At 65.5% G+C, this 56,070-nt stretch carries 52 protein-coding genes and 1 pseudogene (1 of these 53 only partly in view); 34 read left to right on the top strand and 19 right to left on the bottom strand.

What is annotated here, in order from left to right; translation table 11 throughout:
- The 8 genes from mdcA to DNJ95_RS12225 form a co-directional block, all read left to right on the top strand.
- Positions 1–1,483 carry the 3' portion of a malonate decarboxylase subunit alpha gene (gene mdcA / locus DNJ95_RS12260; protein ID WP_131185013.1) on the top strand. Its footprint begins 185 nt before the window's first position, so the window shows 1,483 of its 1,668 coding nt (coding positions 186–1,668); the start codon falls outside the window, past its left edge; the stop codon is at positions 1,481–1,483.
- A complete protein-coding gene (locus DNJ95_RS12255; RefSeq protein ID WP_131185012.1) occupies positions 1,483–2,424 on the top strand; it encodes a triphosphoribosyl-dephospho-CoA synthase in 942 nt (313 codons plus the stop codon). The genes mdcA and DNJ95_RS12255 overlap by 1 nt, the downstream gene beginning before the upstream one ends.
- Before the next feature lie 2 nt (positions 2,425–2,426).
- The gene (locus DNJ95_RS12250; RefSeq protein ID WP_131185011.1) at positions 2,427–2,729 is read left to right on the top strand and encodes a malonate decarboxylase subunit delta; all 303 of its coding nucleotides are present in this window, start codon (positions 2,427–2,429) and stop codon (positions 2,727–2,729) included.
- Positions 2,719–3,570, top strand: coding sequence for a biotin-independent malonate decarboxylase subunit beta (locus DNJ95_RS12245; protein ID WP_131185010.1), 852 nt, complete (start codon positions 2,719–2,721; stop codon positions 3,568–3,570). The genes DNJ95_RS12250 and DNJ95_RS12245 overlap by 11 nt, the downstream gene beginning before the upstream one ends.
- A complete protein-coding gene (gene mdcE, locus DNJ95_RS12240; RefSeq protein ID WP_131185009.1) occupies positions 3,567–4,373 on the top strand; it encodes a biotin-independent malonate decarboxylase subunit gamma in 807 nt (268 codons plus the stop codon). The genes DNJ95_RS12245 and mdcE overlap by 4 nt, the downstream gene beginning before the upstream one ends.
- Positions 4,374–4,377: 4 nt before the next feature.
- Complete coding sequence (locus DNJ95_RS12235; protein WP_131185008.1) at positions 4,378–4,983, top strand: malonate decarboxylase holo-ACP synthase; 606 nt, start codon at positions 4,378–4,380, stop codon at positions 4,981–4,983.
- Positions 4,980–5,894, top strand: coding sequence for a malonate decarboxylase subunit epsilon (mdcH, locus tag DNJ95_RS12230; RefSeq protein ID WP_131185007.1), 915 nt, complete (start codon positions 4,980–4,982; stop codon positions 5,892–5,894). Before DNJ95_RS12235 ends, mdcH begins: the two co-directional genes overlap by 4 nt.
- A gap of 140 nt (positions 5,895–6,034) precedes the next feature.
- Positions 6,035–6,346: an ElaB/YgaM/YqjD family protein gene (locus DNJ95_RS12225; RefSeq protein ID WP_131185006.1), complete on the top strand. Its 312-nt coding sequence runs from the start codon at positions 6,035–6,037 to the stop codon at positions 6,344–6,346.
- Between the two features lie 102 nt (positions 6,347–6,448).
- Here DNJ95_RS12225 and DNJ95_RS12220 read toward each other — a convergent pair whose 3' ends face one another.
- From DNJ95_RS12220 to DNJ95_RS12195, 6 genes are all read right to left on the bottom strand, one after another.
- Positions 6,449–7,516, bottom strand: a complete 1,068-nt coding sequence (locus DNJ95_RS12220) for a 3-deoxy-7-phosphoheptulonate synthase (RefSeq protein ID WP_131185005.1) — start codon at positions 7,514–7,516, stop codon at positions 6,449–6,451.
- A gap of 1,094 nt (positions 7,517–8,610) precedes the next feature.
- Positions 8,611–9,009, bottom strand: a complete 399-nt coding sequence (locus tag DNJ95_RS12215) for a GFA family protein (protein ID WP_131185004.1) — start codon at positions 9,007–9,009, stop codon at positions 8,611–8,613.
- Positions 9,010–9,101: 92 nt separating this feature from the next.
- Positions 9,102–10,124 carry a phosphotransferase enzyme family protein gene (locus DNJ95_RS12210; RefSeq protein WP_131185003.1) on the bottom strand — a complete coding sequence of 341 codons (1,023 nt, stop codon included), beginning with the start codon at positions 10,122–10,124 and terminating at the stop codon, positions 9,102–9,104.
- The gene (locus DNJ95_RS12205) at positions 10,121–11,395 is read right to left on the bottom strand and encodes a class-III pyridoxal-phosphate-dependent aminotransferase (RefSeq protein WP_131185002.1); all 1,275 of its coding nucleotides are present in this window, start codon (positions 11,393–11,395) and stop codon (positions 10,121–10,123) included. The genes DNJ95_RS12210 and DNJ95_RS12205 overlap by 4 nt, the downstream gene beginning before the upstream one ends.
- A gap of 68 nt (positions 11,396–11,463) precedes the next feature.
- Positions 11,464–12,924 carry an APC family permease gene (locus tag DNJ95_RS12200; RefSeq protein ID WP_131185001.1) on the bottom strand — a complete coding sequence of 487 codons (1,461 nt, stop codon included), beginning with the start codon at positions 12,922–12,924 and terminating at the stop codon, positions 11,464–11,466.
- 105 nt (positions 12,925–13,029) lie between these two features.
- Positions 13,030–14,037 (bottom strand): aminotransferase class IV, encoded by a 1,008-nt coding sequence (locus tag DNJ95_RS12195; RefSeq protein WP_165491626.1) that lies wholly within the window; start codon positions 14,035–14,037, stop codon positions 13,030–13,032.
- 701 nt (positions 14,038–14,738) lie between these two features.
- On the opposite strand from DNJ95_RS12195, the gene qhpR reads away from it, so the two are divergent.
- Positions 14,739–15,788: an AraC-like transcriptional regulator QhpR gene (gene qhpR / locus DNJ95_RS12190; RefSeq protein WP_131184999.1), complete on the top strand. Its 1,050-nt coding sequence runs from the start codon at positions 14,739–14,741 to the stop codon at positions 15,786–15,788.
- Between the two features lie 27 nt (positions 15,789–15,815).
- Here qhpR and aguA read toward each other — a convergent pair whose 3' ends face one another.
- Positions 15,816–16,925, bottom strand: coding sequence for an agmatine deiminase (gene aguA, locus DNJ95_RS12185; RefSeq protein WP_131184998.1), 1,110 nt, complete (start codon positions 16,923–16,925; stop codon positions 15,816–15,818).
- Positions 16,922–17,800: an N-carbamoylputrescine amidase gene (aguB, locus tag DNJ95_RS12180; RefSeq protein WP_131184997.1), complete on the bottom strand. Its 879-nt coding sequence runs from the start codon at positions 17,798–17,800 to the stop codon at positions 16,922–16,924. Before aguB ends, aguA begins: the two co-directional genes overlap by 4 nt.
- Before the next feature lie 641 nt (positions 17,801–18,441).
- Here aguB and DNJ95_RS12175 point away from each other — a divergent pair.
- From DNJ95_RS12175 to DNJ95_RS12165, 3 genes are all read left to right on the top strand, one after another.
- Positions 18,442–18,957, top strand: coding sequence for a sigma-70 family RNA polymerase sigma factor (locus DNJ95_RS12175; protein WP_131184996.1), 516 nt, complete (start codon positions 18,442–18,444; stop codon positions 18,955–18,957).
- Positions 18,954–19,919 carry a FecR domain-containing protein gene (locus tag DNJ95_RS12170; RefSeq protein ID WP_131184995.1) on the top strand — a complete coding sequence of 322 codons (966 nt, stop codon included), beginning with the start codon at positions 18,954–18,956 and terminating at the stop codon, positions 19,917–19,919. Before DNJ95_RS12175 ends, DNJ95_RS12170 begins: the two co-directional genes overlap by 4 nt.
- Before the next feature lie 188 nt (positions 19,920–20,107).
- Complete coding sequence (locus DNJ95_RS12165) at positions 20,108–22,495, top strand: TonB-dependent siderophore receptor (protein WP_131185041.1); 2,388 nt, start codon at positions 20,108–20,110, stop codon at positions 22,493–22,495.
- Positions 22,496–22,761: 266 nt separating this feature from the next.
- Here DNJ95_RS12165 and DNJ95_RS12160 read toward each other — a convergent pair whose 3' ends face one another.
- The 3 genes from DNJ95_RS12160 to DNJ95_RS12150 all read right to left on the bottom strand — a co-directional run bounded on the left by DNJ95_RS12160 (position 22,762) and on the right by DNJ95_RS12150 (position 24,771).
- Positions 22,762–23,103, bottom strand: a complete 342-nt coding sequence (locus DNJ95_RS12160) for a DUF4351 domain-containing protein (RefSeq protein WP_131184994.1) — start codon at positions 23,101–23,103, stop codon at positions 22,762–22,764.
- Positions 23,104–23,126: 23 nt separating this feature from the next.
- The gene (locus DNJ95_RS12155; RefSeq protein WP_131184993.1) at positions 23,127–23,699 is read right to left on the bottom strand and encodes an Rpn family recombination-promoting nuclease/putative transposase; all 573 of its coding nucleotides are present in this window, start codon (positions 23,697–23,699) and stop codon (positions 23,127–23,129) included.
- 205 nt (positions 23,700–23,904) lie between these two features.
- Positions 23,905–24,771, bottom strand: coding sequence for a carboxylate/amino acid/amine transporter (locus tag DNJ95_RS12150; RefSeq protein WP_131184992.1), 867 nt, complete (start codon positions 24,769–24,771; stop codon positions 23,905–23,907).
- 390 nt (positions 24,772–25,161) lie between these two features.
- Here DNJ95_RS12150 and DNJ95_RS12145 point away from each other — a divergent pair, with 390 nt between their 5' ends.
- From DNJ95_RS12145 to DNJ95_RS12070, 16 genes are all read left to right on the top strand, one after another.
- Entirely contained in the window at positions 25,162–25,932 is a 771-nt protein-coding gene (locus tag DNJ95_RS12145) for a DeoR/GlpR family DNA-binding transcription regulator (RefSeq protein WP_131184991.1), read from the top strand.
- 10 nt (positions 25,933–25,942) lie between these two features.
- Entirely contained in the window at positions 25,943–27,781 is a 1,839-nt protein-coding gene (gene glmS, locus DNJ95_RS12140) for a glutamine--fructose-6-phosphate transaminase (isomerizing) (RefSeq protein ID WP_131184990.1), read from the top strand.
- A 50-nt stretch (positions 27,782–27,831) separates the two neighbouring features.
- Positions 27,832–28,242 (top strand): VOC family protein, encoded by a 411-nt coding sequence (locus tag DNJ95_RS12135; RefSeq protein ID WP_131184989.1) that lies wholly within the window; start codon positions 27,832–27,834, stop codon positions 28,240–28,242.
- A gap of 477 nt (positions 28,243–28,719) precedes the next feature.
- Positions 28,720–29,715 (top strand): aliphatic sulfonate ABC transporter substrate-binding protein, encoded by a 996-nt coding sequence (locus DNJ95_RS12130; RefSeq protein WP_131184988.1) that lies wholly within the window; start codon positions 28,720–28,722, stop codon positions 29,713–29,715.
- Between the two features lie 15 nt (positions 29,716–29,730).
- Complete coding sequence (locus DNJ95_RS12125) at positions 29,731–30,573, top strand: ABC transporter permease (RefSeq protein ID WP_131184987.1); 843 nt, start codon at positions 29,731–29,733, stop codon at positions 30,571–30,573.
- A gap of 4 nt (positions 30,574–30,577) precedes the next feature.
- The gene (locus DNJ95_RS12120) at positions 30,578–31,324 is read left to right on the top strand and encodes an ABC transporter ATP-binding protein (RefSeq protein WP_131184986.1); all 747 of its coding nucleotides are present in this window, start codon (positions 30,578–30,580) and stop codon (positions 31,322–31,324) included.
- A gap of 471 nt (positions 31,325–31,795) precedes the next feature.
- Complete coding sequence (locus DNJ95_RS12115; RefSeq protein WP_131184985.1) at positions 31,796–32,941, top strand: amine dehydrogenase large subunit; 1,146 nt, start codon at positions 31,796–31,798, stop codon at positions 32,939–32,941.
- 1 nt (position 32,942) lies between these two features.
- Complete coding sequence (locus tag DNJ95_RS12110; protein ID WP_242671970.1) at positions 32,943–33,494, top strand: MauE/DoxX family redox-associated membrane protein; 552 nt, start codon at positions 32,943–32,945, stop codon at positions 33,492–33,494.
- Between the two features lie 19 nt (positions 33,495–33,513).
- On the top strand, positions 33,514–34,128 hold the full coding sequence (gene mauD / locus DNJ95_RS12105) for a methylamine dehydrogenase accessory protein MauD (protein WP_131184984.1): 615 nt from the start codon (positions 33,514–33,516) through the stop codon (positions 34,126–34,128).
- Positions 34,129–34,143: 15 nt separating this feature from the next.
- Positions 34,144–34,680 carry a methylamine dehydrogenase light chain gene (locus DNJ95_RS12100; protein ID WP_131184983.1) on the top strand — a complete coding sequence of 179 codons (537 nt, stop codon included), beginning with the start codon at positions 34,144–34,146 and terminating at the stop codon, positions 34,678–34,680.
- The gene (locus DNJ95_RS12095; protein ID WP_207388767.1) at positions 34,673–35,119 is read left to right on the top strand and encodes a c-type cytochrome; all 447 of its coding nucleotides are present in this window, start codon (positions 34,673–34,675) and stop codon (positions 35,117–35,119) included. The genes DNJ95_RS12100 and DNJ95_RS12095 overlap by 8 nt, the downstream gene beginning before the upstream one ends.
- Before the next feature lie 25 nt (positions 35,120–35,144).
- A complete protein-coding gene (locus tag DNJ95_RS12090) occupies positions 35,145–35,567 on the top strand; it encodes a c-type cytochrome (protein WP_131184982.1) in 423 nt (140 codons plus the stop codon).
- Between the two features lie 423 nt (positions 35,568–35,990).
- Positions 35,991–37,709 carry a copper resistance system multicopper oxidase gene (locus DNJ95_RS12085; protein ID WP_131184981.1) on the top strand — a complete coding sequence of 573 codons (1,719 nt, stop codon included), beginning with the start codon at positions 35,991–35,993 and terminating at the stop codon, positions 37,707–37,709.
- Between the two features lie 10 nt (positions 37,710–37,719).
- Positions 37,720–38,694: a copper resistance protein B gene (locus DNJ95_RS12080; RefSeq protein ID WP_131184980.1), complete on the top strand. Its 975-nt coding sequence runs from the start codon at positions 37,720–37,722 to the stop codon at positions 38,692–38,694.
- A gap of 192 nt (positions 38,695–38,886) precedes the next feature.
- The gene (locus DNJ95_RS12075) at positions 38,887–40,281 is read left to right on the top strand and encodes a DUF2868 domain-containing protein (protein WP_242671969.1); all 1,395 of its coding nucleotides are present in this window, start codon (positions 38,887–38,889) and stop codon (positions 40,279–40,281) included.
- Positions 40,274–41,668 carry a GTPase/DUF3482 domain-containing protein gene (locus DNJ95_RS12070; RefSeq protein ID WP_131184979.1) on the top strand — a complete coding sequence of 465 codons (1,395 nt, stop codon included), beginning with the start codon at positions 40,274–40,276 and terminating at the stop codon, positions 41,666–41,668. The genes DNJ95_RS12075 and DNJ95_RS12070 overlap by 8 nt, the downstream gene beginning before the upstream one ends.
- 7 nt (positions 41,669–41,675) lie before the next feature.
- Here DNJ95_RS12070 and DNJ95_RS12065 read toward each other — a convergent pair whose 3' ends face one another.
- The 7 genes from DNJ95_RS12065 to def form a co-directional block, all read right to left on the bottom strand.
- The gene (locus DNJ95_RS12065; RefSeq protein WP_131185037.1) at positions 41,676–42,254 is read right to left on the bottom strand and encodes an HD domain-containing protein; all 579 of its coding nucleotides are present in this window, start codon (positions 42,252–42,254) and stop codon (positions 41,676–41,678) included.
- A 172-nt stretch (positions 42,255–42,426) separates the two neighbouring features.
- Positions 42,427–42,741: a tetratricopeptide repeat protein gene (locus DNJ95_RS12060; protein WP_131184978.1), complete on the bottom strand. Its 315-nt coding sequence runs from the start codon at positions 42,739–42,741 to the stop codon at positions 42,427–42,429.
- A gap of 107 nt (positions 42,742–42,848) precedes the next feature.
- On the bottom strand, positions 42,849–43,391 hold the full coding sequence (locus DNJ95_RS12055) for a flavin reductase family protein (protein ID WP_131184977.1): 543 nt from the start codon (positions 43,389–43,391) through the stop codon (positions 42,849–42,851).
- Between the two features lie 147 nt (positions 43,392–43,538).
- Positions 43,539–44,912, bottom strand: a complete 1,374-nt coding sequence (trkA, locus tag DNJ95_RS12050) for a Trk system potassium transporter TrkA (RefSeq protein WP_131184976.1) — start codon at positions 44,910–44,912, stop codon at positions 43,539–43,541.
- A gap of 13 nt (positions 44,913–44,925) precedes the next feature.
- A complete protein-coding gene (rsmB, locus tag DNJ95_RS12045) occupies positions 44,926–46,236 on the bottom strand; it encodes a 16S rRNA (cytosine(967)-C(5))-methyltransferase RsmB (protein ID WP_131184975.1) in 1,311 nt (436 codons plus the stop codon).
- Positions 46,233–47,165 (bottom strand): methionyl-tRNA formyltransferase, encoded by a 933-nt coding sequence (gene fmt / locus DNJ95_RS12040; RefSeq protein ID WP_131184974.1) that lies wholly within the window; start codon positions 47,163–47,165, stop codon positions 46,233–46,235. The genes rsmB and fmt overlap by 4 nt, the downstream gene beginning before the upstream one ends.
- 200 nt (positions 47,166–47,365) lie before the next feature.
- A complete protein-coding gene (gene def, locus DNJ95_RS12035; RefSeq protein WP_131184973.1) occupies positions 47,366–47,872 on the bottom strand; it encodes a peptide deformylase in 507 nt (168 codons plus the stop codon).
- A 114-nt stretch (positions 47,873–47,986) separates the two neighbouring features.
- Here def and DNJ95_RS12030 point away from each other — a divergent pair, with 114 nt between their 5' ends.
- From DNJ95_RS12030 to tsaC, 4 genes are all read left to right on the top strand, one after another.
- Entirely contained in the window at positions 47,987–48,970 is a 984-nt protein-coding gene (locus DNJ95_RS12030; protein ID WP_131184972.1) for a LysM peptidoglycan-binding domain-containing protein, read from the top strand.
- A 29-nt stretch (positions 48,971–48,999) separates the two neighbouring features.
- Positions 49,000–50,076 carry a DNA-processing protein DprA gene (dprA, locus tag DNJ95_RS12025; protein ID WP_131184971.1) on the top strand — a complete coding sequence of 359 codons (1,077 nt, stop codon included), beginning with the start codon at positions 49,000–49,002 and terminating at the stop codon, positions 50,074–50,076.
- A gap of 124 nt (positions 50,077–50,200) precedes the next feature.
- Complete coding sequence (locus tag DNJ95_RS12020; RefSeq protein ID WP_131184970.1) at positions 50,201–51,127, top strand: Rpn family recombination-promoting nuclease/putative transposase; 927 nt, start codon at positions 50,201–50,203, stop codon at positions 51,125–51,127.
- Positions 51,128–51,333: 206 nt separating this feature from the next.
- Positions 51,334–51,885, top strand: coding sequence for an L-threonylcarbamoyladenylate synthase type 1 TsaC (tsaC, locus tag DNJ95_RS12015; protein ID WP_131184969.1), 552 nt, complete (start codon positions 51,334–51,336; stop codon positions 51,883–51,885).
- Here the strand turns inward: tsaC and DNJ95_RS12010 are convergent.
- A complete protein-coding gene (locus tag DNJ95_RS12010) occupies positions 51,877–53,436 on the bottom strand; it encodes a TerC family protein (protein WP_131184968.1) in 1,560 nt (519 codons plus the stop codon). The two genes, tsaC and DNJ95_RS12010, sit on opposite strands and share 9 nt — an antisense overlap.
- Before the next feature lie 411 nt (positions 53,437–53,847).
- Here DNJ95_RS12010 and DNJ95_RS12005 point away from each other — a divergent pair.
- Positions 53,848–55,208: pseudogene (locus DNJ95_RS12005) on the top strand (IS1182 family transposase).
- Between the two features lie 492 nt (positions 55,209–55,700).
- The coding region (locus DNJ95_RS12000; RefSeq protein ID WP_131184967.1) for a DUF2946 family protein at positions 55,701–56,070 on the top strand (370 nt) is incomplete at its 3' end.

Here is a 56,070-nt window from a genome sequence, read left to right as displayed (position 1 = left end):
GGCGGACTTCCTCTCCCGCTCGCTGGCCAGGGTCGATCCACAGCGCCTGCACGATCTGCACATGATCATGCCCAGCGTCAGCCGCGCCGAGCACCTGGACCTGTTCGAACGTGGCATCGCGCGCAAGCTCGATTTCTCCTTCGCCGGCCCGCAGAGCCTGCGCATCAGCCAGTTGCTGGAAGACAGGCAACTGGAAGTCGGCGCCATCCATACCTATATCGAGCTCTACTCGCGGCTACTGGTGGACCTGATCCCCAATGTCGCGCTGGTCGCCGGCTTCCAGGCCGACCGTCATGGCAACATCTATACCGGGCCAAGCACCGAGGACACCCCCGCGCTGGTGGAGCCGACCGCTTTCAGCGACGGCATCGTCATCTTCCAGGTCAACGAGATCGTCGACGAACTGCCCCGCGTGGACATTCCAGCCTCCTGGGTGGACTTCGTGGTGGTGGCCGACAGGCCCTTCTACATCGAGCCGCTGTTCACCCGCGACCCGCGCCATATCAAGCCGGTGCACGTGCTGATGGCAATGATGGCGATCCGTGGCATCTACGAGAAGCACAAGGTGCAATCGCTCAACCACGGCATCGGTTTCAACACCGCCGCCATCGAGCTGATCCTGCCCAGCTACGGCGAGAAGCTCGGGCTCAAAGGCAAGATCTGCCGCAACTGGACCCTCAACCCGCACCCGACGCTGATCCCCGCCATCGAGACCGGCTGGGTCGAGAGCGTGCACTGCTTCGGTACCGAACTGGGTATGGAGGACTACATCGCCCAGCGCCCGGATGTGTTCTTCACCGGCCGCGATGGCTCGATGCGTTCCAACCGCATGATGTGCCAGTTGGCCGGGCAATACGCGGTGGACCTGTTCATCGGCGCCACCCTGCAGGTGGATGGCGATGGCCACTCCTCCACCGTCACCCGTGGCCGCCTGGCCGGCTTCGGCGGCGCGCCGAACATGGGCCATGACCCTCGCGGCAGGCGCCACGGCACAGCGGCCTGGCTGGATATGGCCACACCTGGCGGCGAAGGCCCGGTGACCCTGCTGGAACGCGGCAAGAAGCTGGTGGTGCAGATGGTCGAGACCTACCAGGAAGGCGGCAAACCCACCTTCGTCGAACGCCTCGACGCGGTCGATGTGGCGAGAAAAGCCGGCATGCCGCTCGCGCCGATCATGATCTACGGCGACGATGTCACCCACCTGCTGACAGAGGAAGGCATCGCCTATCTCTACAAGGCGCGCACGCTGGAGGAACGCCAGGCGATGATCGCCGCGGTCGCCGGCATCACCCGCATCGGCCAGCGCCACGATCCGAAGGACACCGCGCGCATGCGCCGCGAAGGCCTGATCGCGCTGCCGGAAGACCTCGGCATCCGCCGCGCCGATGCCAGCCGCGAACTGCTGGCGGCGAAAAGCATCGCCGAACTGGTCGAGTGGTCCGGCGGCCTCTACAACCCGCCCGGCAAATTCAGGAGTTGGTGATGAGCGCACTGATCGCAACCATACCCACAACCGCAGCCACTCCGGCCTCCGCGAACGCCCCGAGCCCTCGGCCACGCCGGCGCAGCCAGGCCGCGCCGGGCCTGGCGGAGCGACTGGCCGACCTCGCCGTGCAGGCACTGCTCGACGAGGCGCACCTGTCGCCCAAGCCGGGGCTGGTCGACCGTCGCGGCAGCGGGGCACACGATGACCTGCACCTGGGCTTGATGATCGAATCGGCGCACGCGCTGTGGCCAACCTTCAAGGCCATGGCCGAGGCGGCACGGCAACACGCGGCCATGGATGGCACCTTGCGGGCCACTGTGGGGCGGCTCGGCCGTGAAGGCGAAGCGCGCATGCTGCGCGTGACCGGCGGCGTCAATACGCACCGGGGGGCGATCTGGGCGCTGGGCCTGCTGAGCAGCGCCGCCGCCATACGCCCCGACGCCCTGGATGCCGCTGCCGTAACTGCACGGGCCGCAGCACTGGCAGCGCTGGATGACCCCGCGCTGCCAGTACGGCAGGACAGCCATGGCGCCGAGGTACGCCGCCGCTACGGCGTGCCCGGGGCACGCGAGCAGGCCCAGCAGGGCTTTCCCGCCGTCATCCAGCACGGCCTGGTGCAACTGCGCCGAAGCCGCGCCAACGCGGCGGGCGAACAGAGCGCCCAGCTCGATGCACTGCTGGCGATCATGACCACCCTGCCCGATACCTGTGTGCTGCACCGCGCCGGCATGGCCGGTCTGAACAGCGTGCAACAAGGCGCACACAAGGTGCTGCAAGCCGGTGGCTGCGCGCAACTGGCCGGCCGCCGCCAACTGCGCGAACTGGAGCGCGACATGCTGGCGCTGCGCGCATCCCCTGGCGGTGCCGCCGACCTGCTGGCCGCCACCCTTTTTCTCGACCGCCTGGCACAGATGCCAGCGCAGACTGGGAGATCGTGAACATGGAAACCCTGTCCTTCGTCTTTCCCGCTGGCGAACCGGCCAAGGCTCGCGCCCTGGTCGGCTGCGTCGGCTCCGGCGACCTCGAAGCCCTGCTCGAACCGGGCGAGAAAGGTAGCCTGAAAATACAGGTCGTGACCTCGGTGAACGGCAGCGCCCCGCGCTGGCAGCAGCTCTTCGAGCGCATGTTCGAGGAGCAACGGCCACCGGCGCTGAACATCGATATCCACGACTTCGGCGCCACGCCAGGCGTGGTACGCCTGCGCCTGGAGCAAGGCCTGGAGGAGATCGGCCATGAGCAATGACAATGCCCTGCTGCAACGTCGCAGCTTCGTCGAGTTGAGTGCGCGCCAGCGCGTCCAGGCTCTGCTGGACAATGGCAGCTTCCGCGAACTGCTCGACCCGTTCCAGCGCATCATGTCGCCCTGGCTCGCGGCCCAGGGCGTGGTGCCCCAGGCCGACGACGGCGTGGTCATCGCCAAGGGCAGCCTGGACGGCAAGCCCGCCGTGGTCGCGGCCATCGAAGGCAACTTCCAGGGCGGCAGCATGGGCGAAGTGGGCGCAGCGAAGATCGCCGGGGCGCTGGAGCTGGCGGTGGAAGACAACCGCCAGGGCATCCCGACCCTCGCCATCCTGTTGCTGGAGACCGGCGGCGTGCGCCTGCAGGAAGCCAACCTGGGGCTGGCGGGCATCGCCGAGATCCATTCGGCCATCGTCGAGCTTCGCCAGTACCAGCCGGTCATCGGCCTGATCGCCGGCAGCGTCGGCTGTTTCGGTGGCATGGGCATCGCCGCCGGACTGTGCAGCTACCTGGTGGTCACCCGCGAGGCACGCCTGGGGCTGAACGGGCCACAGGTGATCGAACAGGAAGCCGGTGTCGAGGAATACGATTCCCGCGACCGCCCCTTCATCTGGAGCCTGACCGGCGGCGAACAGCGCCACGCCAGCGGCCTGGCCGATCGTTACGTCGGCGACGACGTGCAGGCGATCCGCGACGAACTGCACGCACTGCTGCGCCAGGGCAAGCCACGGCTGGAGCGCAGCCGTCGCCATGCCTGGTACCTCGAACGCCTGCAAGCCATGGATACGTCCACCCGGATCGACGCCGCCGCAGTCAGACAGGCCTATCAAGGAGCGCGCCCATGAGTACACATCAGCAGCAACGCGGTCTCAACTGGTTCCAGGCGCTGGCCGGGCAAGCGCCCTGCATCGAAGGCCTGCCCGCCTCGCTGCGGGTCGCCGACAACACCCTGGGCGACCAGCCGGTGCGTTACCTGGCAGTGGTGCCCGATGCCGGCAACCCATTCCCGCGGGCGCGCCATGGCGAAACCGGCCTGCTGGAAGGCTGGGGCCTGGGCACGGCGGTGGACCAGGCCATCGAGGCCGATGCCGGCGGCTCACAGAAACGCGCGCTGATCGCCATCGTCGACGTACCGAGCCAGGCCTATGGCCGCCGCGAGGAAGCCCTTGGCATCCACCAGGCACTGGCCGGCGCCGTCGACGCCTATGCCAGGGCCCGCCAGGCGGGCCATCCGGTCATCGCCCTGCTGGTCGGCAAGGCCATGTCCGGCGCCTTCCTCGCCCACGGCTACCAGGCTAACCGCCTGATCGCCCTGCGCGACCCGGCGGTGATGGTGCATGCCATGGGCAAGGAGTCGGCGGCGCGCATCACCCTGCGCAGCGTCGAAGCCCTGGAGGCGCTGGCGCGGCAGATTCCGCCCATGGCCTATGACATCGACAGCTACGCCTCGCTGGGGCTGCTCTGGCGTATCCTCGACGTGCGCCAGCCGGCCCAGCCGAGCGCCGCCGACCTGGCACTGGTGCGCAAGACCCTGGCCCAGGCGCTGGACAATATCCATCACCACCCACGGGACCTCTCCAACCGCTTCAACGCCACCAATCGTGCGGCTTCGCGGCAGGTACGCGAACGTCTGCGCGAACAGTGGTAAGCCCATGTACCGGCCGCACGATCTGCTCTGGGGCTGTGCTGCCTGGCATCTGCCGGAGGATGCGCCGGCCTGGTGCCGCACGGCACTGGAAGCCTCACCACCGGTGGTCGTGCGGCGCGCTCCGGCGCGTGACGGCATGGTCGCCGTGGGCCTGCGCGGCAACAGCCGCGGTGAGCGCCTGGGGTTCTGGATGCCGCTGGCGGATGTCTCGCGCAGCCTGATGCCGGAGCAACTGCGGGCCTGCGGCGACCGCCCGCGCGACCTGCCGGTATGGCATGCGGCACGCCAGGCACGGACGGTCCTCGAGCGTATCGGACTGGCCTGGGGCATTACCGGCAGCGCCGCCTTCGAGTTGGCCAGCGGGCAGATCGTCACCCATTCCGGCAGCGATCTCGACCTGCTGCTGCGCACCGAACGACGCCTGTCGCGTACGCTTGCGCAGGCGCTATTGCAGGGCCTGCACAGCACCGCCTGCCGCATCGATGTGCAATTGCAGACCCCCGCCGGCGGCGTGGCCCTGGCGGAGTGGGCCGGGCAGGCCGTCCGGGTCATGATCAAGACCAGCGAAGGGCCAAGGCTGAGCGCCGACCCCTGGGAGGGCTGCCCATGAGTACCCTGTTCGCGTTTCCCGGCCAGGGTGCGCAACGCGAAGGCATGTTGCGCGACCTGCCACGTGGCCTTCTCGAACATTGCAGCACCGTGCTGGGTGAGCCGGCCGAGCGGCTGGACAGTGCCAAAGCCCTGCGCTCGACCCGCGCCGTGCAGCTCTGCCTGCTGATCGCCGGAGTCTGCGCCGCACGCCGGCTGGAACAGGCCGGCGTGCTGGAAGGTTATGCCGCCGGGCTGTCGATCGGTGCCTATGCCGCCGCGGTAACGGCCGGCAGCCTGGACTTCGATGACGCACTGCGCCTGGTCGCACTACGCGGGCAACTGATGCACGACGCCCATCCCGCAGGCTATGGCATGACCGCCATCCTCGGGCTGGAGATCGGCGATCTCGAACCCCTGCTCGAACGGGCGCGCGAGCGCGGCGAGGAAATCTACCTGGGCAATGTCAACGCGCCCCGGCAGTTGGTGGTTTCCGGCGAGGAGCAGGCCATGCGCGCCCTTGGCGAGGCCGCACGGCGGCAGGGGGCGTCCGCTGTGCGACGCCTGGCGGTGAGCACACCTTCGCACTGCCCGCTACTGGAAAGCGCCGCCGAGGAACTGGCGCAAGCCTTCGACAGCATCACCCTGCGCCCACCCCGGCTGCGCTACCTGAGCGGCAGCAACGCCCGCGCCCTCGACAAGCCCGACGCCATCCGCGACGACCTGCTCTACAATATGTGCCGCCCCATCGACTGGGCCGGCACGGTACGCAGCGCCTATGAGCGCGGCGTGCGCCTGCAGGTCGAACTGCCGCCAGGCGCGGTCCTCACCGGCCTGGCCCGGCAGACCTTCATCGAAGGCCGCCTGGTCGCCTTCGAAGGCACCCGCCTGGACAGCCTGCTGGCCTTGCTGCGTGACGAACGGGATCGCTAGGGTCTGTTGACGTTTCGTCGCGACCGCACCGGGGCCTAGTGGCCAGGGAGCGACTGAACCAGCCGACGTGATGCCGCGGCGCACGTCTGGCGAGTTTTCTGGTCCAACCCTTCACACTCAATAAAGGGAGGCCACACCCCATGTCACTACTCAGCCGTAAACCCAGCACCCGCGACGATATCGAGCGGGAAATCCAGAACCTGACCGAGGCCCTGGAAGGGCTCGGACACGACGCCGCCCATGAGTCGCGCAAGCACCTGGATGGCCTGCGCTCGCGTATCCAGTCGCTCTGGCAGGAGCACAACCTGGACGAGCACTGCGCCGACCTGTCGCGCAAGACCCGCCAGGTCGGGCGCGCCACCAAGGACTGCGCCCGCGAACACCCCGTGGCCACCGTCGCCCTGGTGGCCGGTGCAGTCGCCTTGATCGGTTACCTGGCCAGCCGCCGCTAAGAACCTGCTCGAGTCCTCACGGAGCCGAGCTGCCGTGGGGTGCGCCATGCGCACCGGTCCACCAGCCAGGTGCGCACTCTACACGCCCGGTAGTCGATACCGTCATGACTGGCGCAAGCGCCGGGCGGCATCCAGCAGCAGGCACTCGCTGGCATCCCAGCCCAGGCAGCCATCGGTAATGGAAACCCCGTAGCGCAATTGCCCGGACAACGGCTGGCAGCCATCGAACAGGTGGCTTTCCAGCATCACCGCGCGCAAGGCGTTCTGCCCCTCCAGCCGCTGTTGCAATACACTCTCGAACACCAGGGGCTGGCGTGACGGGTCTTTGCCGCTGTTGGCGTGGCTGCAGTCGACCATGATGCCGGCCTCGATACCCTGCTTGCGCATCCGCGCCAGCGCCTCGGTAACTGACGCGGCATCGTGGTTCGGCCCCCGCTGGCCGCCACGCAGCACCAGGTGCGTATCCAGGTTGCCGGCGGCCTCGATCAGCGCCGGCCGCCCATGATCGTCGACACCCAGGTGCCGGTGCGGATGCGCCGCACTGCGCATCGCATCGCAGGCAATGCCGACACTGCCATCGGTACCGTTCTTGAAGCCCACCGGCAACGCCAGGCCGCTGACCATCTCCCGGTGCACCTGTGACTCGCTGGTGCGCGCGCCGATGGCTGCCCAGCTCAACAGGTCGTCGAAATAACCGGCCGCCAGCGGATTCAGCAACTCGCTGGCCAGCGGCAAACCGCAATCGAGCATGTCCAGCATCAAGCGCCGCGACAGTGCCAGGCCCTCGGCCATGTCGCCACTGCCATCCAGGTGCGGATCGTAGAGCAGCCCCTTCCAGCCGATGGTCGTGCGGGGTTTTTCCACATAGGCGCGCATCACCAGCAGCATCTCGTCCTCCACCCGCCCGGCCAGGCGAGCCAGGCGCCCGGCGTACTCCAGGGCGCTGTCGCGATCATGCAGCGAACAGGGGCCGATCACCACCAGCAGACGCGGATCGTCGCCACGGATGATCGCGCGGGCGGCATCACGGGCTTCATGCACTCGACGCACACTGGTGATCGAGGGCGCCAGGCGCTGGCGCAGTTCGGTGGGAGTGGCAAGGGGCTGGCTGACGCGTCGGTCTTCGGCGCTGCTGGGGCATTGCGGCAATGGAGCGGAAACGGCATTCATTCTGATATTCCTCGGCAGGCGCGATTCTGTTCCGCGCCCGCCACTAACCTAGTGATCGGTTGGGTTCGAGTGGGCGACAAGCCGGGGTAAATCGCCAGAAGGAGCGGTAGGAAGTGCGGTAGGCGGCGTGATATGCGTACATGGTCGAATCCTCTCGTTTGCTTTGCCTGCGGGTAAAAAAAACAAAACCCCCGGTCGGGTTGCCGACCGGGGGTTCTGGGAACGTGTCTGGCGGCGGCCCTGGATACGGGGCGCCTGCTCGGGGTATCAGGCGCTCATGCGGCTAAACCAATACCCATAGAAGAAACCGTGGCCAGCCGCACGCACGGACACCGCCGAGGTATCGGGGCAAGACATGCAGAGGGCGTTGGACATGGCGGTTCTCCTGTTACTGCGAGGTAACTTACCGCATCGTTCAGTAGCCATCAAGCTCAGGGACCGCATGAACGCTCACCTGCGCTCCCGGGCAGGTATACGCCCTGCTTCAGGGAGGCAAGACAGCGCGACCGGATTGGCAATCCAGTGTGCGTTTTATCGTACGCCGCTGGCGGTGTCCTGGTGCCCGTGCTGTCGAGAACCTGGCCAGCCCAGCTACGAAACACGCATGAACCCGTCGCCCATATGAATAAGGGGGCGCTCTTCGTCGGCGTCCCTGCCAGCGAAGGTTTCGTAGCGGGGCTGGCCGGGCGCGCGGCAAATACCGAGGCGACTATGGAAAGAGCCGTCGGCGCATGTCTGAATCATGCGTAGGACATTGGGTTTCGCCGGCTCTTTCCCACAAGCGCCGCTGATAGTGGCTGTGCGGATGCCAGGTGGCGGGGCGGGGCCTTCGCCGCCAGGGATGGCGGCGAAGAGCTACAGGGATGTATTCACGCGTGCCCCGTCCCGCCACCTGGCATTTGCACAGGAACGCTGAGCCCGAGACCGCGCGGTACGATCCCACACTATTGCCAATCCAGTCGCAACGAGGCGGCGCACGATTATCCAGCTTGGTTGAGTCGCCAGGAGATATCCATCGTCATGCCAATCGGTGGGTATCGCCTTGCTCGTCCCATCCTTGCCCGTGCCAGCGCTCTCTTCGCGGGCAAGTCCTGTCAGGTCGGGCGTTGATCGTGGGTCGGGATGTCGCTCGCGCAGTCGTACCACCCGGCCTTGTCGGCATAGAAGATCTGCATCTGCGGCTTCACCGGCAAGGGCGTGTCCAGGGTGCCGATACGCAACCGAAGAATATCGGGAGTACCTTGACGGCGGCTGTAGAGCGGCGAGGCACAGGTGCCGCAGAAATAGCGCAACACACCAGGCGAGGATTCGAAGCTGCGCAGGCTGCCATCGCGATCGTGCAGGTTCAGCGCCTCGGGCGTGACCTGCGCCGCGGCGAGAAAGGCACTGCCATTGGCCTTGCGACAGCGCGAGCAGTGACAGAAGGCGACCGGCCCCAGATCCCCCTCGATGCGGTAGGTGATGGAACCGCACAGACAACTGCCTCGATGCATGATGTTCTCCCGTCAGGTGGATCGCCGCGGCAAAGCCCGCGCGCCGCCCATTGTAGGGTGCCGGGCGACGAGCACAATCGTGCCGTCAGCCTCTACGATTGCACGGCCTCCCGGAGGTAGTGCCCGCCAAGGAATTGCTCGGCAATCTCCAGTGAAGCCGGCACATAGTCCTTCAACTCGCGGGCCTCCTGCGTGTGCCCGTGGGTCGAGAACCAGCCGATCAGCAACATCCGACGCAGCATGACCAGCGCCGGAATGATCTCGAGGTCCGCACTGTCGAGCCGGACCATCGACCTGTAGCCCTCGAGCCAGGCCGCCGTATAGGCATCCCGTTGCGGATGGGCCTCGATGAATGACAGCGAGCAGGCGAGTTCATACAGGTGCCAGCTGAATCCGCAATCGTCGAAATCGATGATATGCACCTGGCCGGCCTCGACGATCAGGTTGGTCTGGCGCATGTCGCCGTGGATCAGGCCATAGCCGTGCGCGGGCCTGCCATAGGCGGCAAGCTGCCGGCGCAACTGCAGATCGACCCGCTCGAGCAGGCGTGCATCCCCCTTGCCCACGTAAAGGTTGTTGCGCCAGTAGCCCCAGTGGCCATTGACCCCCATCGCCGCTTCCACATCCCAGCACGGTCGGCTGAAGCCGGCCGGCAGCGGCCAGCCACGACTGTGCCGGTGCAATTCGGCGGAGATACGGCCGACCTGTTGGAAAGCCTCGGCCAGGTTGCCCTCGGTGGGCGCCTGGCCATCGATATGTGCGAACAGCACGGCATGCTGGCGGCACCCACGGGCATCCCGGAACTCGGCCAGCGGCTCATCGTCGAGGGTGCGAATGACCGCCGGCGTGTGCGCTACGCCCTGCGTGCGTATCGCGCCGATCCAGGCCAGCTCGCTCTCGATCTCGGCGCGCGAGCGATAGCCGGGGCGGTGCAGGCGGAGTATGTGATGCTGGCCGCTACCCGGTTCGGTAACCAGGTAAGTGGCGTTTTCCGACAGGCTCAGCAAGCGTAGCGAACAGTCCGCAGGCAAGCCGAAGCTCGCCAGAGCGGCCTGGCCATTGCTGTCCCACTCCTGCGGCAGCGGTTCTTCCGTAACCCTTGCCGACCGGCTCATCGCGCACACCCTGCCCCGGCGGGCTTGCTGGCGGCGATCGCGTCTTCCGTACGCGCGAGGATATCGGCCACCTGCCCGGCACCGAGCAGCAGGCCCGGCTTGAATTGCAGCACGCTCGGGTCGAGGGTCGAGAAGATCGCCCAGACGCCGCGCTGGTAAAGCTCGCGCATCACCGGCTTGGCGCCCTCGGCGTCGGCGAACTCCAGGCCGATGATCAGGCCGTCCTGGCGGATACCCTTGAGCCAGTCGCCATGCCGCTGGCGGATCTCGGCCAGGCCCTGCTCGAAGGCGCGGATATTGCGCGCGATGTTCTCGCGGGTGCTGTCGCGACGGGTGATTTCCAGCACCTTGAGGGCCACCGCGCAGCCCAGCTCGGAGCCGGCGAACGTGGACATATGGGCAAAGCCGTCCCGCTCCAGCCAGGCGCCGACCCTGGCCGTCATCAGCAATGCGCCGATCGGGTAGATGCCTCCTCCCAGGCCCTTCGAGGTGACCAGGATATCGGGGCTGAAACCATGCTTCTCGATGGCCCACAGCCGGCCGGTGCGCATCAGCCCGGTCTGCACCTCGTCGGCGATGTACAGCGCCCCGGTTTCCTCGCAGAGGCGCTTGACCTCGGGCAGGTAGCCGGGCACCGGCATCGGGAAGCCGTAGGTGGCCGGGATGGTTTCCATGATCACCGCGGCCACGTCATGGGAGCGCAGCACCCTCGCCATGGACTCGATATCGTTCAGCGGCACCTGGATGAATTCGTCCGGGCGGTCGGAGAGGAACATCCGCGAGAAGCGCGCGTCGCCGGCGGCCACGGCCAGCCCGGTATGGCCGTGGTAGGCCTTGACGATGGAAACGACGATGCGCCGCCCGGTGGCGAAGCGCGCACTCTTGATCGCCAGGTCGATGGCCTCGCTGCCGCTGGTGCCGTAGGCGACGCGGCTCATGCCCGGCGCGGTTTCCAGCAGGCGCTCGGCCAGCGCGGCGCGGCCCGGGGCCGGGAAGTGGTGGTTGCCGATATCGAGCCGCTGCAGGGCGTCCACCAGGGTGGCAACCAGCTCCGGGTTGCGGTGGCCGAGATTATAGGTGCCGCCGTTGAGGTGGACATCGATCAGCGCATGGCCGTCCATATCGCGCAGGATGTAGTCCTCGCGCTCGCCAATCACCAGGGGCACGCCAGCCTGCTGCCAGAAGCGGGTCTTGTGCGGGTTCCAGTAGCGCTCGCAGGCCGCCAGCACGTCGGCCTTGTCTGCATAGTGGTAGAGCGATGGGTGAGTCATTTCTGCATTCCTCGTTCGGTCGAAGAAGTCCGGGGGTTGCGGCGGGGCCGGTCGCTCCCCGCCACTGTTCAGGCCAACGCCCTGAGCGCTTCGAAACGCGCCGGGAATTGCCGCTTGATGCGCTGCGCCATGACGAAGCCGACGATGAACGAACCGATCACCACCAGGCCGATCGCCCAGGCGATGCCCTGCGCGCCTTCGCCGCCGATCAGCGCGGGCAGGTTCGCGATGGCGATCCACAGGCAGGTCAGCAGGCCGAGCAGGCCGCCGGCGGGCGCCAGGCAGGTATTCCACAGGCGCGAATCCTCGCGATGACGGCGGAAGAAGACGATCACCGAGATACAGGTCAGCGCCAGGATCGCCATGTAGCCCAGCGTGCCGGCGGTGGCGCCCCAGGCATACATCTCGGTCACCGGGTCAAGGCCGATGGCGATCAGTGCGAGCAGCAGCAGGTAGGAGCTGATGGTTTGCACCAGCGAGGAAACGTGCGGCGAACCGTGCCGCGGGTGAACCCCGGCCAGGCGGCGGTCGAGCACGCCATAGCGGCCGAGAACGTACTGGTAGCGCACCACGATGTTGTGGATCGCCAGCACACAGGCGAACAGGCTGGTGACCAGCAACACCTGGAGCAGGTCCTGGCTCGCCTTGCCGAGGTAGTTCTCGGTGAGGATCAGATACATGTCGCCGGGGTGGTCGCTGGCGAACTGCAGCACGTCGTCGATACCGATGCCGACCACCTCGCACCACATGGAGATCACATAGAAACTGCCGACGATCAACACCGCGGTATAGGTGGCGCGCGGGATGGTACGTTCCGGGTCGCGGGCCTCCTCGCGGTAGATCACCGTGGCCTCGAAGCCGATGAAGCAGTAGATGGCGAACATGATGCCCAGGCCGGGCGAGCCGGAAGTAATGGCCGCCAGCGAAAATGGCGCCAGGTCCATGCCGCTCGGGCCGTGCTCCAGGACGATGGCCAGGTCGACCGCCAGGACGATGGCGATCTCCAGGATCAGCGCCAGGCCCAGGAACCTGGAACTCAGCTCGATATGCCGGTAGCCGAGGAAACCCACCACCGCGATGGTGCCCAGCGACAGCAACCACCAGGGCACCTGGATACCCGCGAAGTTGAGCAGCAGCTCGGCCAGCGCATAGCCGATATAGGCCTCCAGGGCCACCAGGATGAAGAAATACGAGGTCATCGCCATCGTCGCCGACCCCAGCCCGAAGGTCCTCCCCAGGCCTTTCTGGATATAGGCGTAGAAGGCGCCGGCATTGCCGATGTACTTCGACATCGCCACGAAGCCGACGGTGAACAACAGCATGATCAGGGTCGCGACCGCGGCATCGAATGGCGCCGCGATACCGTTGCCCATGGAAATGATCAGCGGGGTGTTGGCCACCATCACTGTCAGCGGGGCGGCGGTGGCCACCACCATCAGCACGATGGAGGTGATGCCGAGGGAGCCGCGCAGGCCCGCCGTCTGGTCGGGCACGTTGCCCAGGGTCGTTGCAGTCTGTGATTCGCTCATGGGGTTCTCCAGCGGGCCCGGCACAGCGGGCCACTTTGGCGAGTGGACAGGGGTTGGTAGCAAGTGGGTTGCAAGCGGCATCGCGGGCGGGTACCGGCGCGGGCTTCAGGGCCTGCGCGAATAGTCGATCGGCTCGATCAGCGCACAAGGCTCGTCCATCAGTGCCCAGTAGCGATCGCGGATCGCCGTGGTCCAGCGGCCTGGCCGGCCATCGCCGACAGGCTGGCCATCCAGCTCGATGACCGGGGTCACCCCCCCGGCGGTAGTGGTGGTGAACACCTCTTCGGCGGACTTCAACAGTTCGCTGTCGATATCGCGAAGCTCGACCTCCAGGCCGAGCGAGACGGCGATCTCCAGCGCGGTCTTGCGCGTGATGCCCGGCAGGACATTGCGTGACGGCGTCAGCACCTTGCCCTCCTTGATCATGCAGACGTTGAAGCCCGGCCCTTCGCTCAGGTAGTTGTCGGCGTCGAGCAGGAAGGCGGTACGCGCGCCCCGCGCCTGGGCCTCGAAAGTGGCGCGCAGCAGGTCGCCCCACTGGTAATTCTTGACCTGGGGATCGATGCAGTTGGCCCCGGCGCGCTTCACCTCCCGCGCGATCACCGCACTGATCCCGCCGATCTGCTCATGGGGGGTGAAGACCCACAGATAGGGAATGGCGTAGGCGTATATCTGCGAGGTCAGCGCCTCGATGTTCTTCTCGCCGGGCCGCTGGCCGAAACCACGGGTCAGGGAAACGTTCACATAGGCTTCGCGCAGTTCGGAGCGCGCCACGCACTCCTTCATGATGTCGATGATCGCCTGCTTGCCCAGCGGCGACTCCAGGCGCATGCGTGCCGCGCCGGCGAGAAAGCGTTCGACATGCTCGTCGAGGCGGAAGATGTTGCCGTGCCAGACCGAGGCCACGGTATAGGTCACGTCCGAGTGGCCGAAGCCGGCATCGAAGATCGAAATACGCGCCTCGGCGCTGGCGACGTAGCGCCCTTCGATCCAGGCACAACCGCCAGCGCAAGGGTTGTCGGAAGACAGCACATAATCGCTGTAGCGGATGGCACCGCCCGCGACGGTGTCCATGATCACCTGGCCAATACCTGTTTGTACGACGTTTTCCATATTGATGCCCCTCATGTCGGACGCAACGGCCACGTTGCGCTGCCGGGGCCAGTCTATGAAGCGGGTTGGTACGTGGTCTTGACCGTTGCCGACAATGAAATGACCGCAATTCACAGATACGCCGGCACGCACCAACTTGACCCGCGGCTGCGTCGGCCGGGTGCAATATGCGTGGCTGGCCGGGCGTTCCGTGCGGACCAGCGCGGCCTTGCACCGCCCATGCGCAGGGCACTACGGCGGGGCGCCGGGTAAAGGGCACCGTTCTTGCTAGGTTCCTGATAGCGATCGAATGCCGCTCCCGCAAGGCTCTCGTGGGCAGCGCTATTCGCGGCCAAGGCCGCCAGGTTCTGTACGAAAAGCGCCTGCGCTTGCCCATGCTGCGTTGGAAATCGGTTCGGAATGTTCATTTACCACGGGTAAACTCCGCTTCCTCGCCGGCTTTCGCCTGGCCTGGCCTGGCCTACGCTCGGCGACTTTCCGTACAGAACCTGATACGGATGTACGGTGCCAGCCGACACCTGATCGCTGTTGCGGTTTTCATTTCAAGGTGCCCGAAGGGGTTGCCGCTGGATGCCATTGGAGGGTGCGCCATGCGCGCTGGCGGACAACCCACACCTCGGGCTGGACGGTCGCTCCCGATCGCAACCGTCCTGTAGAAAGCCTTGGAGGTCGTTCAGTCCAGTTGCTTGCAGGTAGGCCCCATGCACCCGCCCCCGATGACTTCGCGCCGTCAAATCGCACCAGGCACCGTACTCGCGTCGGTGGCCACGGGTTTCGAAGCCTTCGTCGAAAGCCAGGGAGCCGATGCAGATGCGGTGCTTGGCCGTGCGGGCCTGCACAGGGGCCTTGCTGCGCAGCCCAGCACGGCCATCCCCTTGAGCAGCTATTGCCGGGCGCTCGACGAAGCCGTCGCGGCGACCGGCAATGATAATCTCGCGCTGTGGTTCGGCGATCAGTTCCAGCCCAGCAGCTTCGGGCTGCTGGGCTATCTCGCCATGTCGGCGCCAACCCTCGGCTGTGCGCTACAGAACATCGCCGGACAGTTCCCGGTGCACCAGCAGTACAGCTATCTCCGGCTACGTCGTCACGAGGACCTCTGCCGCCTGGAATACCAGGTCTATGACAACAGCGTGCTCAACCGCAGGCACGATGCCGAACTCTCCATGGGCATGTTCCTCAACGTGATGCGCCACACCCTGGGCGACCACTGGGCACCCCTGGAGGTGCATTTCCAGCATGACAAGCCCGAGGCCTGGCAGGAACACCGCTGGGTGTTCGGTGCGGATGTGCGTTTCAGGCAAAGCCACAACGCACTGGTCTTCAGGCAGGACGTTCTGGCCCAGCCGATGCCGAACGCGGATCACAACCTGCAGTTGCTGATACAGAAATCCCTCGAGCTGCTGGCCTCGACACGACAGGCCTCGGACGGCCTTCCCGAACGGGTCAAGTTACAGATCATGGAAATGCTGGAAACCGGCCTGCCGCGCATGGAAGATGTCGCAACCCGGCTGGGCATCCCCTCATGGACACTGCACAGGCGCCTCGGCCAGGAGGGAACGGGCTACAAGGAGTTGCTGGAGCAGGTCCGCAAGGAACAGATTCCCATCCTGATGCGCCAGCGGCACCTTTCCATATCGGAGCTCGCGTTCAGGCTGGGCTACTCGGAAGTCAGCGCATTCTCCCGTGCCTTCCAACGCTGGTACGGCGTTTCCCCCAAGCATTGGCGGGATGTCGAAGCGTCGACCTCATAGCCGAAACGCCGTGGGGCGAAGTATTTTCTACAAGTCGCCGATCCGCCCGGCAGGCTGCTGCTGGGTGATGCAGTGAATATTGCCGCCGCCCAGCAGGATCTCCCGCCCCGGCAGCATCAGCACTTCCCGTTCGGGGAACAACCCCTGCAGGATCCGGCGGGCCGGGTCGTCGTGCGGGTCGTCGAAGGCCGGGGCGATGATGGCGCCGTTGACGATCAGGAAATTGACATAGGAGCCCGCCAGGCGGATGCCGGGATCGCGCGGCTGGGTGCCGGGCACCGCCCGTACCCCGGCGCACTCCTCGGGCGTGGCATGCAGCGGACCGGGAATGGGAATGCGGTGCACGGTCAGGGCGCGCCCCCTGGCATCGCGCTGCGCCTGCAACACCCGCAGGGCCGCCTGGCAACGCGAATGGTTCGGGTCGAGCGGGTCATCGGTCCAGGCCAGCAACACCTCGCCGGGGCGCACGAAGCAGCAGAAGTTGTCCACATGGCCATCGGTCTCGTCGTTGTAGAGGCCGGTGGGCAACCAGATCACCTTGTCCACCGCCAGGTACTCGCGCAGCACCTGCTCGATGGCTTCGCGATCGAGCAGCGGGTTGCGATTGCGGTTGAGCAGGCATTCCTCGGTGGTGATCAGCGTCCCTTCGCCATCGACATGAATGGCGCCGCCCTCCAGCACGAAACCTTCGGTGCGATAGCGCCGGCAGCGCTCGATGGCGAGCATCTTGCGCGCCACCTGGTCATCATTCTGCCAGGGCGCATACAGCCCGCCGTCATACCCGCCCCAGGCGTTGAAGGTCCAGTCGACGCCACGCACCTCGCCAGCGGCATTGCGTACGAAAGTCGGGCCGGTATCCCGCGCCCAGGCATCGTCGTTGCTGATTTCCACCACGCGGATGGCCGGATGCTCGAGCTGCGCGCAGGCGTTCTCGTACTGCTGCGCCGAAGCACCGACCGTGACCGGCTCGAAGCGCGCGATGGCATGGGCCACGGCGGCGAACGCGGCCTGCGCTGGCTGCGCATCCAGGCGCCAGTTGTCGGGACGCTCGGGCCAGATCATCCAGACCTGCCGCTGCGGCTCCCATTCGGCAGGCATGCGAAAGCCATCGGCGCGCGGTGTGGTGGGCATGTTCATGACTCCAGCGAACCGTCGAGGGTCTTGAGCGGCCCGTACAGGTTCGGCCGCCGGTCACGGAACACCCCCCAGGCGCTGCGCGTATGCTCCAGCGCGTCGAGGTCGAAGGTTTGCAGCAGGATGCCTTCCTCGGTTTCGTTCAACTCGGCGACCTTGGCACCGAACTGATCGGCGATGAAGGACGAGCCATAGAAGGTGATGTCGTAGCCGTCCTGCTCCTCGCGACCGATGCGGTTGCTGGCGACCAGCGGGATCAGGTTGGCGCCGGCGTGCCCCTGCTGCACCCGCTGCCAGTGATCGCGCGAGGTGATGCTGGCATCGTGCGGCTCGCTGCCGATGGCGGTCGGGTAGAACAGCAGTTCCGCGCCCAGCAGCGCCATGCTGCGGGCGGTCTCGGGGAACCATTGGTCCCAGCAGATACCGACGCCGATCCTGGCGTAGCGGGTGTTCCAGACCTTGAAGCCGGTGTCGCCGGGGTTGAAATAGTACTTCTCGTGGTAGCCGGGGCCGTCCGGGATATGGCTCTTGCGATAGATGCCCAGGTTGCTGCCATCGGCGTCGATGATGGCGATGCTGTTGAAACGTGCGCGCCCCGCCAGCTCGAAGAAACTGATCGGCAACACCACCTGCAGTTCCCTGGCCAGCGCCTGGAAGTGCGCGATGGCTGGGTTTTCCTGCAGCGGCGTGGCCAGTTGCAGGTAATCAGGGTTGGGCTTCTGGCAGAAATAGGGAGTTTCGAACAGCTCCTGGATCAGGATGATCTGCGCGCCCTGGGCGGCGGCTTCGCGCACCAGTTTTTCAGCCGTGGCGATATTGGCCTGGCGATCCCACGAACAGGCCATCTGGGTGGCGGCGACGGTAACGATACGGGGCATGGCGAACCTCATGGCGGCAAGCGGTGGAACGGAGTCGACAGGCGACGATAGCCCGATGCTACGAAAATACCGGAGACCGTGATAGGGGTAGTGAGCGCGCAGGGCAATCGGGCCATGACGGCACAAAGCGCTTCGAACGAAAGCGCGGGAAGCTGCAAGGCCGGCCCTAGAAGCCCAGCTCCCGCGCAGGCAATGGGCGGCTTGTCGTCCAGCCTTCCAGCGCTGGTTTCGTCCCTTCGGGCGTATGGCGCGATCGCCCTGGCTGGGCTCGGCGCCACATGTAACGTTTTGTTATGGATGTGCGGACTTTTCCGGCCTTGTTCGTCTTCCAGTTCATAGACCCGCGATTACCGCAGCCTTTACCCCAGCCACACAGGACGGTGGCTCATCGACAGGGATGTCACCCATTCGCCATGACTCCCTCCGACTTCCAGCTCCTTGCAACCCGGGCCGATCGCGCCATGCACGGTAAAGCGCCAGCGCGGCGGCTGAAGGAAAAAGCGCGGCAGTCCGTGTCGCCCGTCCAGCTTTCCAGCCTCCAGCGCCTTTATCGCCCCATCGACATCATGCTTCCCCTGCGGCCACCGGCAGGATGATAATGCAACGGCTTATCATTGATATCGCCGTCGACAGGAACCGAGATGTCAGAGTCCGCCCCAGGCAAACCCGATGTCGAACGCCTCTACCTCGAACACCACTGCTGGCTGCAGGGTTGGCTGCGCAGCCGGCTGAACAGCGCCGACGATGCCGCCGACCTGGCCCAGGACACCTTCCTGCGCGTACTGCGCAGGCGCCAGCAGAGCGGCATCGGTGAACCACGCGCCTACCTGCGCACCATCGCCCGGGGCCTGATGATCGACCTCTGGCGCCACCGCGATATCGAACGCGCCTGGCTGGAAACCCTGGCCCAGGTGCCCGAACAGCACGCACCATCCGCCGAGACCAGCCTGCTGATCATCGAGACCCTGGTCGAGATAGACCGCATGCTCGACGGGCTCAGGCCACCGGTGCGGCAGGCCTTCCTGCTGGCGCAACTGGAAGGCATGAGTTGCCCGAAGATCGCCGCGCGGATGGGCATCTCCCTGGCCACGGTCGAGCGTCACCTCGCCCAGGCCCTGCGCCATTGCTACCGCCTGGCGTTCGAGGAGCAGTCATGAGCGATACCGCGCTGCCCGCCTTGCCCGGCGAAGTCATCGACCAGGCCATCGACTGGGCGATCCGCCTCACCTATAACCAGGCCGATGCCGATACCCATGCCGCCTTCGCCGACTGGCTCGCCCTGTGCGACGAACACCGCCTGGCCTGGCAGCGCATCCAGACCCTCGGCGGGCGCTTCGCCGGCCTGCCACCGGAACTGGCCCGGCAAACCCTGGCCAGGCTGCCCGAAGCACGCCTGCAGCGGCGCCAGGTATTCCGGCTGCTGGGGCTGTTCGCCGCGCTCGGCGCTGGCGCCTGGGGCGCTCGCGAGCTCACGCCCTGGCAGCGCCTGGTCGCCGACTACAGCACCCGTATCGGTGAGCGCCAGCACTGGCGACTGGACGACGGCAGCCGCCTCGACCTCAACACCGACAGCGCCGTTGCGCTGCGCTTCGATGCCGAACAACGGCTGCTGGTGCTGTTGCGTGGCGAACTGCACCTGCACAGCGGCACCGACCACGACAGCCAGCGCCCACTGCGCGTCAGCACCCGCGACGGCCTGCTGGAAGCGCTCGGTACGCGCTTCTCCGTACGCCTCGGCGAGCAGGCCAGCGTGCTTGGCGTCAGCGAGGGTGCCGTGCGCCTGCAACCCCTGGAGGGCGGCAGCGCGGCCATCGCCCGGGCGGGGGAAAGCTGGCGCCTGGGCAGCACCCTGGCCGAACGCCTGGCGACCCCGCCCCCCAGCGCCAGTTGGCGCGACGGGCTGCTGCTGGCGCGCGAGCAGCCACTGGCCGAACTGCTGGCTGAGCTGGGCCGCTACCGCCACGGCCACCTCGGCTGCGACCCGGCCATCGCCGGCCTGCCGATCAGCGGCAACTTCCAGCTCGACGACATCGACGCCACCCTGCGCTTCATCGCCCGGGCCCACGGCCTGCGCCTGCACAGCGTCAGCCGCTACTGGATACGCCTGAGCAGCGCCTGACCCAGCCCGAGCAGCGACACGAAAGGTTATCGTCCGCCAATGAGGGGATTTACGTTTTCGCCCGGCATGTATTCGGCAACCCTCCGACAACAGCCAACGAGAACAGCACAGTGAATACCAGAGACTCCCACGGGCCTGCTCCCGCCTCGCTCAAGACCGCAATCCGCAACGCCCTGTTCTGCCTCGGCATGGGCCTGACCCCACTGATGCCGCTGCACGCCGCCGAAAACACCGCAATCGCCTTCGACATCCCCGCCGGCAGCCTGGACAGTGCCCTGAACCAGTTCAGCCGCGCCAGCGGCCTGAATATCAGTTTCGACCTGGCCGACCTGGCCGGCAAAAGCAGTGCCGGCCTGCACGGCCGATACGACAGCGACGATGCCCTCGCCCATCTGCTGGCCAGCAGCGGGCTGCAAGCCGTGCCCCTAGCCGAAGGCGGCTACCGACTGATCGCCCGAACGCACGATGACAGCGCCCTGGCGCTGGAAGCGACCAACATCAACGCCAGCGGCCTGGCGCGGGGAGTCATTAGCGAAGGCAGTGGTTCCTACGCCACGGCTTCGACGAACAGTGCCACCGGGCTCGCCCTTTCCATCCGCGAGACACCGCAGTCAGTGACCGTGGTCACCCGCCAGCAGTTGGACGACCAGGGCGCCATAAGCATCGGCGACGTACTGCGCAACACTCCGGGCGTCTCGGTACAGGCCTTCGACAGCAACCGCATGGTGTATTCCACACGCGGTTTCACCATCAGCAACTACAAGTACGATGGCGTCAACACGATCGTCGACAATATCTACGAAGGCGCGCCCCACGGCGACACTTCGGCCTATGACCGAATGGAAGTGGTCAAGGGCGCCACCGGACTGATGGCCGGCTCGGGCGATCCGTCGGCCACCGTCAACCTGATACGCAAAAAGCCGACCCACGACTTCAAGGCCTCGATCACCGGCAGCGCTGGTTCCTGGGATAACTACCGAACCGAAGGCGACATCTCCGGCCCGTTGAACGATGCCGGCACCCTGCGCGGTCGCTTCGTCGGCACCTACCAGGATCGCAAGTCCTACCTCGACCATTACCAGCAAAAGAACGACATGCTGTATGGCATCCTCGAGGCCGACCTGGCTCCGGACACCTTGCTGACCTTCGGCATCGAAAGGCATACCACGACCCCGCGTGGCGTATCCTGGACCGGCAACCCGGTGTTCTTCGCCGACGGCAGCCGCACCGACTTCTCGCGCTCGCACAACCCTGGCGCCGACTGGAGCCGCCGCGACTTCCAGTCCAGCACCTACTTCGCCACCCTGGAGCAGGCCCTGGGCCATGGCTGGAAGCTCAAGGTCAGCCTCGACCACCTGGTCACCGACCACGATACGCGCCTGGCCTCGGCCAGTGGCGGCAACCCCGACCCGGCCACCGGTGACGGCATGTTCCTGTACTGGGGGCGCTGGGAAGGCCATCGACGGCAGAATACCGTCGACGCAAGCCTGTCAGGCCCCTTCACGCTGTTCGGTCGCGAGCATGAACTGGCGGCAGGGGCCATGGCTTCCCACTCGCGCCTGAGCGGCGACACCTTCGACGGCAGTGCCTTCAGCATGGTGCCGGGCAGCATCTTCGACTGGAACGGCAAACTGGCCAGGCAGGACTTCCCGAGGAACGGCGACTATGAAACGACCCAGAGCCAGAACGGCCTCTACCTGGCCACGCGCCTGCGGCCGAGCGACGATCTCACGGTGATCCTCGGTACCCGGGTCAGCACCTTCAAGTACGACAATGAGGAAAACTATTTCGCCACCCTGGACGACGTTCACGCCAGCTACAAGGAACACGGTGTCGTCACCCCCTATGCCGGGGTGGTATACGACCTCGATGAGACCTACTCGGTCTACGCCAGCTACACCTCTATCTACCAACCGCAGACCAACAAGGACAGCAACGGATCAACGCTGGCGCCGACCGAAGGCAACAGCTACGAAGCCGGCCTGAAGGCGGCCTACCTGGACGGCAGACTGAATGCCACCCTGGCCCTGTTCCGCATAGAGCAGGACAATGTCGCGGAGAATATCGGTACCAACCCGGTCACCAACGAGGGCATCTACCGCGCCATCGACGGCGCCACCACCAAGGGCGTGGAGCTGGAGCTGAGCGGCGAACTCCGGGAAGGCTGGAGCCTCTCGGCCGGCTATACCTACGCCCGTACCCGCGATGCCGAGCAGCAGCGTATCTTCGGCTTTCCCCTGACCACCACCATGCCCGAGCATGTATTGCGCCTGTTCACCAGCTACCGCCTGCCCGGCGTACTGGAGCAGGTCACCGTCGGCGGCGGCCTGAACTGGCAGAGCGCCTTCTATGGCGATATCTACAGCCCGATCGCCAACGACTACACCCGCATCAAGCAGGCCAGCTACATGCTGGCGAACCTGATGACCCGCTACCAACACAGCGAGCACCTGAGCTTCACCCTCAATGCCAACAACCTGTTCGACAAAAAGTACCTGACAGGCCTGGGCAACTTCGACACGACCTACTATGGAGAACCCCGCAACCTGATGCTGTCGGCGAAGTACAGTTTCTGAACCCGGTAGCCAGGGCGATCGGGCGATGCGCTGCAAAGGGCCGGAAAGAGTGCTGGAAAGCTGGAGGCTGGACGAAAGAGCAGGGCAGGCCGTCGTGTTTCCCGTCCGGCTTTCCAGCCAGCCTCCAGCGCCTCTATCGAAGCGCCCTCCCGTGAACAATGGCGTAGCGCGATCGCCCTGGCCCGAAGCCCTACCGACACTCGGGGAGCCAACGGTGATCTCATGACGGCTCGATGGGTCTGGCTGCGCGTGCGCCGCCCATCCAATTACGCGTCGTCCTGCTCCAGCAAGGCCTCCAGGCTGCGGGCATCGAAGATCGCCTCGGCCCATTCGCCGATCTGCTCTACCCCGGCCTGTTCGATACGCTGTACGGCCCATTCCGGCAGCGGGCCGAAACGCTTGCCCAGTTGGCGTTGCAGCAATACGACCTGGCCTTTTTCCATGCCTTCCTGCACCCAGCGTTCGGTCCAGGTTTCCGTACGTTCCGTCAACATGGCACTTACCTCCGACAGGTCGCTCAACGGTGGAATCCGGCCATTCGACGCTCGCCGCCGGATCAGGCCGATGATCCACCGGGTGATATTGCGGCGCAGGGGGGGTCTGGTCATCCAGGGTCAGCCAGCCACGCAGTTCATCGACGACCGTCCTCATCGCCTGTGGTGTCTGCGCCTGTTCCAGTCGCATCAGCATCGCCACCAGGTTCCGCCGCCCACTCAGTTCGCTGTCCGGGTACTGATTTTCCGATCAGCAGGTACTCGAAGCTGGGCTGGAATACCTGCAGGCCGGCAGGCGCTGGGTGGTACAGATCGCTTAACCGGGTGGAGTGCCGCCAGGGCTTGAAGCCGTTATAGAGCACCAGCGGCAACCGCCCGTCGTGGGTCAGTCGGCCCTGCTTTTCCAGTTGCTGCCAGAACAGCCCGATATAGGTCAGCAGGCGCAAGGCCATGAAGCGGGCCGGCGTGGACTGGAACTCCAGCAGCAGATACAGGTAGACCCAGTCGTCTTCCCCCAAGCGAAGCCGCCACACCCTTTCTTCGTAACGCCCCTGCATATCCTCGCTGACGTAATGCCCGTTGAGCATCTCCAGGCTGGAAAAATCCACCTGCCCCACCCACTCCTGCGGCACGAAGCCCAGCAGCAGGTCGCGCACGAACTCGGGGTTGGAGAACAGCAGCTTGTAGCCGGCGTCGTGAGCCTGGGGCATTTACCGGGTCCTGTGTTACTGATACGCAGGATGGATGCTGCCAGTTCATGCGGGAAATTAACGTGATGAAGCGCACACTTCGCCGATCACATGAATAAATATAGAAGAACGCCAACCCGTTTGATCGGCGCGGGCGCGAGGATGCTTGGCCGTTACATCGCAGAGACGCCCCGCCCAGGATGCCCCGCAGGTAGCCTACATCCCCTTATACCGCTGCCCTCCGGGGTTCGCGCCCCAGCCGGTTGATCCACAGCGAGGCGAGGATCACCGCGCCGCCCAGGGCCAGGCGCGGAAGGTCGGCATCGCGGTTCCAGATCAGCAGGTTGACCAGCAGCCCCGCCGGTACGTGCAGTTCGTTGAGCACCGCCAGGGTGCCGGCATCCACCCGCACGCTGCCCTTGACCCACCAGAACATGCCCAGCGCGGTGGCGAACAACCCCATCCACAGCAGCACGCCCCACTGCAGCAGGGTCTGCGGCAGCTTGTCGGGATTGCCAAAAAGCAGGAAGGAAGGCACCACCAGCAGCATGGCGCCGAGGAAGAAGTGCCCGAAGAAGCGGTGCAACGGTTGCTCCACCGGGTAACGCGCCAGCAACTGGCGACACAGCACCTGGCCAGCAGCGAAGGTGATGTTGGCCAGTTGCAGCAGCAGGAAACCGATCAGGTATTCGCCCTCCAGCCGCTCGAAACGGATGATCACCCCACCGCCCACGGCGACCAGCGCGGCCAGCAGTGCCCAGGGGTTGAAACGCCGCGCCAGGGCATCGTCGAGCAGGGTCACGTAGATTGGCGTGAGCACCGTGAACAGCAGCACTTCCGGCACCGTCAGCACGGTGAAACTGCGGTACAGGCACAGGTAGGTCACGCCGAACTGCAAGGCGCCGGCCAGCCAGAACCCCGCCAGCAGGCGCAACGGCAGGCCACGCCAGAGAGTGAACGGCAGGAACACCAGGGCCGCCACCGCGACCCGCGCCAGCACGGCGAAATCGCTGTCCACCTGGCCGGCCAGGTATTCACCGATCAGGCTGAAGGAAAAGGCCCAGAGCAGGGTAACGAGCAACAGATAGCGCATGGCGCGGCGAACTCCCGGAATACAGCCGCGCATCATAGCGCGGCTGGAAGCTGGAAACCGGGCGATAGCGCTATGCCGTTATTCACCTGAAAGGGGCTTCGATAAAAGCGATGGAGGCTTTGAGGCTGAACGAAAGAGCGTGGCAACCGGTGTTTTTCGTCCAGCCTCCAGCGCTCTTTTCGACGCTTTGCCGTGCATAACGCGATCGCCCTGGCAGAGGGAAGTCCGGGAATATATAGAGAGAGACGAACGAGCGATCCAAAACCCGCACTCCCGCCATCGGAACTTGCATTCCTTACACTTTCCAGGCCCTTTTCGGCATGAACGCTTGCCTGGCCATGGCCTTCATGTTTTGATTCGCATCATTAAATTTCGAATCGAAACTTATCCATGTCGAAACGCAACACAGCACAACGCCGCCACACCATCCTCGCCTTGCTCGCAGAGCAGGGCGAGGTCAGCGTGGATGAGCTGTCGCGCCGCTTCGACACCTCGGAAGTGACCATCCGCAAGGACCTCACCGCCCTGGAAAAGAATGGCCTGCTGCTGCGCCGCTACGGTGGCGCGGTGCCCCTGCCGCAAGAGCTGATCGACGACAGCCAGCCAGTGTCGAAGTACAAGCTGGCCATCGCCCGCGCCGGGGTGGCGCGCATTCGTGAGCATGCGCGGATCATCATCGACAGTGGCACCACCACGGCGGCGATGATCCCGCTGCTGGGCCACCAGCCAGGGCTGGTGGTGATGACCAACTCGCTGAACGTCGCCAACGCCCTGCGCGAGATCGAGCACGAGCCGATGCTGCTGATGACCGGCGGCACCTGGGACCCGCACTCGGAGTCGTTCCAGGGGCAGGTGGCCGAGCAGGTGCTGCGCTCCTACGACTTCGACCAGTTGTTCATCGGCGCCGACGGCATCGACCTGGCGCGTGGAACAACCACTTTCAATGAACTGCTGGGCCTGTCGCGGGTCATGGCGGAAGTCGCCCGCGAAGTGGTGGTGATGGTCGAGAGCGACAAGATCGGCCGGCGTATCCCCAACCTGGAGCTGCCCTGGAGCGGCATCCATACCCTGATTACCGACGAGCGCCTCGACGAAGAGGCCCATGAACAGATAACGGCGCGTGGTATCCAGTTGATCCGCGCCGCCGTGGAACCCTCCTGAGGAGAACAGCATGTGTGGAATCGTAGGCGCGGTCGCCGAACGTAATGTCACCCCGATCCTGATCGAAGGCCTCAAGCGCCTGGAATACCGTGGCTACGACAGTGCCGGCGTGGCGCTGATCGACGAGCGCGACGGCCTGCACCGCTGCCGCCGCGCCGGCAAGGTCAGTGAACTGCAGGCGGCCCTGGCCGCCGCGCCGCTGGCCGGCCGCCTGGGCATCGCCCACACCCGCTGGGCCACCCATGGCGCGCCCACCGAGGCCAACGCCCACCCGCACTTTTCCGGGCATGAACTGGCGGTGGTGCACAACGGCATCATCGAGAACCACGAGGCCCTGCGCGAGCAATTGAAGGCCAAGGGCTACGTCTTCACCTCGCAGACCGACACCGAGGTGATCGTCCACCTGCTGGCGGAAAAACTCAAAGGCACCGGCGACCTGGCCGCCGCCCTCAAGCAGGCGGTCAAGGAGCTGCATGGCGCCTATGGCCTGGCGGTGATCAGCACGCGCCAGCCGGACCGCCTGCTCGCCGCGCGCAGCGGCAGCCCGCTGGTGATCGGCCTGGGGCTCGGAGAAAACTTCCTCGCCTCCGACCAGTTGGCGCTGCGCCAGGTCACCGACCGCTTCGTCTACCTGGAGGAAGGCGATATCGCTGAGATCCAGCGCGACCGCCTGACCATCTGGGATGTCGATGGCCAGTCCGTCGAGCGTGAACAGGTGCAGTACCACGAGGGCGCCGAGGCGGCGGACAAGGGCGCCTACCGCCACTTCATGCTCAAGGAAATCTTCGAGCAGCCCGACGTGGTGCAACGCACCCTGGAAGGTCGCCTGGCCAATGACCATGTACTGGTGCAGGCCTTCGGCCCGCAGGCCGCCGAGCTGTTCGCCCGGGTGCGCAACGTACAGATCGTCGCCTGCGGCACCAGTTATCACGCCGGCATGGTCGCCCGCTACTGGCTGGAAGACCTGGCCGGCATCCCCTGCCAGATCGAAGTGGCCAGCGAGTTCCGCTACCGCAAGGTGGTGGTGCAGCCCGGCACCCTGTTCGTCAGCATCTCCCAGTCCGGCGAGACCGCCGACACCCTGGCCGCCCTGCGCAACGCCAGGGCCGATGGCGGCTACCTGGCCAGCCTGGCGCTCTGCAACGTCGGCACCAGTTCGCTGGTGCGCGAGTCCGACCTGACCCTGCTGACCCAGGCCGGCCCGGAAATCGGCGTGGCCTCGACCAAGGCCTTCACCACGCAACTGGTCGGCCTGCTGCTGCTGACCCTCGCCCTCGGCCAGGTACGCGGCAAGCTCGACAACGCCCTGCGCATCGAACTGGTGGAAGAGCTGCGGCGCCTGCCGGCCCGCCTGGGTGAAGCGCTGGCCATGGATCGCACCATCGAGAAGATCTCCGAACTGTTCGCCGAAAAACACCACACCCTGTTCCTCGGCCGTGGCGCGCAATATCCGGTAGCGATGGAAGGTGCGCTCAAGCTCAAGGAAATCTCCTATATCCACGCCGAAGCCTACCCGGCCGGTGAGCTGAAACACGGTCCGCTGGCACTGGTGGACGCCGATATGCCGGTGGTCACCGTGGCGCCCAACAACGAACTGCTGGAGAAGCTCAAGTCCAACCTGCAGGAAGTCCGCGCCCGAGGCGGCGAACTGATCGTCTTCGCCGACGAGCAGGCCGGTCTGGAGAACGGCGAAGGCACCCATGTGGTGAACATGCCGCATATCCACGACATCCTCGCGCCGATCCTCTACACCCTGCCGCTGCAACTGCTGTCCTACCACGTCGCCGTGCTGCGCGGCACCGACGTCGACCAGCCGCGCAACCTGGCCAAGAGCGTAACCGTGGAATGAGATAGAGAGCACACGCCGCCTGCCCCCTGGCGGCGTCGACGGAGGAACGAATGGACATCAAATGTATCGCCGGCTTCGCCACCATCACCCGGGCACCCGCCGAAAGCGCCGCCCTGTACCGGGACACCCTTGGGCTACCACTGCAGCAGCAGGACGATTATCTGTTCATGGACAGATTCCCCGGCGCCAACCACTTCGGTGTCTGGCCGCTGGCGATGGCGGCGCAGACCTGCTTCGGTCAGGAGCAGTGGCCCGGGCACCTGCCCGAGCCGACCTCGACGATCGAGTTCGAGCTGGAAAACCCCGCCGCAGTGGAAACCGCCGTCGAGGAAATGAAGGCAAAGGGCCAGGTGTTCATCCATGAAGCCAGGCTGGAACCCTGGGGCCAGACCACGGCCCGCTTCATCAGCCCGGAGGGCGTGCTGATCGGCCTCAGCCATACGCCCTGGCTGCATGGCTGAAGGGCCTGATTCCTGGGTGTAGGGTCCCGCAAACCGCGTTGCCGCGACCGCGGCGAAACGGCAACGGACCCTGAACCCAGCCTGTCATTTCGAATGACGGCGGCCTTGCGCAAAGCGGTCGTCGAAATATCGATGGAGGAACAGGGCCGTCGCAGCGTATGCCATGCTCACCGGCAAGCGCCTTGTCGTCAGAGGCCCGCGACGTACCCGGCCATTCCACTACCCCATCAGTGTTCGTGACACAACAGCAATCCAACAGATTGCCCACCTCGCATCTTTTCCTGCTCGCACAAATAAATCAACTCATTGTTTTCAATGGATTTTTTCATTGGCACGATGCGTGCTATCCGCTCTCTTCCGGATATATCCATGCGAGTGAACGAATTGTTCATCCGGGAAATCCCGATATTTCCGCAAAGCCTGGGCGTGCATCCCACGCAATGGATTCGGATAAAAAAATTACCTGGAGGACTATCCATGCTGAGCAGCATAAACCGCCGCACGCTTGTCGCCGGCATCGCCGCTTTCGCGACCTTTGCCGCGGTCATCGGCTTCGGCACAACGGCCCTGGCGCAAGGCAAGCCGGTCAAGCAGATTACGCTGGACTACGCCACCTACAACCCTGTTGGACTGGTCCTCAAGGAGAAGGGCTTCCTCGAGGAAGAACTTGCCGCTGACGGCATCTCGGTACGCTGGGTGCAGACACTCGGCTCGAACAAGGCGCTCGAGTTCCTGAATGCCGGATCTATCGATTTCGGCTCGACCTATGCGGCGGCGGCCCTGGTCGGGCGCATCAACGGCAATCCGATCAAATCGGTCTATGTCTATACGCGGCCTACTGGCGTGGCGCTGCTGAAACCGGCGGGCAGCACGCTCGCCAGCGCCGCCGAGCTGAAGGGCAAGCGCGTCGCCGTCACGCGCGGCACCGACCCACATATTTTCCTGATTCGCGCACTGGCCAAGCATGGGCTGAACGAGAAGGACATCCAGTCGGTTCTGCTCCAGCACGGCGATGGCCGCCTGGCGCTGGCACGCGGCGATGTCGATGCCTGGGCGGGGCTGGACCCGCTGACGGCGGCGGCGGAGATCGAGAACGGCGCACAGATCTTCGTCGACGATCCCGAACTCAGTACCTGGGGTTTCCTCAACGTGCGCGAGGCCTTCGCGCAGGAACACCCCGAGTTGGTGAAACGGGTACTGGCTGCCTACGAGCGGGCGCGGCTGTATTCGCTCGAGCATCCCGATGAAGTCGCCACCGCGCTGGTTGCGCTGGCACGCCTGCCGGAAAACATCATCGCCCGCCAGTTGCAGCGCGAGGACCTGAGCCAGAGCCGCATCGGCGCCGCCCAACGCACCTTCGTGCTGGAAGCCGGCCAGTCGCTGCAGGCCGCTGGCGTGGTCGATGCCAAGGTGGACATTGTGGCGGTGGTCGATGAATTGATCGACACGCGTTTCACCAATGACGGCAACTGAGTCGAGGTGGGCAGGATGAGCATCGCCGAAACCAACAAGGCGGATATCGGCACACCCGATGTCGCCATCGCCGAAGAGGGCGCGACGAGGCGGCGCAGCCGCACGTTCCTGCTCGGGCTGATACTGCCGCTCGCGCTGGCCATCGGCTGGGAGTTCGTGGTGCGCGCGGGGTGGGCCGAGGGGCGGCTGATGCCGCCGCCCAGGCGGATTCTCGCCACCCTCGCCGACCTCGCGTCGAGTGGCGAGTTGTGGGGGCATATCGGCTATACATTGTGGCGGGTAGGCACGGGGTTCCTCATCGGCTCCGTGGCGGCCATCGTGATCGGTGCGCTGGCCGGCTACTACGGGCTGGTCCGCGCGCTGATCGACCCCAGCATCCAGGCGCTCAGGGCCATCCCGTCGCTGGCCTGGGTGCCGCTGTTCATTCTCTGGCTGGGCATCTTCGAGGAATCGAAAGTCGCGCTGATCGCCATCGGCGTGTTCTTCCCCGTGTACCTGGGCGTCTCCAGCGCCATCCTCGGGGTGGACCGCAAGATCGTCGAAGTCGGACGTATCTTCCAGCTCAGTGGGCGGAAACTGGTGGCGCGCATCCTGGTGCCGGCGATCCTGCCCAACGTCGTGCTGGCCTTGCGCACGGGGCTGGGCCTGGGCTGGATGTTCGTGGTCGCGGCCGAGATCATGGGGGCCTCGCAGGGCCTCGGCTACCTGCTGGTGGATGGCCAGCAACTGGGCAAACCCGACCAGATCGTCGCGGCCATCATCGTCTTCGCCGTGGTCGGCAAGCTCACCGATGCGCTGATCGTGCTGCTCAGTGCCCCGTTCCTGCGCTGGCAGGACAGTTTTTCCGAAAGGTACTAGAACGATGCTGAACATCGCCCACGTGGACAAGACCTACCGCAACGGCACCGTCGCCTTGCATAACGTCAGCCTCGCAGTGAACGAAGGCGAGATCGTCGCCGTCGTCGGCGGCTCGGGCTGCGGCAAGTCCACGCTGCTGCGGCTGATCTCGGGCCTCGATCAGGTCAGCACGGGAACCATCACCGTAGAGGGGGTGAAGGTCGACCAGCCTTCTGCACTGGTCGGGCTGGTGTTCCAGGAACCCAGACTGCTGTCCTGGCTGACGGTCGCCGAGAACATCGCCTTCGGCATCCGCCATTTACCGAAAGCCGAGCGCGAACAGCGGGTACGCACGTTGCTTGAAGACGTGCGCCTGCCCGAATACGGCGACCGCTGGCCGAAAGAGCTTTCCGGCGGGCAGGCGCAGCGGGTGGCGATTGCCCGGGCGCTGGCGGCGGAACCGGACGTGCTATTGCTCGACGAGCCCTTCTCAGCACTGGATGCTTTCACCCGGGCAGAGCTGCAGGATCATCTCATCTACCTGTGGGAGCGGCATCGCCGCACCTTCCTGATCGTTACCCACGATATAGAAGAGGCGGTGACGCTCGCCGACCGGGTGGTGGTGATGAAGCCCCATCCGGGCCGCATCGAGGCTGAGCTGCCGGTCGACCTGCCCCGGCCGCGCGACCGCAACTCGCCCGACTTCGACGCCTTCGAACGCAAGGTCAGGCTGCTGCTGGATAACACCATTACCCTGCGCCAGGTGTCCTAGGGCAACCGACGGGTAAAGCCGAGAAGGGCGCTGAAGGCCGGACGAGAAGGGCAGCGCCGCATTTCGTCCAGCCTTCAGCGCTCTTTGCGGCTTTATAGTCGTTATTACCCGCAATCGGCGGCCCCATCGTGGGCCGGCGTGCGACATCGGCGTGCACCGCCCCGCAGAGGTGCGGAACCATCGGCATGTACAGAAAAATCGCCTGAAATCATCGACCTAGAACTTTTTATTACAGATATGCGCACGTCATCTTTTAGTGCACGAAAATAAAAGCGCCCAATTAAGGGGCACGAATCCCCCTCGCAGCCCCCCCTGCCTTCTCTACGCCTGAACTGCACGCAAGCCAGGCGCCATCACGCTTGCGTCAGTATTTTCGCAAGGCTGGCACAGCCGTTGCTCTGGCAGGTTCGAACTCTAAATTCAGCAAAGTCTTGCAACAGCTTTGCTGGCGTCCGAACCGGAGAAGTATTCATGCGCGTTTTGAGCCTTACCCTGAGTGCAACCCTGGGCATGCTCGCTGTAGCCCCTGCCTTTGCCGAAGAGCCTTTTGTCCCGGAAAGACTGACTGTCGAGGAAAAGATCAAGCCCGGCCCCAATCTGTTCGTACTCGACTCGAACTGGGCGGGTTCCAGCAACATCAGCGTACTGTCCGCCGACGACCTCTCGACCAAGGGCAACCTCAGCGTCGGCCTGGTCGGGCAAATGGTGCTGTCCAGCGACCAGAAGACCGCCTACACGGCTTCCGCCTATGCCAAGCGCATCGTCTACGGGGAAACCGAGGCGGTATTGCACGAGTTCGACGTGGACACCCTGTCGATCAAGCGCGAAATCGTCGTTTCGCCGAAATTCGCCCAGGTCGCGCCTTCGTTCAACTCGCTGCAGATTTCCGCCGATGACCGTTATGTCTTCGTGCAGAACGCCACTCCGGCGGCTTCCGTCTCGGTGGTAGACCTGAAGGCCGGCAAACAGATCGCCGAAGTCCCCACCCCCGGCTGCTGGGGCCTCTACCCGGCGCTGGAAGGCGCTCGCTTCAGCTCGCTGTGCGGCGACGGCACCATCACCAGCTACAGCGTCAACGAAGACGGTAGCGCCGCCAAGCCGGTGAAGAGCAAGAAGATCTTCGACGTGGACAGCGACCCGCTGTTCCTGCAGGCGCAGCGCGCCGGCAAGGAGCTGCTGTTCACCTCCTACCACGGCAACCTCTACCGCGTCTCCGACAAGGCCGCCGAAGTCAAGCTGGTGGACAAGTTCTCCTACACCGAGGGCGCGGAAGGCTGGGCCCCGGGCGGCTTCCAGTTGATGGCCTACAACAAGGCCAACAACGTGCTGTTCGTCGCCATGCACCCCGACGCCGAGGACGGCAGCCACAAGAATCCCGCCGAGGAAGTCTGGGCGCTCGACCTGAAAGCCAAGAAAGTGCTCTATCGCTCGCCGGTGGAAGGCCCGGTATCGCTGTTCGTCAGCTCCGGCAAGGCGCCTGTGCTGTTCGCCCTGAACGACGAAGAAGGCGAAGTGGTGCGCTACGAAGTCGACCCGGAAGCGAAATTCGCCGCCAAGCCGACCGACAAGGCCGAATCCCTGGGCGATTTCGCCGTCCTGCTGCAATTGGGTGAGTGACATGTTCGGCGACCTGATGAGCATGGCGGCGGCGGCCGGCACCACCTTCCTGGTGTTGCTGTTCCTGCGCGCGGTCTGGCACAAGCTGGCGGACTTCGACCGTTTCACCGGCTTCGTCGCCGACTACAGCCTGCTACCGGCGGGCTGGGTGTACGGCGCGGCCAAGCTACTGGTCGGGTTGGAGCTGGCGAGCATCGCACTGTTGCTGGTACCGCCACTGAACCGCCTGGGCGCCCTGCTGGCGCTGGCGCTGCTGGCCGGCTATGGCCTGGCCATGGGCATCAACCTGTGGCGCGGGCATACCCGCATCGACTGCGGTTGCGGCGGCCCGGCACAGCACCTGTCGCCCGCCCTGCTGCTGCGCAACGCCCTGCTGGCGCTGTTCGCCGTCCCCGTGTTGCTGGTGGGGATAGCCCCCATCACGCCCTTCGCGGCACTGGCGGCCATCGTTGGCGGCACCCTGCTGTGGCTGGTCTACAACGTCGCCGAACAACTGCTGGCCAACGCCGGGCACATCCAACTGGCCCGGCAAAGCCCCGGCAACACCCACTGAACAAATGGAATAAACGATGATGACCCATGCACTCGTATTCGCCGTCGCGGTCCTGACCGTGCTGGTACTCGGGCTGATCGTGGTGGTGTTCGCTCTGGCGCGCCAGATCGGCATTCTCTTCGAACGGGTAACGCCGGTCGGCGCCATGATCAACGACAGCGGCCCGAAGGTCGGCGAAACCAGCCCGGCCTTCACCCTGCAGAGCCTCAACGGCGGCAACGATGTCGCCTTCGGCATGCAGCGCCCACGCAGCACCCTGGTGTTCTTCCTGTCCCCGACCTGCCCGATCTGCAAGAAGCTGCTGCCGACCCTCAAGTCGATCCGCAGCGCCGAAGGCAACTGGCTGGACGTGGTACTGGCCAGCGATGGCGACCCGCTCAAGCACCGCGCCTTCATCGAGCAGGCCGGCCTGGCAGAGTTCCCCTATGTGCTGTCGCAGGAGCTGGGCACCACCTACCGCATCGCCCGCCTGCCCTTCGCGGTGCTGATGGATGCCGATGGCATCGTCCGCGCCAAAGGCCTGATCAATAGCCGGGAGCAGCTGGAAAGCCTGTTCAACGCCACCGAGACGGGGTTCGCCTCGATCCAGGACTACGTGGCCCGCGCAACGCCCGCCTCCCTGAAATCTCACTGAGTAGAGAGAAATCCCATGTTCGATATCTTCAGCAAGCTCCTCAATGCCCTGGACAAGACCGCCGAAACCGGCGCGCGCCAGAGCGCCCGCCGCATCGGCCGCCGCAGCTTCATCGCCAAGACCGGCGTGGTGCTGGCCGGTACCGCACTGATGCCAGTGCTGCCGTTCGACCGTTCGCTGGGCGGTTCGGCCTTCGCTGGCGAGGGCGAGAACGACACCGACTGCGACTACTGGCGCTATTGCGCCCTGGACGGCAACCTGTGCAACACCTCCGGCGGCAGCACCACCTCCTGCCCGCCCGGTTCGGAAGCCTCCAAGGTGGCCTGGGTCGGCACCTGTAGCAACCCCAACGATGGCAAGGACTACCTGGTGTCCTACAACGACTGCTGCGGCAAGGCGACCGTCGCCAACTCGACCTTCTGCTTCCGTAGCGAGGGTGAGCGCCCCGGCTACCGCATGGGCCTGCACAATGACATCAACTGGTGCATGGCCAACAAGAACCTGGGTTACCACTGCACGGTGGCAATGCTGGTGGGGCTGGCGGATGAGTGAAAGACGCATGAACGGGCGGGCGCTGCTGGCAGCGCTCGCCCTCTGCTCGGCCATCCCGGCGTTCGCCGACGATGGCCAGGCGCTATTCGTACAAAACTGCTCCAGTTGCCACGGCGCCGACGCCGAAGGTATCGAAGGCCTGGCACCGCCCCTGCACAACCCGGAGCTATGGCAGGCCCTGGGCGAGAACAGCGCACGTTATATCGCCGGGGTGATGACCGGCGGCCTGAGCGGCACCATCAATGCCAAGGGGCTGGACTACTTCGGCCTGGTGATGCCACCGCAGAGCCATATCGACAGCGCCGACCTGCAACGCATCGCTGGCTATGTCATTTCGCTCAACGAGGCCGCCGCCGCGCCCGACCAGGCGCTGATCGACCAGTTCAAGGCGGCGCCACTGACCCACAAGGCGCTGCGCGATATCCGCAAGGGGAACTGAAATGCTGCGAGCCACGCTAGCGTCAATGACCCTGCTCGGACTGCTGGCGATGAGCGGCGCACAGGCGGATGAACGCTCGCCCAAAGCCAACTACCTGCTGCGCTGCTCCGGTTGCCACGCCCTGGATGGCAGCGGCACCGAAGCCGGCGGCGTCCCGCCGTTCCCCGGCTTCATCAGTACGCTGCTGGACGACCCGCAAGGCCGCCTGTACCTGATGCATGTACCCGGGGTGGTCGCCTCCAGCCTCAGCGACAAGGAAATCGCCGAAGTGATGAACTACGTCGAACAACGCTGGGGCGACCCGCAGTTGCAGGCGAAACTGTTCACCACCGAGGAAGTCAGGCGCCTGCGCGCCACCGAAGTGGCCGACCTGGTGGCCTTCCGCCGGGAAGTGATCCAGCGTCTCGAAGCGGAAGGCAAGCCGGTCGCGCCCTATCCCTGGCCGTAGCAGTCCAGCCATGATCGGCCTGAAATCTCACCTAGGGCCTGGGAGTCCTGTCATTCCCAGGTAGGCTTGTTCTAGAGACCGACGTATCTGTACAAATACCGGGTGGCCGGACGAGACACGCGTGAATACATCCCTGTAGCTCTTCGCCGCCATCCCTGGCGGCGAAGGTCCCGTCCCGCCACCCGGCATCCGTACAGCCACTATTTGGCTGAGCCTGTGGGAAAGAGCTTGCGAAACCGAAAGCCCTACGAAGGGTTCGGTCATGCGCCGACGGCTCTTTCAATAGTCACCACGGTATTTTCCGCTTCGAGCCTGCGGCTTGAGATCCATGGCCTGAAACTGACAAAAATGTAATCTCCCCCTCAGTCCGCTGTCAGGCTGCGACAGCTAGAATCCGGCTTCCTGTCAGACGGATCTAGCCAAATGCGCAGCAAAACCTCCAGACGGACCTTCGTCAAAGGCCTGGCCGCCGGCGGCCTGCTCGGCGGCCTGGGCCTGTGGCGCCCGCCGGTATGGGCGCTGACCAGCCCCGGCCAGCCGACCCAGCTCAGCGGCAACGACTTCGACCTGTGGGTCGGCGAAACATCGGTCAACCTGACCGGCACGCCAGTTACCGCCACCACCCTCAACGGCAGCCTGCCCGGCCCGCTGCTGCGCTGGCGCGAAGGCGACACGGTGACCCTGCGCGTGCACAACCGCCTGGCCGAGGACACCGCCATCCACTGGCACGGCATCCTGCTGCCCTCCAACATGGACGGCGTGCCCGGCTTCAGCTTCGACGGCATCGAACCGGGCGGCACCCATGTCTACCGCTTCAAGCTGCGCCAGAGCGGCACCTACTGGTACCACAGCCATTCCGGCTTCCAGGAACTGACCGGGGTCTACGCACCGCTGATCATCGACCCGCTCGAACCCGAGCCCTTCCGCTATGACCGCGACTACGTGGTGATGCTCAGCGACTGGAGCGACCAGCACCCGGCACGCATCCTCGCCAAGCTGAAGAAGCAGTCGGACTACTACAACCCGGCCCGCCGCACCCTCGGCGACCTCATCGAGGACGCCGGACGCGACGGCCTTGGCGCCACCCTGAAAGACCGCTGGGCCTGGGCGCGGATGCGCATGACGCCCACCGATATCGCCGATGTCGGCGGCGGCGCCTACACCTACCTGCTCAACGGCCAGCCGCCCGGCACCCCCTGGAGCGGCCTGTTCGCCCCCGGCGAACGCATCCGCCTACGCCTGATCAATGCCGCCGGCATGAGCTACTTCGACTTCCGCATCCCCGGCCTGAAGCTGACCGTGGTCGCCGCCGACGGCCAGTACGTCGAGCCAGTGGAAGTCGACGAACTGCGCCTGGGCGTGGCGGAAACCTACGACGTACTGGTCGAGCCCAAGGACCAGGCCGCCTACAGCCTGTTCGCCCAGAGCATGGACCGCAGCGGCTACGCCTGCGGCACCCTGGCCCTGCGCGAAGGCTTGCGGGCGCCGTTGCCGGCCCTGGACCCGCGCCCGCTGCTGGGCATGGCCGATATGGGCCATGGCGGCGAGCACGCCGGGCATGGCACCAGCGGGCATGACCACGCCGCGATGGGACATGCCACTCATGGTTCGGCCAGCCAGTCCCACCCCGACAGCGAACACAACAACAATCCGCTGGTGGACATGCAGACCATGGCGCCGGTCGCCAAGCTCGACGACCCCGGCCTCGGCCTGCGCGACAACGGCCGCCGCGTACTGACCTACGCCGACCTGCGCAGCCGCTTCGCCGACCCGGACGGGCGCCAGCCCGGCCGCACCCTGGAGCTGCACCTGACCGGGCATATGGAGCGCTTCGTCTGGTCGTTCGACGGCATCCCCTTCGCCGACGCCGAACCGATCCGCCTCCAGTACGGCGAGCGGGTGCGCATCGTGCTGGTCAACGACACCATGATGCACCACCCCATCCACCTGCATGGATTGTGGAGCGACCTGGAGGACGAGCACGGCGAGTTCAAGGTGCGCAAGCACACCATCGACATGCCGCCCGGCTCGCGTCGCAGCTTCCGCGTCAGCGCCGACGCCCTGGGGCGCTGGGCCTTCCACTGCCACCTGCTGATGCACATGGACCTCGGCATGTTCCGTGAAGTCCGTGTGGAAGAATAAGGAAACGAGCATGCATCGCCCCACTCACTCATCACTGTCTGGCCTGCCGCTGCTCGGCCTGTTGCTGCTCGGCCCGCTGGGCAGCCTGCCACTGGCCGCCGCCGAAGACCACGCTACCCATGCCGATCACGGCCAGCACGACCATGGCCGCCATGCCACACATGATGAGCATGCGCCACCCTCATCACCCGAACAGGGCCAGCATGGGCACTCCGGCCACAACGCGCACGGCATGCACCCGCCGCAGCCCTCGACCCACGACAGCCATCACCACGAGGAGGCTCCCGTCCCGGCCGTGACCGACGCCGACCGGGCCGCGGCCTTCCCGCAGTTGCGCGAACATTCGATGCATGCCGGCTCGCTCAACTCGCTGCTGCTGGTCGACCAGTTGGAGTGGCAGGACGGCGACGCCGGCAGCACCCTGGCCTGGGACATCGACGGCTGGCTCGGCGGCGACATCGACCGCCTGCGGCTGCGCAGCGAGGGCGAACGCGTCACCGGCAAGACCGACCACGCCGAGCTGCAGGCACTCTGGGGGCATGCCATCGGCCCCTGGTGGGAAAGCGTGCTCGGCTTGCGCCAGGACTTCAAACCCGGCCCGGCCCAGACCTGGGCCGCCCTCGGTATCCAGGGCACACCGCTCTACGGCCTGGAGGCCGAAGCCACCGCCTACCTCGGCGAAGGCGGCCAGAGCGCCCTGCGCCTGGGCGCCGAGTACGACCTGCTGCTGAGCCAGCGGCTGGTCCTGCAACCCAGCGCCGAAGCCAACCTGTATGGCCGCACCGATGAATCGCGTGAGATCGGCGCGGGCTTCAGCGACCTGCAACTCGGCCTGCGCCTGCGCTATGAAATCCGCCGCGAGTTCGCGCCCTATATCGGCGTCGACTGGCAGCGCCACTACGGCAACAGCGCCGACCTGCGCCGCGCCAACGGCGAGGACAGCGAGGAAACCCGCCTGGTGCTCGGTGTACGCTTCTGGTTCTGAAGCGGCGGCCTCGCGCAGGGTGCGCCATGCGCAGCGGGCCGCACAGGTGCCGCGGGCTCTTGCCCGCGCGCAGAACACGCCCCTTGAACTTCTCGCAGCGCCAAACCCTCGTGTCGCTTTTTCTCACCGCTGGTAGCCTGTAGCTCGCCGCTGTCGTTATCCTCCAGTCTCGACCTACCGACGAGACAGCGCGTGACTTCATCCAGCCTGCCCCCCCTCAGCGACCTCGACCGCCTCTGGCTGACCGAAACCATCAGGCTGCGCGAGGAACATGCCGGCCCATTGGACGATGCCGAGGCCTGCCGCCAGGCCCGCGCCCACGCCGATGGGCTGGCAGCACGCATCGAAGCGCGCGCGCTCTGGCTGGCCCGCCGCGACGGCCTGCTGGAGGCCGTGCAGCGCTGGCGCCAGGGTGCCTGGCTGGCGGCCCTGGGCCTGGCCCTGCTGGCGCTGCTCAGCGGTGCCCTGCTGGCCTGGGCGGCCCTCGGCGACGGCCAGCGTCCGGTCAATATCTTCTGGGCACTGGGCAGCCTGCTCGGCCTGCACCTGCTGACGCTGCTCGGCTGGGCACTGGGCCTGCTCTTCAGCCGCAACGGCGGCGGCGCCCTGGGCAACCTGTGGCTCTGGCTCAGCGAAAAGCTGGCCCGCGATGCCCGCGCCCTGCAACTGGCGCCGGCGCTGCTCAGCCTGCTGCAACAGCGCCGCCTCGGGCGCTGGGCGCTGGGCCTCGGCGTGCATGGCCTGTGGTCGCTGGCCATGGCCAGCGCCCTGCTGACCCTGCTGGCCTTGCTCGCCACCCGTCGCTACGGCTTTATCTGGGAAACCACCATCCTCGGCGAACAGGCCTTCGTCGGCCTGACCCAGCTGCTCGGCGCACTACCCGCCCTGCTCGGCCTGCAACTGCCGGACCTGCAGCAGATCCGTGACAGCGGCCTGCCCGGCGGCGATCTCGACAGAGCCCGCCAGGCCTGGGCGCAATGGCTGGTCGGAGTACTGCTGATCTATGGCCTGCTGCCGCGCCTGACGTTGCTGCTGTTCTGCCTGTGGCGCTGGCGGCAGGGCCGTGGCCAGTTGCGCCTGGACCTGCAACTGCCCGGCTACCGCCTGCTGCGCGAACGCCTGCAACCCGCCAGCGAGCGCCTGGGCGTGAGCGACGATGCCCCTGCGGCATTACACGCCCCCCAGGCCGGCATCCTCGGCGCGAGCGGCAGTGGCGCGGTACTGGTGGCCATCGAACTGGACCCGTCGCGCCACTGGCCACCACAACTGGCAAAGGACATCGCCGATGCCGGCATCCTCGATAGCCGCGAACAGCGCCAGCACCTGCTCGACCAATTGACGCGCTTCCCGCCGGAGCGCCTGGCCATCGCCTGCGATCCCTTGCGCTCACCGGACCGTGGCACCCTGGCGCTGCTCGGCGAACTGTCGCGCTGCGCGGGTGCCACGCGGGTCTGGCTGCTGCAGGCGCCGCCCGGCCAGGCCCTCGACAGCCAGCGCCTGGCAGACTGGCACCAGGCGCTGGATGCGCTGCCGTTGCCGCATTCCGATACGGCCCCGCTGCAATGGCTGGAGAGCGGACATGACTGATACGTACAAGCCCCTGAAACTCGCCGTGGTCGGCCATACCAATGTCGGCAAGACCTCGCTGCTGCGCACCCTGACGCGGGATGCCGGCTTTGGCGAGGTGTCCCACCGCCCCAGCACCACCCGTCATGTCGAGGGCGCACGACTATCAGTGGATGGCCAGCCGCTGCTGGAGCTGTACGACACCCCCGGCCTGGAAGACGCCATTGCCCTGCTGGAACTGCTGGAGCGCCTGGAGCGCCCCGGCGAACGTCTCGATGGCCCGGCGCGCACCGCGCGTTTCCTCGATGGTAGCGAAGCACGCCAGCGTTTCGAACAGGAAGCCAAGGTGCTGCGCCAGTTGCTCGCCTGCGATGCCGGCCTCTATGTGATCGACGCCCGCGAACCGGTGCTGGCCAAGTACCGCGACGAACTGCAGGTACTGGCCGGCTGCGGCAAGCCGTTGCTGCCAGTGCTCAACTTCGTCGCGCAGCCTGGCCACCGCGAGGAGGAATGGCGCGAGGCCCTGGCCCGCATCGGCCTGCACGCCCTGGTGCGCTTCGACAGCGTGGCGCCAGCGCTGGACGGCGAACGGCGTCTCTATGAAAGCCTGGCACTGCTGCTGGAGAACGCCCGCCCGCAATTGCAGCGCCTGCTCGACGACCACGAGGCCCAGGCCGCCCTGCGCCGGCAAGAGGGCCAGCGGCTGATCGCGGAACTGCTGGTGGATGTCGCCGCCTGCCGCCGCGGCATCGCCGCCCAACCGCAACTGGAGCGCCATGCCATCGAGGAGCTGCACGAGACCATTCGCCAACGCGAGCAGCGCTGTGTGGAGGCCCTGCTGCGCCTCTATGCCTTCCGCCGGGAGGACGCCGTCGCGGGCGACCTGCCATTGCTCGACGGGCGCTGGGGCGACGACCTGTTCAACCCGGAAACCCTGCGGCAGCTCGGCGTGAAGATCGGCGGCGGCATGGCGGCCGGCGCGGCCACCGGTGCCGGCATCGACCTGCTGGTCGGCGGCCTGACCCTCGGTGCCGCCACCCTGCTCGGCGCCCTCGCCGGCGGCGGCGCACAGACCGCCCGCCACTACGGCAACCGCCTGCTGGGCAAACTCAAGGGCCAGCGCGAACTGACGGTGGACGACGGCATCCTGCGCCTGCTGGCCCTACGCCAACGGCAACTGCTGGACGGCCTGGCGATACGCGGCCATGCCGCGCAACAGGCGATCCACTTGCAGCACCCGCAGGACGACGCCTGGCGCCAGGGCAAGCTGCCTGACGCCCTGGGCCGTGCACGCGCCCATCCGCAGTGGTCCAGCCTCAATCCGGGTAGCCGCCCAGGACAACGGGAACGACAGCAGGCCATCGACGAGTTGAAGTCGCTGCTCGGCCAAAACGCCGCCAGTCGTTGATGCGACGCTAGATGGCCCTGTTCTTCCCTGCCAGCACCTTCGTGTCCTTATCCACCAGAGCCCTCAATGTGCGTGTCAGGTCATCGTAATCGGTATATTTCCTGCCATAGGAAAGGTTGAATCCATAGTCGAAGCCCGGCGGGTTGCTGCCCTGGGTGTGCTGCAGAATAGTCTCGATCTTGTCGAAAGCCTTGGCCAGCAGAGACTCCCTGCTCGAGGCACTGTCGTATTCATCCCACAACATCAGAATCTCTTCCCGGAGATCGTCTGGCAGGGGCCGGGCAAGCAGTTCCAGGTCCTTTCTTTCCTCGACGCCCTTATCGACGCCTTCCACCTGGTCCACGGCCGCGATATCGCCACTGATGGCCTCCCCGAGGTCGTGGACGATGCATATCTTCATCAGCCTCAATATATCCACATCCGGGTATTGCTTGCCGAACAACAAGATCATCAGGCATAGCCGCCATGTGTGCTCTGCCGTACTCTCGTGCCGGCCATTCGAAGTCCTCGAAGTGCGAAGGGTGTTTTTCAATTGCTCCGCCCCTCGGAGGAAGTCGAGAACGCCTGCCAGCTCCGCTTGGTTCATTTCAGTCATCAGCCCTCAACCCATGTGCATCCAACGTGTGGGCAGACGCACGCTCCAGGTCGCTCCCGTGGAAGTGTTCTGCATGAAACCCCCGGCCCGCAGGCGAATAATCCGGAAGCCCAGCGGCAACTGGAACCCCCGCTCGACGCAAGTAGCCGAACGCCCGCCAGAATCAACGCGCCAACCGCTCCAGCTTGCGCAAGAACACCGTCATCTCCTTGCCCGCCTGTTTATCGCCCCGCGCTTCGGCGGCTTGCAGCCCGGCGTTCCAGGCCGCACGGGCACCATCCAGGTCACCCTGGGCCTGCCGGGCCTTGCCAAGCAGCTTCCAGGCGGCGGAATAACTGCCGTCCTGCTCGACGCAGCGCTGCAGATGCACGGCAGCGCATGCCGGATCGCCGGCATCCAGGTAACCCTTGCCCAGGCCGAAGCGCAGCATCGGATTGTCCATGCCCTTGGCGAGCATCTTTTCCAGTGATTCCAGCATGCTGAAAGCCTCTTCGGCGGAGTCTGTCGATTCCCGTGTCGCAATGGATAACGGCGGCCTGGCGCAAGGTGCGCCGCGCGCACCGGTGATAGCAGTGCCGATAGCGATCAGATATCTGGCGGCAGCTTGCTGGCCATCATCACCCGCCGGTCCAGCTTGCGACCATCGACGATAAAGGTGCCGTCACCGACGGCATGCACCTGCCGTCGCTCCTTGCGCGCTTCGTCGATATGGGCGGCCACGGCCTGCAACACGACGATATTATGCCTTTCCACGAAATCGACGACCTCGCATTCGATATTGGCCAGGCACTCCTCGATCAGTGGTGCCTTGACGATGCTGCCACGCACCGGCGTAAGCCCGAAACGGGAAAACTTGTCGGTATCCGCTCCGGAGCAGGTGCCTATGCCAACCAGAGTATCGAGCATATCGACCGTGGGAATGGCGACGACGCACTCCCCGCTCTCGCGCAACGCCGTGAACGTGTGGTTCCACTCGCCGGTGGTGATGGCGAAACGCGGGGCGAAATCCAGCACCATGGTCCAGGAAATGGTCATGATGTTGTCCCTGTGCCCACCATGGGTCGTCACCAGCACGACCGGCCCGGACTCCAGCAGGGTGAAGACCCTGTTCAATTGCAACGGTTGCATGAGCGTACCTGCGCTTAGTCATGGTCAGCCATCACAGCGTAGTCGACCCGGCCAACCGGCAACAGCAAGCGCGGCGATATGACCAGGACGCTCGCGCCATATCGTCATCCGCCGCGGGCAAGGCACTGGAGGCTGGAAACGCAGCGCTCAGAAGAACGTCAGCCCCGCCTGGAACAGCCGCTCGACATCGCGGATGTGCTTCTTGTCCACCAGGAACAGGATCACATGGTCGCCGGACTCGATCACCGTATCGTCATGGGCGATCAGCACCTGCTCGGCGCGGATCACCGCGCCGATGGTGGTGCCAGGCGGCAGGCCGATCTTCTCGATCGCGCGTCCCACCACCTTGCTCGAACGCGAGTCGCCGTGGGCGACCACCTCGATGGCCTCGGCGGCGCCCCGGCGCAGCGAGTGGGCGCTGACGATATCGCCCCGGCGCACATGGGTCAGCAGGGTACCGATGGTCGCCAGTTGCGGGCTGATGGCGATGTCGATCTCGCCACCCTGCACCAGGTCGACATAGGCCGGGTTGTTGATGATGCACATCACCTTGCGCGCGCCCAGGCGCTTGGCCAGCAGCGAGGACATGATATTGGCCTCGTCGTCGTTGGTCAGCGCCAGGAACACGTCGGCGTCGTTGATGTTCTCCTCGATCAGCAGGTCGCGGTCGGAGGAACTGCCCTGCAGGATGATGGTGTTGTCGAGGGTGTCCGACAGGTAGCGGCAGCGGGCCGGGTTGGCCTCGATGATCTTCACCTGGTAGCGGTGCTCGATGGCCTCGGCCAGGCGCTCGCCGATATGCCCGCCACCAGCGATGACGATGCGCCGGTAATTGTCGTCGAGGCGCCGCATCTCGCCCATTACCGCGCGGATATCGGCCTTGGCGGCAATGAAGAAGACCTCGTCGTCGGCCTCGATCACCGTATCGCCCTTGGGCAGGATCGGCTGGTTGCGGCGGAAGATCGCCGCCACCCGCGTATCGACATTCGGCATGTGCTGGCGGATCTGTTGCAATTCCTGGCCGACCAGTGGCCCACCGTAATAGGCACGTACCGCCACCAGTTGCGCCTTGCCGGCGGCGAAGTCGATCACCTGCAGCGAGCCGGGATGCTCGATCAGGCGCTTGATGTAGTTGGTCACCACCTGTTCCGGGCTGATCAGCACGTCCACCGGCAACGCCTCGTTGCTGAACAGTTCGCCGCGCAGCAGGTAGGCCGGCTCGCGCACCCGGGCGATCTTGGTCGGCGTGTGGAACAGCGTGTAAGCCACCTGGCAGGCGACCATATTGGTTTCGTCGCTGTTGGTCACCGCCACCAGCATATCGGCATCGTCGGCACCAGCCTGGCGCAGCACCGAGGGAAAGGAAGCCCGCCCATACACGGTCCGAATATCCAGGCGGTCGCCAAGATTACGCAGGCGATCCGCATCGGTATCGACTACCGTGATGTCGTTGGCCTCACTGGCCAGGTGCTCGGCGAGGGTGCCGCCGACCTGCCCGGCACCGAGAATGATGATTTTCATGGACTCAGTTCCTTCAGCCGCGGCTGGCGGCGATCTTGATCAGCTTGGCATAGTAGAAGCCATCATGCCCTTGCGGCTGCGGCAACAATTGCCGGCCGTGCGGCTGCGGCACGCCGAAGGCGCCGCCCATGTCCAGCTCGCGAGCACCCGGCGTGCGCGCCAGGAAGGCGCCGATCACCTCGCGGTTCTCCTCCGGCATCACCGAGCAGGTGGCATACAGCAGCACGCCACCGACCTCCAGGGTCGGCCACAGGGCGTCGAGCATCTGCCCCTGCAACAATGCCAGCGCGGCGATATCCTCGGCCTGGCGCGTCAACTTGATATCCGGGTGGCGACGGATCACCCCGGTGGCGGAACAGGGCGCATCCAGCAGGATGCGCTGGAAGGGTTGGCCATCCCACCAGCGCGCGACGGCGCGGGCATCCTCGGCGATCAGTCGGGCATCGAGCCGCAGGCGCTGGAGATTCTCCCGCACCCGCGCCAGGCGGCCGGGCTCCAGGTCGAGGGCGACCACTTCGGCCAGCCCCGGCTCGCGCTCCAGCAGGTGGCAGGTCTTGCCGCCCGGCGCGCAACAGGCGTCCAGCACACGCTGCCCCGGCGCCAGGTCGAGCAGGCCGGCGGCCAGTTGCGCCGCTTCGTCCTGCACGCTGACGCGCCCCTCGGCGAAACCGGGCAGTTGCCGCACATCGCAGGCCTCGTGCAGGCGTATGCCATCCTCGCTGAACAGACAGGCCTCGGCGGCGATCCCGGCACCTCCCAACTCATCGAGATAGGCATCGCGGCCACCCTGGCGGCGGTTGACCCGCAGGATCATCGGCGGATGGGCATTGTTGGCGGCGCAAACGGCCTCCCACTGCTCGGGCCAGTTGGCCTTGAGGGCTTTCTGCAACCAGCGCGGATGGGCGACGCGGATCACCGGGTCATGCTCCAGTTCCGCCAGCAGCGCCTCGCCCTCGCGCTGCGCGCGGCGCAGCACGGCGTTGATCAGGCCCTTGGCCCAGGGTTTCTTCAGTTTATCGGCGCAACCCGCTGTCTCGCCGATGGCGGCATGGGCCGGGATGCGCGTATGGAACAGTTGGTAGAGGCCGACCAGCAACAGCGCCTCGACATCACGATCCGCCGCCTTGAACGGCTTCTGCAGCAGCTTCGCCGCCAGTCCGCTCAGGCGGAAGTACCAGCGCGCCGTGCCGAACGCCAGGTCTTGCACCAGCGCACGGTCACGCGCCTCGACACGCTCAAGCAGCGCCGGCAGGCTGCCGCCCAACGACGCCTTGCCGGCCAGCACCGGCAGCAGGGCGCGCGCCGCCGCCAGGCGCGGGTTCATACGCCCAGCACCTGGCCGGGGGCGAACTGTTCGCGGCGGCTGTTGAACAGGTCGGCAAACTCCAGCGCCTTGCCACCCGGCAGTTGCAGCCGCGTCAACAACAATGCACCTTCGCCGCAGGCCACCGTCAGGCCTTCGCGGCTGGCGGCGAGGATGGTCCCCGGCGCCCCTTCTCCTGTACTCGGCTGGGCAGCATGCACCTTCAGCACCTCGCCATTCAGGCTGCCATGGCAGATCGGCCACGGGTGGAAGGCACGCACCAGTCGCTCCAGCTCGGCGGCCGGGCGGTTCCAGTCGATACGTGCCTCGTCCTTGCTCAGCTTGTGCGCATAGGTGGCCAAGGCATCGGCCTGCGCCTCGCCATCCAGGCTGCCGGCCTCCAGCGCCGCCACCACCTCGACCACCGCGCCAGAGCCCAGCGCCGCCAGACGGTCATGCAAACTGCCGCCGGTATCCTCCGCACTGATCGGCGTACTCACCTTGAGCAGCATCGGCCCGGTATCCAGCCCTGCCTCCATGCGCATCACGGTCACGCCGGACTCGCCATCGCCAGCCTGGATCGCGCGCTGGATCGGCGCCGCCCCACGCCAGCGCGGCAGCAGCGAGGCATGACTGTTGATGCACCCCAGGCGCGGCGTATCCAGCACCGCCTGCGGCAGGATCAGGCCATAGGCGACCACCACCATCAGGTCCGCCCGCAATGCCGCCAGTTCGCCCTGTGCGGCGGGATCGCGCAGCGTCTGTGGCTGATACACCGGCAGCCCATGAGCCTGCGCCAGTTGCTTGACCGGGCTGGGCGCCAGCTTCTGGCCGCGCCCGGCGGGCCGATCGGGCTGAGTGTAGACCGCCACCACATCGCGCCCAGCGTCGAGCAGGGCCTGCAGGTGCTGGGCGGCGAATTCTGGGGTACCGGCGAAAACGATGCGCATGGGGGATTCCCTGAAATAAAAGTCTCACGAGCCAAACCGACCGGGTGCGCCATGCGCACCGCTTTCAACGTCCAGCTACTACACAGGCCCGACAATCGGTATCGTCACGAAAGCTGAAGAAATCTACATGGAACTACCGTCGGAAGATCAGAACAGGCCAAAAGAAAAGGCCTGCACCGCAGGCCTTTCGGGCTCATAGCTCAAGCCTGCTGGCGATGCAGCTTTTCCAGTTTCTTCTTGATCCGGTCGCGCTTGAGCGTGGAGAGGTAATCGACGAACAGCTTGCCGTTGAGGTGGTCGCACTCGTGCTGGATGCACACCGCCAGCAAGCCCTCGGCCAACAGCTCGAAGGCCTGGCCGTCGCGGTCCAGCGCGCGGATGCGGACCTTCTGCGGGCGGTCGACGTTCTCGTAGAAGCCGGGTACCGACAGACAGCCTTCCTGGTACTGGCCCATCTCCTCGGTCAGGTACTCGAACTCGGGGTTAATGAACACCTGCGGCTCGCTCTTGTCCTCGGACAGGTCCATTACCACCACGCGCTTGTGCACATTGACCTGGGTCGCGGCCAGGCCGATGCCGGGGGCGGCATACATGGTTTCGAACATGTCGTCGATCAGTTGGCGGATGCCATCGTCCACCACCTCCACAGGTTTGGCGATGGTGCGCAGGCGTGGATCGGGAAACTCCAGGATATTCAGGATCGCCATATGCGTAGTGTGATGCAGTTCATGGAATGGATCGGAAAACCGCTGCTAAGATGCCTCGCGACCGGCCAAGGGCCTGGTTTTCCAAGAGCGCACATCATAAAGGGATTCGGCACAATGAGGAAATCACTACTCATCCTGCTGCTACTGGCCAGCAGCGGCCTGGCGCAGGCGCAGCTGGCGCTCAGGGAGGATCACCCGCAGTCGTACAGCGTGGCCGCCGGCGACACCCTCTGGGATATCGCTACACGCTTTCTCGACAAGCCCTGGCAATGGCCGGGACTCTGGCACGACGGCACAGCGCTCGCAGCCCCCCACCTGCATCCCGGCGACCGGCTCAGCCTGGTGCTGGTCGACGAGCAGCCACGCCTGCTGCTGGAGCCTGCCGAGGCATCCGCGAGCGAAGCCATTCCCGGCCTGCCGCAGCAGCCCATCCGGGATTTCCTGTCGGCCCAGCGGATACTCGACAGCCTGGCGCCTCTTGCCACCGCCCCTTATGTCGTCGCCGGTAGCGCCGAGCGGCTGCTGGTCGGCAACGACGAGCGCATCCATGGCCGTGGCCGCTTCGACCCGGCCCTGACCGACTACGACCTGGTACGCGAGGGCAAGAGCCATATCGACCCCGATACACAGGAAGTGCTCGGCATCCAGCTCGACGAGATCGGCAGCGCCCGCCTCGAGGCCATCGAGGACGATATCGCCACCCTGCATCTGCAGCGGGTCACCCAGGAAGCGCGCCTCGGCGACCGCCTGTTGCCAGCCGCGGCCGCCCCGGCCAGCGCTCCATCGACCCCGAGCGAACCGGCTCGCCTGGTCGAAGGCCGGATCATCGACACGCCATGGAGCGCCCGGCAGGGCGGCCCGTTCGAAGTCGTCACCCTCAACCGTGGCAGCCGCGAGGGACTGGCTGAAGGCAATATCCTCGCGGCCTATGGCGTCGGGGAAAGCGTACGCGACCCGCTCACCGGCGAATGGGTGAAGATGCCAGACGAACGCCTGGGCCTGCTGATGGTGTTCCATATCCATGACAAACTCAGCCACGGGCTGGTGCTGCAGGCCACTCGACCACTGTCGATCTACGACAGGGTACGCAACCCCTGACCCACGCCATTGCGCACAAGGATGTCCGCATGTCCCCCGCCGAACTTGAGGCGCGCCTGCGCCTGCACCTCTTGCCCGAGCTCGGGCCACTCCGCCTGCAACGCCTGTTCGAAGCCTTCCCTGACGCCTCCTCGGCCTTGAGTGCGCCCGCCAGCGCCTGGCGCGCCCTGGGCCTGCCGGACGCCTGCGCCGAGGCCAGGAGAACGGCGGAAATACGCGAACGCGCCGCCCTGGCGCTGGCCTGGCTGGAGCAGCCCGCGCATCGCCTGCTGGCACGGGAGGACCCCGACTACCCCGCACTGCTGGGCGAACTGGAGGATGCGCCGCCGCTGCTGTTCGTCGCCGGTGATCCCGAGTCGCTGCAACGCCCGCAACTGGCCATGGTCGGCAGCCGCCGCGCCTCGCATTACGGCCTCGATATCGCCAGCGCCTTCGCCCGCAGCCTCGCCAGCGCCGGCTTCGTCATAGGTAGCGGCCTGGCCCTGGGCATAGATGGCGCGGCCCACCAGGGCGCACTGGATGCGGGCGGACGAACGGTCGCCGTACTCGGCACCGGCCTGCAATGCATCTACCCGCAGCGCCACCGGAAGCTGGCGCAACGCATCATCGAGGGCGGTGGCGCCCTGCTCTCCGAACTGCCGCTGGACTGCCAGCCGCAGGCAAGTAATTTCCCCCGGCGCAACAGGCTGATCAGCGGGATGGCATTGGGCGTACTGGTGATCGAAGCCAGCCCTTCCAGCGGTTCGCTGATCACCGCCCGTCTGGCCGCCGAACAGGGTCGCGAGGTCTATGCCATCCCCGGCTCCATCCACCACCCCGGCGCACGCGGCTGCCACCAGTTGATCCGCCAGGGCGCCACCCTGGTGGAAACCGTGGAAGATATTCTCGAGGGCCTGCGCGGCTGGCAGCGGATCGGCGCTACCGCCACGGCGCCAACGCCCCGCGACCCGTTGCTGCAACAACTGACCGCCGCGCCGGCCAGTGCCGAAGTGCTGGCCGACAGGCTGGCCCGACCGCTGAACGAAGTGCTGGCCGAACTGACCGAGCTTGAAATCACCGGCCAGGCCGCCTGCGAACAGGGGCAATGGTCGATACGCAGAATATGATGATGGAATTGCATTCCGTGTCTTCCCACCACTGCGGACTTGCTCCATCTGTGAACGGCTTCACGGTCTTTCCTGGCCAGACTCGATACAGTCCGGGCATCCACCCGCGACAAGGATGCCCGCCGTGCCCGGACAGCCCCTGCTCGACCCCAGGCTCGATGTCATCTTCAAACGCCTGTTCGCCGAAGCGCCGGATCTATTGGCCGACCTGATCAACGCCGTGCGCAGCGACGAGCCACCGATTGTCGAGCTGCAGGTGCTCAACCCGCAGATCGCCCCGGAGGAGCTGACCGGCAAGTTCATCGTGCTGGACATCCTCGCCCGCGACCAGACCGGGCAACTGTTCAATATCGAGATGCAGACCCGCAACCACGCCGGCTGGCCCTCGCGCAGCCTCTACTACCTGGCGCGCAACCTGGGTCGGCAATTGCAGGTGGGCGATGGCTACCAGCGGATGCAACCGGTGATCGGTATCCACCTGATGGACTTCGATTTGTTCGAGGAAGAACAGGCCTGCTGGGCTTTCGAATTGCGCGACCGGCAACGGCCACAGGTACGGCTGGATCGCAGCCTGCAACTGCACCTGATCGAACTGCCCAAGGCCGACCGCCTGCATTCCCAAGGTGGCAGTGCTCTGGCAGACTGGATTCTCTACTTGAAGCACTGGCAGGAGGACGTCCTCATGCAAAGCATCGAAAGCCCGGCAATCAAGAAAGCCCGGGAGCGCCTGCAAGCGCTGTCTGACGACGACGAAGCCCGGCGCCTGGCCTTCGTGCGTGAGCGCGCGCTGCATGACGAGGTAACGGAAAAGGCGGAAGCCGAAGCCAGGGGGCGTCTGGCAGGCAAGGCCGAGGGGAAAATCGAAGGCAAGATCGAAGGCCGCGCCGATACCCTGCGTAATCAGTTGCGGCTCAAGTTCGGTGCGCTTCCCGACGCTTTCGAACAGCGCCTGCAAAGCGCCGATGAGGCCGAACTGACCACCTGGACCGAACGAGTGCTATTCGCCGAGCAGTTGGAGCAGGTGTTCGGGAAGGATGGCGTCAAGGGATAAGGCCGCCGTATGGAGGCTCCGACACAGGAGCGCGGGAACCCTCAAAAACGCTTGACCGCCAACAGAGCCTCTACGGGCTGGTGTGCATAGGGTAGCCCGCGAGGGAGAGGGGAAAATGCAGCCTCCCGGCGCTTGACGGATACCGGGGGCACGACTGCTAGACTATGCGCCCCTCCGACCACCGCCCGATCACGGCAGAGGCTTCCATGAGCAGCAATTGGCAGGTGCAACAGGCCGCCCGCGCGGTATACGCCGGTGGCGTCATCGCCTACCCCACCGAAGCCGTCTGGGGGCTGGGCTGCGATCCCTGGGACGAAGGGGCCGTGCTGCGCCTGCTGGCACTCAAGGAGCGCCCCATGGACAAGGGGTTGATCCTGATCGCCGACAGCATCGAACAGTTCGACTTCCTGCTGGAAGACCTGCCGGAACGCTGGCTCGATCGCCTGGCCAGTACCTGGCCTGGGCCGCACACCTGGCTGGTGCCGCATCGCGGGCGGCTGCCGCAGTGGATCACCGGCCGCCACGACAGTGTCGCCCTGCGCGTCACCGCCCACCCGCTGGCGGCGCGCCTGTGTGCCCTCACCGGGCCACTGGTATCCACCTCGGCCAACCCGGCTGGCCGTCCACCCGCCCGTTCCCGGCTGAAGATCGAGCAGTACTTCCCGCGCCAGCTCGACGCTATCCTCAACGGGGCGCTGGGTGGGCGGCGCAAGCCCAGCACCATCCGCGACCTGCGCAGCGGCGAAGTCCTACGCTGAGGCTTGCTCCGCCTTCAGCAGGACCCGCGTCACCCGGCGCTCCTGCACCTCGTCCACGGTCAGGCTCCAACCTTCGAACGCCAGTTGGTCGCCCTTGACCGGCAGGCGGTCGAGCAGGCTCATGACGAAGCCGGCCAGGGTCTGGTAGTCATCGGTCGGCCTGACCTGCAAGCCCACGCGCTCACGCAGCAGATTCAGGTTCAGCGCACCGCTGACCAGATAACCATCGTCCAACACCGTCACATCGGGCCCGTCGATCTCGCTGGCATCCGGCAACTCGCCGGCAATGGATTCGAGAATATCGGTCATGGTCACCATGCCGATCAACCCGCCGAACTCATCCACCACGAAGCCGATATGGGTGGACTCGCCACGCATCGACTCCAGCGCATTGAGCACCGAACAACTCTCCGGCAGGTTGATCGTGCTGCGCACCAGGCTTTCCAGGCGCGGCTCGGCACCCGCCAGCAGCGCCTTGAAGATTTCCTTCTTGTGCACATAGCCCAGCGGCTCGTCGATCTGCCGGTTACGGATGACCAGCAGGCGCGAGTGCGGCGATATGGACAGCGCCTGGTGAATTTCCTCGAGGCTGTCGGCCAGGTCGATAAAGTCGATATCGGTGCGCACGGTCATCACCTTGCGCACCGGACGTTCCGCCAGTTGCAGCACCCCGCTGATCATCACCCGCTCACGCCGGCCGAAGACCGACGCCAGCCCCTGCCCTTCGACCATGTCGGCGATGTCCTCGCCGACCTCGTCGACCCCGACATGGCGCCCACCGAGCAAACGCAAAACCGCATGCGCGGTGCGCTCGCGAACCGTGTACTGGCCCTGCAGGCTTTTCTTGCGACGCCAGCGGGCGATCTGGTTGAACACCTCGATCAGGATCGAGAAGCCGATGGCCGCGTACAGGTAGCCCTTGGGAATATGGAAACCCAGGCCATCGGCGGTCAGGCTCAGGCCGATCATCATCAGGAAGCCCAGGCACAGCATGATCACCGTCGGGTGGGCGTTGACGAAGGCGGTCAGCGGCTTGCTGGCGACGATCATCAGGCCGATGGAGATCACCACGGCGATCATCATCACTTGCAGGTGCTCGACCATACCCACCGCGGTGATCACCGCATCCAGCGAGAACACCGCATCCAGCACCACGATCTGCGCCACGATCGGCCAGAACAGCGCGTAGGTCTTGCTGCCGCTGGCACGCACCACATGCCCCTCCAGGCGCTCGTGCAGCTCCATGGTCGCCTTGAACAGCAGGAACAGGCCGCCGAACAGCATGATCAGGTCGCGACCGGAAAACGCCTTGCCGAACACCTCGAACAACGGCTCGGTCAGGGTCACCAGCCAGGACAGGCTGGCCAGCAGGCCGAGGCGCATGATCAGTGCCAGCGACAAGCCGATGACCCGCGCCCGGTCACGCTGGTGCGGCGGCAATTTGTCCGCCAGGATGGCGATGAACACCAGGTTGTCGATACCCAGCACGATTTCCAGGACGATCAGCGTCAACAGCCCCAGCCAGGCTGTCGGATCAGCCATCCACTCCATGATCAGACCTCGAAACGATCAGAAAAGAACCATGCCGCAAGCGGCCATGAAACCGATGCCCACGAGGCATCCCGGCCCATGACATTACGGCACGGGAGCGAGTATCCAAAACGGGATCGCGCGGACATGGCACAAGGGCCATGCAAGGACAGGAATCGGCGAAGAAGGGGTGAAGCGAGGATTGAACGACGACAGTGAGGCTCCGGGAGAGCGTTCATACAAGACGGATAGATGGCCCATGACCACGCCAGAATACGCCCGCGCCCACCACAGGAAAGAGAAAAACCATTACAGAATTCGACATCATCCATACCTGTTAGAGCCTGTTCACGATCTCGCGAACTAGCAGCCTGTCGGACTTTCAGGCAGCTTGAGTAATAATCGCAGCGCTTCGATATAGCGGTATCTCGCATGAGCCGCTTCCGCCCTGTTGATCGCAAGACCCCTTACCTGTTTCCACCGTCGGTGGAAGGGTGGTTGCCGGAAAATCACCTGGCGCGCTTCATCGTCGAAGTGATCGACGGGCTGGATCTGAGCCAACTCCAGAAGGCTTATGCCGACCGCGGCAGTGCGGCCTGCCATCCGGGGCTACTGCTGTCGCTGCTGGTCTATGGCTATGCCACGGGCGTCTTCTCCAGCCGCAAGATCGAGCGGGACACCTACGATTCGGTGGCTTTTCGTTTCATTGCTGCGAACGATCATCCCGATCACGACACCCTGGCGAGCTTTCGCCGCCGCTTCCTGGACGAACTGGCCGGTATTTTCGTCCAGGTGCTGGAAATGGCTCAGGAAATGAAGCTCCTGAAGCTGGGCACTGTCAGTCTGGACGGCACCAAGATTCACGCCAATGCCTCGCGCCATAGCGCCTTGTCTCATGGACATATCGAGAAGAACGAAGCCCATCTGAAAGCCCAGGTGCAAGAGCTGCTTGCCCTGGCCGAACAGGCGGATCAGTCGAACGTACCGGCTGGGGTCAGTCTGCCGGAAGAGATCAAGCGCCGAGAGCAAAGGCTCAAGGCAATGGAAGCGGCCAAGGCGAAGATCGAAGCGCGGGCGAAAGAGCGTTTCGAGCGCGAGCAAGGCGAGTATGAAGCCAAGCGGGCCCGACGCCAGGCCAAGGCCGAGAAGACCGGGAAGAAGCCTGGAGGCAAGCCCCAAAGCCACCGCCCCCGGGAGCCAAGGCAAGCGATCAGGTCAACCTGACGGATGAAGCGTCACGGATCATGCCGGTGGCCGCTGGAGGTTTTGAGCAGGCCTACAACGCTCAGGCCGCAGTGGACACCAAGAGCCTGCTGGTGGTGTCTACGACGGTGGCGCAATCGCCGACGGATCGAGACCAGGTCGTTCCCATACTGGAGCAGCTAGTCGCCCTGCCCGAGAGCCTGGGCAAGGTTGAGCGGATGCTGACGGACACGGGTGACTTCAGTGGCAAGAATGTCGAGGCTTGCGAAAAGGCGAATATCGAGCCCCTGATCGCCGTGACGAGAGAGGGCCGACAAGGTGATTGGAGAGAACGATTCACAGAGCCCGAAGCGATCGCTGAAGACGCTACGCCGGTGGAGCGAATGAAGCATCGGCTGAAAACGAAAGCGGGTCGAGCGGCTTATGCGTTGCGCAAACAGACGGTGGAACCGGTGTTCGGCATCATCAAGTCGGTGCTGGGCTTTCGCCAGTTCTCGCTGCGCGGTCTGGAATCGGTCGCAGGGGAATGGCAACTGGTTTGCCTGGCATGGAATCTGAAGAGAATCGCCTCATTACGCCTTGGCGCGTGAGCAAAGCAGCGTGCGGAGCATGGGCGGGCAATGACGGGCCCCATCGCCCAGATGTTGAAGAGTGAGCCTGCCTGCGCTGCCCCATGTCGTCGCGTGAAAAACGCCACCCTTTGCCATGATTAGGCCGCAGGCGGCTTCAAGTCCGGCAGGCTGCCAGAGCCCTGCAAAGCGAAGCGAAAACAGGCGAAACGTAGCGCCAGCGGAGTAACAGCCACAGGCTGGCCCGCAGCTCGGCACAGTGAGTCAAAAGCGCAGTTTAAGTTTACGAATAGCCAATGAGCATTTGATTCGCACCCCCTTCGGACCGTGTTGAAGCACGTTCAGCCTTGGCTGTGAGCCTGTTCTTAACGCAGCGGGGTTGGCGCGTTGCAGATCGTGAACAGGTTCTTAGATCTGCCTGCGGCGTGTTGCCCCGCTCCCCTCGCGTCGACCGGATTGGTAATATCCATGGTCTCCGTCGTCCCCATCCGCCAAGGCTTCTCCAGGTACCCGATGAATCAGGCCCGCAAGCACCGTTCGCTGACTGCCTGGATGCTGTATTTCAGCATCCTGTTCGCGGCGCTCGGCTGTGCCCTCGGCCATGGGCAAATGGCCGGCCTGCAACTGAGCGGCCTGGGTGGGCAGTACTGCTCGTTCACAGGCGGCTTCGGCGCCGGAGCCGACCTGGACGGCTCCGCCATCGTTGCGCCAAACCCGGCGACCGGCGCTGGCTGCGCCATGAGTTCGAGCTTCAGCGCAATCATCCTGGCGGCCTTCTTCGGCCTGCTCGGCCTGCTGGCTGGCGACAAGTCACGGCCTGTGGCGCGGCGCAGCGCGCCTCGGTTCTCCCTGCACACCTGGCCCCCCGCCAACCCGCGTGCAC

The organism is Stutzerimonas kirkiae (genome assembly GCF_004327335.1).
GTDB classification, from domain to species: Bacteria; Pseudomonadota; Gammaproteobacteria; order Pseudomonadales; family Pseudomonadaceae; genus Stutzerimonas; species Stutzerimonas kirkiae.
Note: the sequence above shows the minus strand (reverse complement) of the source record. Positions and strands in the feature narration are given on the sequence as shown.

Excerpts from the sequence above, each read along its gene's own strand:
- DNJ95_RS12255 (WP_131185012.1), top strand. The coding sequence starts at position 1,483 with ATGAGCGCACTGATCGCAACCATACCCACAACCGCAGCCACTCCGGCC.
- DNJ95_RS12250 (WP_131185011.1), top strand. The coding sequence starts at position 2,427 with ATGGAAACCCTGTCCTTCGTCTTTCCCGCTGGCGAACCGGCCAAGGCT.
- DNJ95_RS12245 (WP_131185010.1), top strand. The coding sequence starts at position 2,719 with ATGAGCAATGACAATGCCCTGCTGCAACGTCGCAGCTTCGTCGAGTTG.
- mdcE (WP_131185009.1), top strand. The coding sequence starts at position 3,567 with ATGAGTACACATCAGCAGCAACGCGGTCTCAACTGGTTCCAGGCGCTG.
- DNJ95_RS12235 (WP_131185008.1), top strand. The coding sequence starts at position 4,378 with ATGTACCGGCCGCACGATCTGCTCTGGGGCTGTGCTGCCTGGCATCTG.
- mdcH (WP_131185007.1), top strand. The coding sequence starts at position 4,980 with ATGAGTACCCTGTTCGCGTTTCCCGGCCAGGGTGCGCAACGCGAAGGC.
- DNJ95_RS12225 (WP_131185006.1), top strand. The coding sequence starts at position 6,035 with ATGTCACTACTCAGCCGTAAACCCAGCACCCGCGACGATATCGAGCGG.
- DNJ95_RS12220 (WP_131185005.1), bottom strand. The coding sequence starts at position 7,516 with ATGAATGCCGTTTCCGCTCCATTGCCGCAATGCCCCAGCAGCGCCGAA.
- DNJ95_RS12215 (WP_131185004.1), bottom strand. The coding sequence starts at position 9,009 with ATGCATCGAGGCAGTTGTCTGTGCGGTTCCATCACCTACCGCATCGAG.
- DNJ95_RS12210 (WP_131185003.1), bottom strand. The coding sequence starts at position 10,124 with ATGAGCCGGTCGGCAAGGGTTACGGAAGAACCGCTGCCGCAGGAGTGG.
- DNJ95_RS12205 (WP_131185002.1), bottom strand. The coding sequence starts at position 11,395 with ATGACTCACCCATCGCTCTACCACTATGCAGACAAGGCCGACGTGCTG.
- DNJ95_RS12200 (WP_131185001.1), bottom strand. The coding sequence starts at position 12,924 with ATGAGCGAATCACAGACTGCAACGACCCTGGGCAACGTGCCCGACCAG.
- DNJ95_RS12195 (WP_165491626.1), bottom strand. The coding sequence starts at position 14,037 with ATGGAAAACGTCGTACAAACAGGTATTGGCCAGGTGATCATGGACACC.
- qhpR (WP_131184999.1), top strand. The coding sequence starts at position 14,739 with ATGCACCCGCCCCCGATGACTTCGCGCCGTCAAATCGCACCAGGCACC.
- aguA (WP_131184998.1), bottom strand. The coding sequence starts at position 16,925 with ATGAACATGCCCACCACACCGCGCGCCGATGGCTTTCGCATGCCTGCC.
- aguB (WP_131184997.1), bottom strand. The coding sequence starts at position 17,800 with ATGCCCCGTATCGTTACCGTCGCCGCCACCCAGATGGCCTGTTCGTGG.
- DNJ95_RS12175 (WP_131184996.1), top strand. The coding sequence starts at position 18,442 with ATGTCAGAGTCCGCCCCAGGCAAACCCGATGTCGAACGCCTCTACCTC.
- DNJ95_RS12170 (WP_131184995.1), top strand. The coding sequence starts at position 18,954 with ATGAGCGATACCGCGCTGCCCGCCTTGCCCGGCGAAGTCATCGACCAG.
- DNJ95_RS12165 (WP_131185041.1), top strand. The coding sequence starts at position 20,108 with ATGGGCCTGACCCCACTGATGCCGCTGCACGCCGCCGAAAACACCGCA.
- DNJ95_RS12160 (WP_131184994.1), bottom strand. The coding sequence starts at position 23,103 with ATGACCAGACCCCCCCTGCGCCGCAATATCACCCGGTGGATCATCGGC.
- DNJ95_RS12155 (WP_131184993.1), bottom strand. The coding sequence starts at position 23,699 with ATGCCCCAGGCTCACGACGCCGGCTACAAGCTGCTGTTCTCCAACCCC.
- DNJ95_RS12150 (WP_131184992.1), bottom strand. The coding sequence starts at position 24,771 with ATGCGCTATCTGTTGCTCGTTACCCTGCTCTGGGCCTTTTCCTTCAGC.
- DNJ95_RS12145 (WP_131184991.1), top strand. The coding sequence starts at position 25,162 with ATGTCGAAACGCAACACAGCACAACGCCGCCACACCATCCTCGCCTTG.
- glmS (WP_131184990.1), top strand. The coding sequence starts at position 25,943 with ATGTGTGGAATCGTAGGCGCGGTCGCCGAACGTAATGTCACCCCGATC.
- DNJ95_RS12135 (WP_131184989.1), top strand. The coding sequence starts at position 27,832 with ATGGACATCAAATGTATCGCCGGCTTCGCCACCATCACCCGGGCACCC.
- DNJ95_RS12130 (WP_131184988.1), top strand. The coding sequence starts at position 28,720 with ATGCTGAGCAGCATAAACCGCCGCACGCTTGTCGCCGGCATCGCCGCT.
- DNJ95_RS12125 (WP_131184987.1), top strand. The coding sequence starts at position 29,731 with ATGAGCATCGCCGAAACCAACAAGGCGGATATCGGCACACCCGATGTC.
- DNJ95_RS12120 (WP_131184986.1), top strand. The coding sequence starts at position 30,578 with ATGCTGAACATCGCCCACGTGGACAAGACCTACCGCAACGGCACCGTC.
- DNJ95_RS12115 (WP_131184985.1), top strand. The coding sequence starts at position 31,796 with ATGCGCGTTTTGAGCCTTACCCTGAGTGCAACCCTGGGCATGCTCGCT.
- DNJ95_RS12110 (WP_242671970.1), top strand. The coding sequence starts at position 32,943 with ATGTTCGGCGACCTGATGAGCATGGCGGCGGCGGCCGGCACCACCTTC.
- mauD (WP_131184984.1), top strand. The coding sequence starts at position 33,514 with ATGACCCATGCACTCGTATTCGCCGTCGCGGTCCTGACCGTGCTGGTA.
- DNJ95_RS12100 (WP_131184983.1), top strand. The coding sequence starts at position 34,144 with ATGTTCGATATCTTCAGCAAGCTCCTCAATGCCCTGGACAAGACCGCC.
- DNJ95_RS12095 (WP_207388767.1), top strand. The coding sequence starts at position 34,673 with ATGAGTGAAAGACGCATGAACGGGCGGGCGCTGCTGGCAGCGCTCGCC.
- DNJ95_RS12090 (WP_131184982.1), top strand. The coding sequence starts at position 35,145 with ATGACCCTGCTCGGACTGCTGGCGATGAGCGGCGCACAGGCGGATGAA.
- DNJ95_RS12085 (WP_131184981.1), top strand. The coding sequence starts at position 35,991 with ATGCGCAGCAAAACCTCCAGACGGACCTTCGTCAAAGGCCTGGCCGCC.
- DNJ95_RS12080 (WP_131184980.1), top strand. The coding sequence starts at position 37,720 with ATGCATCGCCCCACTCACTCATCACTGTCTGGCCTGCCGCTGCTCGGC.
- DNJ95_RS12070 (WP_131184979.1), top strand. The coding sequence starts at position 40,274 with ATGACTGATACGTACAAGCCCCTGAAACTCGCCGTGGTCGGCCATACC.
- DNJ95_RS12065 (WP_131185037.1), bottom strand. The coding sequence starts at position 42,254 with ATGAACCAAGCGGAGCTGGCAGGCGTTCTCGACTTCCTCCGAGGGGCG.
- DNJ95_RS12060 (WP_131184978.1), bottom strand. The coding sequence starts at position 42,741 with ATGCTGGAATCACTGGAAAAGATGCTCGCCAAGGGCATGGACAATCCG.
- DNJ95_RS12055 (WP_131184977.1), bottom strand. The coding sequence starts at position 43,391 with ATGCAACCGTTGCAATTGAACAGGGTCTTCACCCTGCTGGAGTCCGGG.
- trkA (WP_131184976.1), bottom strand. The coding sequence starts at position 44,912 with ATGAAAATCATCATTCTCGGTGCCGGGCAGGTCGGCGGCACCCTCGCC.
- rsmB (WP_131184975.1), bottom strand. The coding sequence starts at position 46,236 with ATGAACCCGCGCCTGGCGGCGGCGCGCGCCCTGCTGCCGGTGCTGGCC.
- fmt (WP_131184974.1), bottom strand. The coding sequence starts at position 47,165 with ATGCGCATCGTTTTCGCCGGTACCCCAGAATTCGCCGCCCAGCACCTG.
- def (WP_131184973.1), bottom strand. The coding sequence starts at position 47,872 with ATGGCGATCCTGAATATCCTGGAGTTTCCCGATCCACGCCTGCGCACC.
- DNJ95_RS12030 (WP_131184972.1), top strand. The coding sequence starts at position 47,987 with ATGAGGAAATCACTACTCATCCTGCTGCTACTGGCCAGCAGCGGCCTG.
- dprA (WP_131184971.1), top strand. The coding sequence starts at position 49,000 with ATGTCCCCCGCCGAACTTGAGGCGCGCCTGCGCCTGCACCTCTTGCCC.
- tsaC (WP_131184969.1), top strand. The coding sequence starts at position 51,334 with ATGAGCAGCAATTGGCAGGTGCAACAGGCCGCCCGCGCGGTATACGCC.
- DNJ95_RS12010 (WP_131184968.1), bottom strand. The coding sequence starts at position 53,436 with ATGGAGTGGATGGCTGATCCGACAGCCTGGCTGGGGCTGTTGACGCTG.